This window comes from Acetobacter sp. DmW_136, from assembly GCF_008690365.1.
Taxonomy (GTDB): domain Bacteria; phylum Pseudomonadota; class Alphaproteobacteria; order Acetobacterales; family Acetobacteraceae; genus Acetobacter; species Acetobacter oryzifermentans.
In genome coordinates this window covers 115,344-172,179 of record NZ_VHON01000005.1, presented here as the reverse complement: position 1 = coordinate 172,179, position 56,836 = coordinate 115,344, and the positions used below count along the sequence as shown (strand labels likewise).

Genomic DNA, 56,836 nt, shown 5'->3' with positions numbered 1-56,836 from the left:
TTAACACTTTCCAGCCTGAAGCGTGTGGCCCACGCGGCCAAAGGCCGAAACAGCACCTGATCATAAACCAGAATAACAACCATCATGGCCACAATGGCTGCGGCTACAGCACCAATATTCTGCTGATCTATAGCCATACCAACATAGGAGCCTATGCCCGGCAGCGTAACATCCGTGCTGCCAACGGTAATGCTTTCAGAATACACCACCATGAACCAGCCACCGGCCATGGACATCATGGCGTTCCACACCAAGGATGGGATAGTGCAGGGCACTTCCAGCCGCCAGAACTTCTGCCAGCTTGTTAGGCCAAAGCAACGTGCGGTTTCTTCCAGCTCAGGCGGCACAGACCGCAGGCCCTGATACATGCCCAACGCCATGTTCCATGCCTGACTGGTGAAAATAGTAAAAATTGCCGCACATTCTGCCCCCAATATACGCCCCGGAAACAACCCCAGAAAAAACGTGATGGTGAAAGACAGAAACCCAAGGATGGGAACAGATTGCAGTACATCTAATAAAGGTATCAAAATCTGCCCTGCACGCCTGCTTTTTGCCGCCAACGTTGCATATACAAACGTGAACACCAAAGAGCACGCCAAAGCCGCAAACATGCGTATGGTTGTGCGCAACGCATAGCCGGGCAAATGCCACATATCCAAATGTATGGGCATGCTGGCAGGCGCCACCAATGGCCCCAGCATGTGCCTTACTGCTGCCCCCAGCGCTATTGCCGCAGCCGCCAGACACAAAAGCAGAAGAGCATCTGCGCTGTTCAGATAACGTAAAGGCAGAGAAGACGAACCTTGTGGCCGAGGTACAAGGTTCATCCAGCTTCTGTTCATGGCACTCCGGTTCCCGTGCTGCCAAACCCACCTGCGCCGCGCTGGGTTTCATCCAGCTCGTTACATTCGGCCCATGCCACCCGTGTAACGGGGGCCACAACGGCCTGTGCAATACGCATGCCGCGCTCAATGGTAAACGGGGTTTGGCCGGCATTCAGCACAATTACCCCCAGTTCTCCGCGGTAATCTTCATCCACTGTTCCGGGGGAATTGGGAAGGATAATACCGTGCTTGAGAGCCAAGCCAGAACGCGGACGCACCTGAAGTTCATACCCACGGGGCAAGGCTATGCGCAGCCCGGTTGGTACCAACACTCGCGCACCGGGCAGCAACACCACGGGCTCTGCTACTGCAGCCAGCAAATCCATCCCCGCAGCCCCAGCCGTGGCGTAGGAGGGTAGGGGCAAACCCTGCGCATGAGGGAGGCGTTGCACCTGCACACTAAGATCAGCCGAAGGAGAAATGGGTGCAGACATCAACAAGCCTCTATCAAAATTTCAAAAACAATCTATCAGGATTCTGTAAACCAATCTGCCATGCGAGAAGCAAGCCTTTGTGCAACTTCTTCTTTTGGCATATGTGGCCAGCGCTCACTGCCTTGGGCGGTCATCAGAACAACCTGATTTCTATCACCCCCCATAATGCCTGTGCCAGCACTTACATCGTTTGCAACAATCCAGTCACATCCTTTGCGTTGGCGCTTGGCGGTTGCGTGCTCCTCCACCTTTTCGGTTTCTGCGGCAAACCCCACAACAAGCATCGGGCGCTGTGGGCCGGGGGCGGAAATTTCGGCCAGAATATCTGGGTTAGACGCCAGCCGAATAGGAGCGGGCACATCATCTCGGCTGGTCTTTTTAATTTTTTGCCCCGCTTGCACCTCAGGCCGCCAATCTGCCACCGCCGCGGTGCAGACAGCCGCATCAAACGGAGCTGCTGCCTTAACGCATTCCAGCATTTGGCAAGCTGTTTCGCACGGAACAAACGTAACACCAGCAGGCGCACGCAACATGGTTGGGCCACTTACCAATGTCACGGAAGCTCCAAGATCCGCCAACGCCGCAGCAATGGCATAGCCCTGTTTGCCGGAAGATCGGTTAGCCAGATACCTTACAGGGTCCAGCGGTTCTTGCGTAGGGCCTGCTGTTACCAGAACAGCCTTCCCCGCCAAAGGGCCATTGTGCTGTTGCTGCTGGCGGAAAAATGCTTGCACGGCATCCAAAATATCGGCGGGTTCCGGCATCCGGCCTGCGCCAAATTCACCGCAGGCCATGGGGCCAATAGCTGGCGGCACAACATGTACGCCGCGCTGCTGTAACGTGGCCACATTATGCTGCGTAGCAGCGTGCTCCCACATTCTCACATTCATGGCGGGAACGGCCATTACAGGTGCATCTGTCGCCAATAAAAGCGTGCTGGCCAGATCATCCGCCAGACCACCGGCCATGCGTGCCAGTAAATTGGCAGATGCAGGGCAAACAAGAACCAAATCTGCCCAGCGGGAAAGCGCAATATGCCCCATTTCCTGCTCAGCCGTTAGCGAGAACAGGTCTGCATAAACCGGCTGCTCACTTAACGCTTGCAGGGTAAGGGGCGTTACAAACCGGCTTCCGCCTTCCGTAAGCACGCAGCGCACCTGCATGCCAGCGCCTTTAAGCAGACGTATCAACTCCGGCGCCTTGAAGGCGGCAATACTGCCGCCCACAATGAGCAAAACGGAACGGGAAGGCAAAGCCACGTCCATACCCTTTGGCCTTATACGCGCCAGCCGGAATGAATGGCTGCAATACCACCGGAAAGGGACTGATACCGCACATGAGAGAACCCAGCCTCACGGAACATATCTGCCAGTGTTTCCTGATCCGGGAAGGTGCGAATGCTTTCCGCCAGATACTGGTAGCTTTCACGATCCTTGGCGATCAGATTGCCCATGGCAGGCAGCACCTTGAAAGACCACGCATCATAGATAGGTGCCAGTGCCGCCACCTGAACGCGGGAAAATTCAAGGCACAGAAAACGCCCGCCGGGTTTGAGCACACGCCGTGCTTCACGCAGCACAGCCATTTTATCTGTGCAGTTCCGCAGGCCAAAAGCGATGGAAACCCGATCGACGGACATATCGCGCAGCGGAATAGCTTCTGCATCCACAACGCAAAAAGACAGATCGGATACAAAACCACGATCAATGGCCCGATCCCGCCCAACAGATAGCATGCTGCTGTTAATGTCGGTCATAATGGCGGAGCCACCGCCACCCTTCAGCCAGCCAAAGGTAATATCACCCGTGCCACCGGCCAGATCCAACAAAGACATGCCGGGCTGCGGGCCAAGCTCTGTTACAAAAATACGCTTCCATACCCGATGGATGCCAAGGGACATGATATCATTCATCACGTCATACTTACCCGCAACGCTATCAAACACGTCACGAACAAGGTTTTTCTTTTCTTCCTTCCTTACGGAACGGAAGCCGAAATCCGTTTCTTCCACTGTTGCGTCAGAAGAAGCGGGGGAGGGCGTAAAGCTGTTGTCGGTCATGGGGTTCCCCTATACCCTGCTTTTTAGCCATGCCGGAACTCCCTGAAGTAGAAACCGTAATGCGCGGGATGCAGATTGCCCTGCAAAACGGTACCATCAAAGAAGCAATTGTGCGCCGTCACGACCTGAGATGGCGGATTCCTGCCGATTTCTCACAAACAATCGAAGGCCGCCGGATAGAAGGCTTTCGCCGTCGGGGCAAATATATTCTTATGCGCCTGTCTGGTGGGATGTCCATAATCTGGCATTTGGGCATGTCTGGGCGCGTGCTTCTCGATTCTCCAACCGCGCCATTATTGCATGAGCACGTTGTGCTGATTCTGCAAAATGGAAAGCGCTGTGGTTACATAGATCCGCGCCGGTTTGGCATGCTGGATCTGGTTCCAACCGATCAGGAAGATACCTATCCATTGCTGGCAGGCATGGGGCCAGAGCCGCTTGAGCCAGATTTTACCCCCAAAACGCTTTTGGCTGCTAGCAAGAACAGGCGGATGCCCATTAAACCTTTCCTGCTTGATCAGAAGGTTGTGGCGGGGTTAGGCAATATTTATGTGTGTGAAGCCCTGTTTCGGGCTGGCATTGCCCCAACCATGCCAGCCTGCAATCTTACCGCCCCCAAAGCCCGCAAATTGGCGCAAGCCATACGTGATGTGCTGGAAGAAGCCATAGAGGCAGGTGGTTCCAGCCTGAAAGATTATGTACGCCCAGAGGGCGGGTTGGGGTATTTCCAGCACGCATGGCGGGTATATGGGCAAACGGGTAAGCCATGCCCCAATTGCCCCGGCACACCCGCATGTTCTGGTGTGCAGCAGATAACGCAGGCCGGACGATCCACATTTTTTTGTCCCCAAAGGCAGAAAAACGGGTAAAATCCTAGTGGTCGGCATGGAAGAAGCTTGACGGAAGGCGCTTAGGTGCATTACAGCACCGCTTACTCTTTTGGGTAGCGCGTTCCGGCGTGTCTGCCCTATTAATCTTTCTTAAGTGCTGGACAGAATAGAAACTCATGGCGAATATCGCTTCGGCGCGTAAGCGCATCCGGCAGACCGCGAAGCGGACTGCTCGTAACACCGCCCGCAAATCCCGCATGCGTACTTTCATCAAGAAAGTAGAAACCGCAGTTGAAGCTGGTGATCATGGCGCTGCGCGCGAAGCACTGCGCCTTGCTCAGCCAGAAATCCAGCGTGCGGCCACTAAGGGCGTTATCCACCACAACACGGTGGCCCGCAAAATTTCTCGCCTGTCTGCCCGTGTGAAAGCACTGGCTCCGGCCTGAGGAAAGTGCGGGGCCACCTTAATTGGTGGCCATCTGACGCTTTGAGATAAAGCCGAATCATCACCCTGATGGTTCGGCTTTGTTTTTATCACCACCTTGGCTGGATAAAGCGCAAGCAGGGCAGGCAGCATGAAATATTGATTGCTCCATTTGCTCTCACTGCTTTACCTTGCTGGATGGCTTGGCGCTGTTCGGGCTACCTTCCACAAGATATAAGCAAGCCTGCACCATAGGCCGCCAAGGCCGTTACAGATGTTACACAGCACGGGCAGCACACGTTGCCGCCTGTTTTGTGAAAATGCGTGAACCCATTCGCGCCTTAATGACCGCTCGGGAGCAAAAATGACAATCGGAGTGGACGATGACGAAAGCGCCTTTTCCCGGCTTGAAGACGGCAAGGGGCTTGAGGAATCGTGGCTGCGTATCTGCGCCCGCCTGAAGGGCGAAGTTGGCGAAGTTGAATACCGCACCTGGCTGACCAAAATTGCGCTGGGCCCGATTGATGGTGATGAAATCACCCTGCTTTTACCCACACGCTTTTTGCGCGACTGGGTAAGAAGCCAGTATGGTGACCGCCTGAGCGAACTGTGGAATCAGGAAATCCCCAGTATCCGCCGGGTGGAGCTACAGGTTGCCCGCGCCGGAGATCCGGCCCCCATACCTTTGGAAAATGTGCCAAGCGCCAACGCCGCAACACCCGCGCAGGAAGAGGCCACCCCAGCAGCACGCACCGCGCCAGAAGTGCGGAGTGACTTGGTGACTGCGCTGGATAGCCGCTTTACGTTTGATACGTTCGTGGTGGGCAAGCCCAATGAATTTGCTTATGCCTGCGCCCGCCGGGTTGCAGAAAAACCCTCCAGTGTTGGGTTTAACCCGCTGTTCCTTTACGGTGGCGTTGGGCTGGGTAAAACGCATCTGATGCATGCCATCGGGGCCGAACTGATCCAGAGCGGCAATGTGTCCGTGGCCTATATGTCTGCCGAAAAGTTCATGTATCGGTTTATTGCGGCCATTCGTTCGCAATCTACCATCGAGTTCAAAGAGCAACTGCGTTCCGTTGATGTGCTGATGATTGACGATTTGCAGTTCCTGATCGGCAAGGACAACACGCAGGAAGAATTCTTCCATACCTTTAATGCGCTGGTAGATGCCGGGCGGCAGATTGTGGTTTCGGCTGATAAATCCCCCTCTGACCTGTCGGGGCTGGAAGATCGGCTACGCACGCGTTTGGGCTGCGGTATGGTGGCAGATATTCATGCCACCACGTTTGAGCTACGTATTTCCATTCTGGAATCAAAAGCCGCTGCCTCTGGCGTTGTGGTGCCCGGTAAGGTTCTGGAATTCCTGGCACACAAAATCACGTCCAATGTGCGTGAGCTGGAAGGCGCGCTCAACCGCCTCATTGCTCACGCCAATCTGTTTGGCCGCCCGGTTACTCTGGAAGCCACACAAGAAGTGCTGCACGATATTCTCAAAGCGCATGACCGGCGTGTAACAATTGAGGAAATCCAGAAAAAAGTAGCCGAGCACTGGAACATCCGCCTGACAGACATGTCATCCGCCCGCAGGGCGCGCAATGTGGCGCGGCCCCGGCAGGTTGCAATGTATCTGGCTAAGCAGCTTACAAGCCGCTCTCTGCCAGAAATCGGGCGCAAATTCGGTAATCGTGACCACACAACCGTTATGCATGCGGTAAATCGCGTTACGGAACTGATGGGGCTGGATGCTGCTTTTGCAGAAGATGTGGAACTCCTGCGGCGGATGCTGGAAAGCTGAAAACGTAGAGATTCCAAAGGGATTGACTGATAATGCCCACCTGTTACTTTTCGAGGTGGAAAAAGCAGGTGCCTCTTGCCAAACAGAGGCCCTGTCTTGCAGGAAAGAGGGTTAGATGAAGTTTTCGGCGGAACGTGCAACACTGCTTAAGGCGTTGGCCCATATCCAGAGTGTTGCAGAAAAGCGTAACACCATACCCATTCTAGCCAATGTTCTTATTCAGGCTGCTAATGGACAGCTCAGCCTGAAAGCCACGGACATGGAAATTGAAGTGGTTGAAGGTGTTCCCGCCAACATCACGCGGGAAGGGGCGACAACTGCACCTGCATCTGTTTTGTACGAAATCGTGCGCAAGCTGCCCGATGGTGTGGATGTAGAGCTGGATCAGGCCGATAGTGAAGGCCCACTTCTGCTGCGTGCGGGCCGCTATGCTACCCGTCTGAACGTGCTGAGTGTGGATGACTTTCCATCCATGGGGGCAGGAGATTTCCCATATCGCTTCAAACTGCCCGCAACAACACTGCATTCTCTCATAGACCGCACACGTTTTGCCATTTCAACCGAAGAAACCCGTTATTACCTCAACGGTATCTTCCTGCATGGCACAGAAGTAGATGGCGAACCCAAGCTACGCGCCGTGGCTACAGATGGGCACCGCCTAGCCCGTGTGGAAGCCGATCTACCATCTGGCGCCGCCGGAATGCCGGGGGTTATTGTCCCACGCAAAACCGTGGCCGAAGTGCGCAAGCTGATTGATGAAGCGCCAGAAGAAGTGGAAATCGCACTTTCTGAAACGCGTATTCAGTTCACGGCAGGCCCTGTTACACTTACATCTAAGCTGATTGATGGCACGTTCCCTGAATACGAACGGGTGATCCCACGCAACAACACACGCATCCTGCGGGTTGGCAAAAAAGATTTTGCAGATGCCGTGGCACGTGTTGCCGCCATTAGTCAGGAACGTTCTCGCCCGGTAAAGCTCACGCTCGAACCCGGTCTGCTTACTCTGTCTGCCAGCAGCACAGAGCAGGGCATGGCTAAGGAAGAGCTGGATGACAACCGCATTTCCTACGATGCAGAAGGGTTGGAAATCGGTTTTCAGGCACGCTACCTTAACGACATCACAGATCAGGTAGAAAAAGAGGTGGAATTTGCGTTTGCAGATAGCGCATCCCCCACCATTGTGCGCGATGTGGATAGCCCATCTGCACTCTATGTTCTCATGCCGATGCGCGTGTGATCCGCTTTCTTGCTTTAACACTTACGGCCTGCCTGCGTTGCCCAAATGCAGGCAGGCCAACAGAAGCAGCGTGGCATGCCCCGGCTTCTTAAACTTACGCTTTCCAATTTTCGCAATTACGAACGGCTTGTATGGTCCCCCAATGCAAGCCTATTGGTGCTGACAGGCGAAAACGGCAGCGGCAAAACTAATCTGCTGGAAGCAGTTTCTCTTCTCTCGCCCGGTAGAGGGCTGCGCGCGGCACCTCTTACACAATTTGGCCGAATGGGCGCGATCAACTGGGGCGTTTCTGCGCGTATTGAAACGAAAGATGAGTTTCTTGAACTCGGCACCGGCACGCAAGGCGGCCAAGAGAGGCCGCGCCGCGTTTTTTTGCTCAACGGTCGGCAAATTCGGGGGCAAGAAGCGTGGGAAGATACTCTTGCTACTGTGTGGATTACCCCACAGATGGATCGGTTATTTAGTGAGGGCGCATCCGGTAGGCGGCGCTTTCTAGATCGCCTGGTTATGGCGGTAACACCGCACCATGCGCGGGAACTGGCCGCATATGATCGTGCCATGACGCAACGCAATCGCCTGCTGCAAACACGCTTTTCCGAACACTCATGGCTATCTGGATTAGAAGCCTCCATGGCGCGTCATGCTGTGGCTGTTGCCGCGGCTCGGCAGGAAACCGTGCGCCAAATTTGCCATTATGCCCAAAATGGTCTGGGCGCTTTTCCTGCTGCCATTGCGACACTGCAATGCGCTATTGCCCAGAAACTGGAAACATCTCCAGCCCTGACCGTAGAAGATTGGCTATGTGCAAAACTTGCCGAGTTGCGAGAAGATGATGCCGCACGTGGGCGCGCCACATTTGGCACACATCGCAGTGATTTTTTGCTGGAAGATCTCTCGTCCAGACAACCGGCAGCACTCGCCAGCACTGGCCAGCAGAAATCCTTGCTTATTGGCGTTGTGCTGGCACACGCGCGGCTTGTAACCGACTACCGCGGGCAGCCCCCGATTTTGCTATTGGATGAACCTTTAGTGCATCTGGACGCTGCGCGCCGGGCCTCATTGCTGGAAATTGTGCAGGATTTTCGCACAACTGTGCTGCTTACCGGCACAGATCAGGCACCTTTTGCCCCACTTAAGCGCAGCGCTCAGTTCGAAACCCTGAAAAACGGTGCTTTTTTGCCATCTGGGCCATAAAACATACGGCTCAATCTGGCCCCAGAGGCTTGATCAGGGTATAAGAATAAAAGGTTTTCTTGTTCTTTCCTGTACGGAGCGTACCGTTCTTATGACCGACCTCTCTCAGCCCACGCCATCTGCCGTTTCCGAAGAGTATGATGCCGCGTCGATCTCTGTGCTGAAGGGGCTGGATGCTGTCCGTAAACGGCCCGGCATGTACATTGGTGATACGGACGATGGTTCTGGCTTACACCACATGGCGTTTGAAATTATTGATAACGCAGTGGATGAGGCTCAGGCCGGTTTTGCATCGCGCTGCATTGTCACTTTTAATGCAGATGGCAGCGTAAGCGTGCGCGACAACGGGCGTGGCATTCCTACAGACATGCATACAGAAGAGGGTATTAGCGCCGCCGAAGTGGTGCTGACCCGCCTGCATGCTGGCGGCAAGTTCAACCAGAACTCCTACAAGGTTTCTGGCGGCCTGCACGGGGTGGGCGCTGCTGTGGTGAATGCGCTTTCTGAGTGGATGGAAGTGCGCATCTGGCGTAACGGACAGGAACACTTCATTCGCTTCCAACATGGTGAGCGCGATGCCCCGTTGGAAGTGGTTGGCCCATCTTCCGAACCATCAGGCACGGAAGTAACCTTTAAACCCAGCAGTGAAACATTCCCCAAAACGGATTTTGATTTCACTATTCTGGAGCGCCGCCTGCGTGAGCTGGCCTTCCTGAACTCCGGGCTAGAAATTGTGCTGCGCGATGCACGCGTTACCCCCGTGCGGGAAGAAAAATTCTTTTACGAAGGTGGGCTAGAAGCTTTTGTAGATTGGTTGGATAGGTCTCGCACCTCGCTGTTTACTCCACCCATTACTGGTAGCCTAGAAAACCCGGATAACGGCATTAAGGTCGAGTTCGCGCTCACATGGAATGATAGCTTCCATGAAACTATGCTGTGCTTCACCAACAACATTCCGCAGCGCGATGGCGGAGCGCATCTGGCTGGCTTCCGTCAGGCACTTACCCGTGTTGTTGGCAAATATGCCGAAAGCATTGCCAAAAAAGATGCGCTTTCCCTGCAAGGGGAGGATATGCGGGAAGGGCTGACGGCTGTTCTGTCCGTTAAAGTGCCAGACCCCAAGTTCTCTTCCCAAACCAAGGACAAGCTGGTTTCGTCCGAAGTGCAGCCCGTTGTACATGCTGCTGCGGCAGACATCATCAGCCACTGGTTTGAAACCCACCCCAAAGAGGCAAAAATTGTTGTCTCTAAGGTGCTGGATGCCGCCTCTGCGCGTGAAGCCGCCCGTAAGGCGCGTGAGCTTACACGCCGCAAAGGAGTTCTGGATGTTTCATCACTGCCCGGCAAACTAGCAGACTGCCAGGCGCGTGACCCAGCCAAAGCTGAACTGTTTATTGTGGAGGGTGATTCCGCAGGCGGCACCGCCAAACAGGGGCGTGATAGGCGCTTCCAAGCCATTCTGCCTCTAAAAGGCAAGATCCTGAACGTAGAACGCGCGCGGTTTGACCGCATGCTAGGCTCTGCCGAAATTGGCACACTCATTACAGCTCTTGGCACTGGTATTGGCCGTGGCGAGCCAGAGCAGGGTGGTTTCTCTATTGAAAAACTGCGTTACCACCGCATTGTCATTATGACTGACGCTGACGTGGACGGATCTCATATCCGTACACTGCTGCTGACCTTCTTCTTCCGCCAAATGCCAGAACTGATCGAACGCGGTTATCTGTATATTGCCCAGCCGCCGCTTTACCGTGCCAAACGCGGGAATGAAGAAACATACCTGAAAGACGATGTCGCACTTGAGCAATATCTGCTCAACAAGGCCCTGAACAACGCTAGCTTTGTTTACACGGACAAACGCGTTGTAAGTGCTGAGGAGCTGGCAGCAGATCTTCCGTTCATTCGGCAGGCAGCGCAAGCGATTAACCGCCTTTCCAACCGCATTCCTTCTTGGATTATCGAACAGGTTGCCTTGGCTGGCGCGCTAACAACAGATGTTGATCTGCTCCAGCAACGGATGCCAGCACTTCAGCAGCGCCTTGATGCGGCATCTGCTGAAAATGAAAAAAGCTGGAAAGCCGTTGCGAGTGCAGATGGTGTAGAGCTGGCCCGTAATGTGCGTGGGGTAGGGGAAGTGTACCGCATTGACCCAACCATGCTGGCCAGCAACGATGCCCGCTGGCTGACCATGCAAGCAAACCGCCTGCAAAAAGACTTTGCAGAAGGCGTGGCGCTGAAAAACGATACCACCGAACACCAACTGAGTGGCCCGGCTGATCTTTATACCCGACTGCTGGCACAGGGCCGCCGTGGGCTGACAATTAACCGCTTTAAAGGTCTGGGCGAAATGAATGATGCTCAGCTTTGGGAAACCACGCTGGACCCGGCTATGCGCACGCTGTTGCAGGTACGCGTAGGCGATGTGGAAGAAGCTGGCGATGTGTTTACCACCCTGATGGGGGATATTGTTGAACCGCGGCGTGATTTCATTGTCGGCAACGCACTTAAAGTTGCCAATCTGGACGTCTAACCCTGCACAAAGGGGGAGAATTTACCTCTCTCCCTCCTTGGGACTATAAAAAAGCCGCAGCCTGAAAAATCAGGTTGCGGCTTTTTTGTTAGCAAGAATACTGGCTTCGCCCAGTTTACCCTTTAATCAGAGCATCAATCTTCTTGAACTGCTCCAGCAAGGCTGGCAGGCTTTTTATAGGTAACATGTTGGGGCCATCGCTGGGCGCTTGGTCTGGGTTCTCATGCGTTTCAATAAACAGAGATGCCACACCAATTGCCAAAGCAGCACGAGAGAGCACAGGGGCAAACTCACGCTGGCCACCAGATGCACCACCTAAGCCACCCGGTTGCTGTACGGAATGCGTGGCATCAAACACAACGGGGTAGCCAGTCTGGGCCATAATAGGCAGGCCACGCATATCATTTACCAGCGTATTATAGCCAAAGCTGGTACCACGCTCACACAGCATGATGCGATTATTGCCCGTAGAAGCAATTTTGGCCGCAACGTGCTTCATATCCCACGGGGCAAGAAACTGGCCTTTTTTCACATTCACCGCAGCGCCCGTTTTACCGGCTGCTAATAACAGATCTGTCTGGCGGCACAGAAAAGCCGGGATTTGCAGCACATCCACAGCTTCTGCAACCGGAGCGCACTGTTCTGGCGCATGCACGTCTGTTAGCACCGGAATATCCAGCGTATTCCGCACGTTAGCCAGAATATCCAACCCTTCGGCCATGCCAATACCACGCGCACTGGAAATGCTGGTGCGGTTGGCTTTATCGAACGAGCTTTTATAGATCAGCCCAACACCAGCCTTCTGGCAGATTTCCTTCAAAGCCGTGGCTGTTTCCATTGCATGTGCAGCGGATTCAATCTGGCACGGCCCGGCGATCAGCACAAATGGCTGATCATTACCGATGTACAAAGAACCAAGCTGAAAATCCGAACCCAATGCCTGCGTCATGCTTTTTTAGCCTTTTCCAGCGCAGCCCCCACAAACCCGGCGAACAGCGGATGCGGTGCAAACGGCCGAGACTTGAGTTCCGGGTGATACTGCACAGCAATGAACCACGGGTGATCTGGATATTCCACCACTTCTGGCAAGATGCCATCTGGTGAAAGGCCAGAGAACTTCATCCCGGCTTTTTCAAGCTGATCCTTGTAATGGATATTCACTTCATACCGATGGCGATGCCGCTCACGAATGGACGTTGCGTTATACACTTCTGCCGCGCGGGAGCCTTCAATCAGCTTGGCTGGGTACGCGCCAAGGCGCATGGTGCCGCCCAGTTCTCCGCCTTCGCTCCGGCGCAAGCGTTCGTTACCGCGTGCCCATTCGGTCATCAGGCCCACCAATGGCTCTTCCGTATAGCCAAATTCGGTAGAAGATGCGTTGGGTAGGTCAGCCAGATTACGGGCACATTCAATAACCGCCATCTGCATGCCAAAGCATATTCCAAGGAACGGAATACCTTTTTCACGCGCAAAGCGAATGGCCTCAATCTTGCCCTGAGATCCACGCTCACCAAATCCACCGGGCACCAAAATGGCATCTACATCGCCCAGTTTAGCTTCCAGTGATGCCGGGTCTTTTTCAAAAACTTCGGCATCCACCCAATCCAGAACAACCTTGGTACGGTGGGCAATGCCACCATGCAGCAGAGCTTCGTTCAGAGATTTGTAGCTATCCAGCAGGGCTGTGTATTTACCAACCACTGCAATGCGCACCTCGTTATCGGGGTGGCGGATGGCATCTACAATTTTTTCCCACCCTGTCAGATCAGGTTCTTCAGCGTGGGGCAGGCCGAAGTAACGCAGCACTTCGGTATCCATGCCTTCTGCATGGTAGGAAAGAGGGCAGGAGTAAATGGTATCTACATCCCGCGCGGCAATAACGGCTTCGGGGCGTACATTGCAGAAATTGGCAATCTTGCGCCGCTCTGTTGGCGGAATAGGGCGATCACAACGGCACAGCAAAATTTGTGGCTGAATACCCACATTCTGCAATTCCTTAACGGAATGCTGGGTCGGCTTGGTTTTCAGCTCACCCGCAGAAGGTATCCACGGAAGCAGCGTAAGGTGCACAACCATGGTCTGATCCGGGCCCAGATCATTACGCAGCTGGCGGATAGCTTCCAGAAATGGCAGGCTTTCAATATCGCCAACTGTGCCGCCAATTTCCACCAATACAAAATCCAGATCATCCGTATTGGCAACGACAATGTCTTTAATGGCATCCGTAATATGCGGGATAACCTGCACGGTTGCGCCCAGATAATCACCCCGCCGTTCACGGGCGATAACATCTGAATAAATTTTGCCTGTTGTGGTGTTGTCTTCCTTAGAAGCATTTACCCCCGTGAAGCGTTCATAATGGCCCAGATCAAGGTCTGTCTCGGCGCCATCCTCGGTCACAAACACTTCCCCATGCTGGTAGGGGCTCATGGTGCCGGGATCAACGTTCAGGTAGGGATCAAGCTTGCGTAGGCGCACTTTGTAGCCACGCGTCTGCAACAGGGCAGCAAGGGCAGCAGATGCAATGCCTTTGCCAAGAGAGGATACCACACCACCGGTGATAAAAACAAAGCGGGTCATGAGCAGACTTCCTACACGGACAAGGCCGGGCGGGTAAAGATGGACAAACGCAAACTACCGCATGCCACAGGACATGCGGAGCTGAAGGGATGAAAGGGCTCTCTCCTCACACATAGCGGAAAGGAGAGAGAAACCTGCATTTTACGGATGCGCCGGAGTAGCTGGCTGCGGAGCAGGAGCTGTTGTTGCCGGAGCAGCAGGTGCGGGCGCTGTGGCTGCCGGGGGTTGGGCCAGAATATCATGCCCTTCACCCGTAACGGAGCCTTTGTAAAGCATGGCTAACAACAGGGAAAGCAGCATGAACACACCAGCCAGCACAGCCGTTGTGCGCGTAAGCAGGTTGGCTGTTCCGCGGCCGGACATGAACGCACCCATGCCCTGGCTGCTGCCAATTCCAAGGCCACCGCCTTCACTCCGCTGAATTAGCACAACGCCAATCAGGGCTATGGTCACACAGAAATGCAGGATCAGCAGGGCTGTGGTCATGTCAGATTCCAGATCAGAACAGCAAATCAGGCAGCAGATGCTGCGCTGACGATGGAAAGAAACGCGTCCGCCTTAAGGCTGGCACCGCCAACAAGCGCACCCGCCACTTCAGGAATGGGCAGGATGGTGGCCGCATTCCCAGCGTTTACGGACCCTCCATACAGGATTTTGATGACTTTTCCAGCCTCTCCAAACTGCCGCACCAATTCTTCACGCAGGAATTTCATGGTTTCGGCAATCTGATCAGTGGTGGCGGCAAGGCCTGTGCCAATCGCCCAGATGGGCTCATATGCCAAAATACCATTAAACCCATCGGGCAAAGAGCCCTTGATCTGCCAACCCAGCGCATCAAAGTGCTCACCAGTTTCGCGCTGTTCTTCGGTTTCACCAATACAGACAATCGGGGTCAGCCCGGCTTTGGCGGCGGCCATGGCTTTTTCACGCACGGTTTCATCCAGCTCACCATGTTCCTGACGGCGTTCTGAATGACCCAAAACAACATAGGACACGCCCAGATCAGCCAGCATGGAGGCAGAAATATCACCCGTATGCGCGCCAGAAACATCCTGATGGCAATCTTGCGCGCCCAACTTTACCGGTGTGGGCTTTAACGCATCTGTCAGCAGTCCAAGCTGGGTAAAGGGCGGGCACACCACCACATCCGCGCTGTTGGCGGGCAGGCCGCTGGTGATAGCCTTGACGAGTTCCTGCGAATCACGGCTTAGGCCATTCATTTTCCAGTTGCCGACAATAATCTGTCTGGTCATGTCCTGCTCCTTGCCTGTAGCGCGCCATGCCAGCGGGCACGTGCGTTTATAATATGGTTCTTACATGAAGGCTAAACCATAGACGCCCCCCTTGGGGCAAGAGAGCAGGCGCCTTAATTCTTGCCTGTCTGTCGTGCAGGAGCGGTTATGTCTGGTCAAGCACCGCAGCTACCCTTATGGTGCCGCGCCTGTGCATACCCTTTGTGGTATGATGTTTTTCAAGCATAGCTGTGGATCCATCGGGTCATGATTTCCTATCTACGTCGCGTTTTTGTTGAGTCCTGGCTGGGCCGGGTGACTGCAATTGTCATTTTTCTGGCCTTTGTCGGCTGGGGAATAGGCGATGTTATGGGCTATATGGGGGAAGAAACGGATGTTGTTGCCAAAGTGGGGCAACAACAGGTTTCTTCCGATGATCTGGCCACAGCCCTGCAATCTGAACTGCCAACAATTGCCCGCCAGATGGGGGTATCAGACCCATCGCAAATTCCTTTGGCCATGCAGCGGCAGGTTGCCTACCAGATTCTGCACCGCCTGATTGGGCAAGCAGAGCTACTGAATACCGCACAGAAGTTAAAAGTGGCAGTGCCTGATTCGGCCGTACGGGATGAAGTATTCTCGCTCCCTTATTTCAAAGGCGCGAATGGCCAGTTTGATCGCGCCAGCTTCAATCAGAAACTGCATGACCGCGGGCTAACCGAGCAACGCTTTTTGGACATGGTGCGGAATGATCTGACCACACGCACCATTCTACAACCCTTGGCGCAGGCGGGCAGCGTTTCCGACACAATGCTCCAGCGCTTTCTAACCTACGGTGCAAAAACGCGCGTGGTGGATTTTGTGAGCATTCCGTTTGCTGCGCAGCCCACCCCCAAAACACCAGATGATGCCGTATTGCAGCGCTATTACAACAACCATCCGTGGATGTTCCGTACGCCGGAACTGCGCCATGCCAAGATTGTGGTGCTTTCCCCACAAACAGTGGCAGACAGCATCACCATGGATGAAGCCGATATCAAGCGCATCTATGATGAGCAGAAATCTCGCTACAACGTACCAGAAACGCGCGATATCCAGCTTATAACCCTGCAAGGTCAGGCGCAGGCAACCGCCATTGCAAACGCGTGGAAAGTAGGTGGAAACTGGCAGGCTATCCAGAACAGCGTAAAAGATGCGGCTGCGGTAGAAATGCCAAATGCTCGCCCGTCCACAATTCCTTCTACTACTCTACGGCAGGCTGTTTTCCATGCTCCAGAAGGTCAGGTCAGCGATCCGCTTAAAACCGAAGGTGGATGGGCTGTTTTTCGCGTTACCAAAATAACAGCTCCGCACACCACGCCGTATGAAGATGCAAAAAAAGACATCCTCTCGCAGTATCGGGCTGCTGTTGCGCCATCTGTTGCAGGTGAGCGCAAGCGCAAGCTGCAAGATGCGCTTGCAGGCCAAGGGCTAGATGCCATTCCGGCAGATCTGGGTGCGGTTGCTGCGGCAGGCACACTGGATGCGCAAGGCATGACGGCTGATAAAGAACCCGCACCGTTGCCAGCATCCGGCAAGCTGCGTGAAGCTATTATCCACCAGATTTTCACCCAAAAACCCGGCGCACGTGCAACGCTTGTGGATGGGCCGGACAACAGCAGCTTTGCTGTGGAAGTGGATACCGCTACACCCGCAGCCCCTCGTACATTTGCGCAGGCACAAACAGATGTTTTGGCCGCATGGCAGGATGAAGCCCGCAAGCATGCAGCAAATGAGCAGGCAACAACCCTGTATCTGGCAGCCAAAAACAAGCAGGCTTTAGGCACAGTAAACGTATCAGGTGCACAACTTACGCGGGATGCAGCTTTCTCTTTCGCCAAGCCCAACAAGAATATTCCGGCAGCACTCATGGATTATCTGCCACGCATGCAGCCGGGGCAGGCGGTTATGACAGAAGATGATGGCCACTTCCTTGTGGCAGTTGTCACAAAGCTGTTCGTGCCCAACCCACCAGCCCCAGCCGACAGCGTACAGCGCCTGAAAGACTCTCTGGCACAGGCAGATAGTGATGATCTGGTTGCCAGTTATGTGGAGGCATTAAGCAAGCGCACACCGCCCCATATTAACGAACGCGCTGTTATGGCCACACTATCTGCCGCCGGATTTGGAGGAGAAGCCACGCCATGAGCATTACCGCACGCATTGCGCCTTCCCCCTCTCGCCAGCAGTGTGAAGCCGCTTGGGCGCAAGGCCAGCCTTCTGTTGTGTTTTCTGTAGAAGCAGCAGATTTGCTGACACCTGTTTCAGCCTACCTGCGCCTTGCGCGCTTTGATGGTGGCACCGGCAAAAACACGTTGTTGCTGGAAAGTGTGGAAGGTGGCACATCGCGCGGGCGGTATTCTGTTATTGCCCTCAAGCCAGATATTATCTGGACCTGCCATAACGGGCAGATCACGCTGGATGAAAGCCCGGAAAACCCGGATATTGCCCCGCGTATTCTTACAGAAAAGCCATTGGAAAGCCTGCGCGCCCTGATCCATGCCACGCGCATGGAGCTGCCCGAAGGCGTTCCTCCAATGGTTGCGGGTCTGTTTGGATATTTGGGCTATGACATGGTGCGCCAGATGGAGCATCTGCCAGATGCGCCACCGGATGATCTGAACCTGCCTGAATCCATTCTCATGCGCCCCGGTCTTTTTGCTGTGTTTGACACGGTAAGCGATGAGCTGATTCTGGCCGCGCCTGTTCGCCCACAAAAAGATGAAACCGCCGCACAGGCTTGGGATAAAGCGCAAGATCTGTTGCGCCGTGCGCGCGAATGCCTGTCAGGAGCGCTGCCGCCTTTACCAAAACAGCCAGAAAACCTGCCAGAACCGGCTGAACCGCGCTCCTCCTTCAGTAAGGATGAGTTCTGTCAGGCCGTTGAGCGTATTCAGGATTATATTGCGGCTGGCGATGCCTTTCAGGTTGTCCCCAGCCAGCGTTTTTCTACGCCGTTTCCGCTTCCATCTCTGGCGCTGTACCGTACGCTACGGCGTATTAATCCAGCGCCATTTCTGTTCCATCTGGATTTTGGTGATTTCTCACTTGTTGGGTCCTCGCCTGAAATTCTGGTGCGCTTGCAGGATGGTACCATGACGGTACGCCCGCTTGCTGGCACACGCCCGCGCGGCAAAACGGCGGAAGAAGACCTGCGGCTTGAAAAAGATCTTCTGGCTGACCAGAAAGAACTGGCCGAGCATCTGATGCTGATAGATCTTGGCCGTAATGATGTGGGCCGTGTGAGTATTCCCGGCACGGTGAAAGTGACAGAACGATTCGTGATTGAGCGTTTCAGCCACGTCATGCACATTTCTTCCAACGTGCAAGGCACACTCAAACCGGAACTGGAAGCGCTGGATGCCCTTGTGGCCGCTTTTCCCGCAGGCACGCTAACAGGTGCGCCCAAAATCCGCGCCATGGAAATTATTGATGAAGTAGAACGCACCCGCCGCGCCACCTACGCCGGGTGCATTGGCTATTTTGGCGCTGGCGGCAACATGGATACGTGCATTGGGCTGCGCATGGCCGTTGTAAAAGACGGGCAAATGCATGTGCAAGCTGGCTGCGGCGTAGTGGCAGACAGTGTGCCAGAAACAGAATATGAAGAAACACGCCATAAAGCCCGCGCCGTATTTCGCGCCGCAGAAGCCGCGTTGGAACAGGCAAGGGCAGGGCGTTCTTAATGTCGTTTCTGTTCCATTCTTATTTGACCCCAACAGTACATAAGGTCATCATTCGGCCATGATCCTTCTGATCGACAATTATGATAGCTTCACCTTCAACCTTGTTCACTACCTGGGTGAACTGGGGGCACAGTGTGATGTCCGCCGCAATGATGCCCTGAGTGTAAAAGATGCACTGGCCCTCAAGCCGGATGTCATTGTGCTTTCTCCCGGCCCATGTTCCCCCAATGAAGCCGGTATTTGCTGTGATCTGATATCTGCCGCAGCCGGTAAGGTGCCTGTTTTTGGTGTATGTCTGGGGCATCAAGCTATCGGGCAGGTGTTTGGTGCACAGGTGGTGCGTGCCCCTACGCCCATGCACGGCAAGGTGAGCCCCGTTTTCCACAACGGGCAGGATGTTTTTGCGGGCCTACCCAACCCGTTTAATGCCACGCGCTATCATAGCCTTACGCTTGAACCTGCCAGTATTCCGGATGCTCTGGAAGTTACGGCATGGACGGAAGATGGTGTTATTATGGGTGTGCGCCACCGGCAGTATCCCATTTCGGGCGTGCAGTTCCATCCGGAAAGCATTGCCTCGGAATATGGCCATGATCTGATGAAAAACTTTCTTTCCATCGCATCTGCCTGGAAAGAAAAACAGGCTGTTGCCTGATGTCCGCTCCCCTTCATGGCGCTGCATCTCAAGTAGCAGGTGAGCAGTTTTTTTCTACCATTCTGGCACGTGTTGCAGACGGGCAAACACTAAGCGCAGCCGAAGCCGAAGCTGCTTTTGGCGTTATTATGGATGGCCTGATTGCGCCAGAACGCATTGCGGCTTTTCTTATGGCTTTGCGCGTGCGTGGTGAAACGCAGGATGAATTGCTTGGTGGTGTAACGGCTTTACGGGCCCGCATGCACACTGTGCCCGTCATGCCCGCCGATACGATAGACGTATGCGGCACGGGCGGAGACAATTACGGCACATTGAATGTATCCACCGCTGTTGCCTTTGTGCTGAGTGCGCTTGGTGTGCCCGTTGCCAAACACGGTAACAGGGCTATTTCTTCGCGCTCTGGCGCTTCCGATGTGTTGGCTGCGCTAAGTGTTCCACTTTCTGCACAAGCCGAGGTTCTGGCGGAGCAGATGCAGGTACACCGGGTCATTTTCCTATCTGCTCCGCACCACCATCCCGCCATGCGTTTTGCTGCTCCGATACGTAAAACCTTAGGCGTACGTACGCTGTTTAACCTCATGGGGCCATTGGTAAACCCGGCAGGTGTTAAACGGCAGCTTGTGGGCGTTTTTTCACCCGCATGGCTGGAGCCTATGGTCAATGTGCTCAAAAATCTTGGCTCCCAGAAAGTCTGGGCCGCATGCGGCCTACCATCAGACGGGCAGGGCGGCATTGATGAAATTACGCTGGCAGGCCCTACACAGGTTGTAGCACTGGAAAATGATGCCATCCGCTCGTTTTCTATAACGCCAGAAATGGCTGGCCTTGCCTATGCTCCGGTCAGCTCCATATTGGGGGGAGATGCCCAATACAATGCGCAAGCTCTAGAAGCTTTGCTGCATGGTGCATCAGGAGCATATCGTGATACAGTTGTTTTAAACGCCGCCTGCGCACTTCACGTGGCAGGGCGGGTAACACTCCTGCGGGACGGACGCATTGATCCGCAGGCCTTGCGGGAAAGTGTGGCTTTGGCTGCACGCCCACTGGATGATGGCACGGCTTTGGCAGTGCTAAACGGTTTGCGCGCTTCCAACCCGGATGCACGCGCCTGAGACATGACAGGATAATCATGACCGATACACCACTCGCGTCCTCGGCAGCTTCTGCTTCGGACACTCTTGCCAGCAAGATTGACGAACTGCCGGATGTTCTCTCCCGCATCTGCGCACGCACCAAGCTGGAAGTTGAACATCGCTCCACCCTGATGTCCCTTAAGGAAATCACAGCCAAGGCGCAGGAAACCAAAGAGGCTCCACGCGGGTTTGGTCGGGCGCTGAAGGAAAAAGCTGCTGATCGCGCAGTTGGCCTGATTGCAGAAATCAAGAAGGCTTCTCCTTCCGCTGGTATCCTGCGCGAAACGTATAATCCGGCAGAAATTGCCGCAGAATATGAGCAAGCAGGGGCAGCCTGTATTTCCGTGCTAACGGAAAGCTCCTGTTTTCATGGTGATAATGAAGATCTGGGCAAGGCGCGGGCTGCGTGTTCCCTTCCTGTTCTGCGCAAGGATTTTATTCTTGATCCGTGGCAGGTTTATGAAAGCCGCATGATCGGGGCAGATTGCATTCTGCTCATTATGTCTATCCTGTCTGATGAAATGGCGCTGGAACTGGTTGACCACGCCAAAGGGCTAGACATGGATGTGCTGGTGGAAGTGCATGATGAGGAAGAACTGAACCGCGCCCTTGCGCTGGATACCTTCTTGATCGGTATCAACAACCGCAACCTCAAAACGCTTCAGACCAGCTTGGATACCACGCGGGAACTTTCTCCTCTGGTGCCGCCAGATCGGATTATTGTGTCTGAAAGTGGCATCAAAACGCATGAAGATATCGTGCAGCTTTCCGGCATTGGCGTAACGGGCTTTCTGGTAGGTGAATCCCTGCTGCGAGATCCGCATCCCGGTGATTCTGCCAAAAAACTGTTGGGGCTGGCCTAACGTGCCCTCTCCAGCACTCACACATCTGGATGCAGCCGGGCATGCGCATATGGTGGATGTTTCCGCTAAAGCTGCCACGCGCCGCAAGGCTGTTGCTACCGGGGCTATTATTATGCAGCCCCAAACGCTGGAAATGATCCTTTCAGGCGCAGCCCCAAAAGGTGATGTTCTGGCAACGGCCCGCATTGCTGGCATTATGGCTGCAAAAAAAACAGCAGATATTATCCCGCTCTGTCACCCGCTTAGCCTAAGCAGTGTAACTGTGGATCTGGCTCCGAATGATAACAGGATCGAGATTACCGCAACTGTTACAACAACTGGCGCAACCGGGGTGGAAATGGAAGCGTTAACCGCCGTGTCTGCTGCGGCCCTTACGCTGTACGACATGTGCAAAGCAGTTGACCGTGGCATGCAGATAGAAAATATAAAGCTCCTTCATAAAAGTGGGGGACGCTCAGGAGACTACAACGCTGCATAATAAAACACGCGAAACAGCAGGCAGTTTTACTGGAGCTTTAGAAACCATCTGAAGGCCCGGAAACGGATGCCGCTGTTGCGCACCATTTATTACGAACTGTTTACATATCGCAAAAGGTTCATCACGCATGGGAACGAACGCCAAACAGGTCGGCAAGGCAGGAAATAACGGTCCTTCCTTAACACGAGACCAGTTTCTTAAAGCCTACTATGACATGCTCCTGATCCGCCGCTTTGAAGAAAAAGCCGGGCAACTTTACGGCATGGGCCTAATTGGCGGTTTCTGCCACCTGTATATCGGGCAAGAAGCTGTGGTGGTTGGTATCCAGATGAGCCTGCATGAAGGCGATAAGCTGATTACATCCTACCGAGACCACGGCCAGATGCTGGTGGCGGGCATGACTCCCCGTGGCGTGATGGCAGAACTTACGGGCCGTTCTACCGGGTATTCTCACGGTAAAGGGGGCTCCATGCATATGTTCTCCCGCGAGAAGAATTTTTACGGGGGGCATGGCATTGTCGGTGCTCAGGTTTCTTTGGGTATCGGGCTGGCGTTTGCCAACAAATACCGCAATACAGATGAAGTTTCCGTAGCTTATTTTGGTGATGGCGCCGCCAATCAGGGGCAGGTTTACGAAAGCTTTAACCTGGCCGCTCTGCTCAAACTTCCCTGTATTTTTGTAATTGAAAACAACCGTTACGGCATGGGCACCGCTGTTGAGCGAGCATCTGCATCGCACGAACTCTACAAAAATGGCGAGCCATGGGGCATTCCCGGCAAACGGGTAGATGGCATGGATGTTGCTGCCGTATATGCCGCAGCAGAAGAAGCCGTAAAACATTGCCGTGAAGGCAAGGGGCCTTACCTGCTGGAAATGATGACATACCGCTATCGCGGCCATTCCATGTCAGATCCTGCCAAATACCGCACGCGGGATGAGGTGGATGAAGTCCGCAAAACGCGAGATCCCATTGAACACGTCAAACACATCCTGCTGGATTCTGGCGTGACAGAAGCAGAATTGAAAACAATGGAAACCGAGATCAAGAGCATTGTAAACGACTCTGCAGAATTTGCGCAGACCAGCCCGGAACCCGATCCGGCCGAACTTTATACGGATGTTGTTCTGGAGGCTTGAGCATAAACATGGCGACTGAAATTTTAATGCCCGCCCTTTCTCCTACCATGACAGAAGGCAAACTCGCCCGCTGGTTGAAGAAGGAAGGGGATACCGTAAATAGCGGCGACGTTCTGGCCGAGATTGAAACCGATAAAGCCACAATGGAAGTAGAAGCCATTGAGGAAGGTATTCTGGGCCGCATTCTAACACCGGAAGGTGCAGAAGGCGTTGCCGTCAACACACCTATCGCCATTCTGGTGGAAGAAGGTGAAGCGGTGCCCGATAATATCGATACACCTAAAAACGTAGCTGTTGCAGAACCCGCCTCCGCGCCACAGTCTTCACCCTCTGTTGCCGCACCAGTTTCCACGCCGGTTGAAGAAGAAAAAGACTGGGGTGAAACGCAGGAAATCACTGTGCGTGAAGCCCTGCGTGATGCACTGGCCGCCGAATTACGACATGATCCAGATGTCTTCCTGATGGGTGAAGAAGTAGCCCAGTATCAGGGGGCTTACAAAATCTCCCAAGGCCTGTTGCAGGAATTTGGCGATAAGCGCGTAATTGACATGCCAATTGCCGAACATGGCTTTACAGGCATGGCCGTGGGCGCAGCCCTTACTGGCCTAAAGCCTGTTGTTGAGTTCATGACCATGAACTTTTCCATGCAGGCTATCGACCATATCATCAATTCCGCAGCCAAAACGCTGTATATGTCTGGCGGCCAGATGGGGTGCCCCATTGTGTTCCGTGGGCCAAACGGCCCGGCATCTCGCGTGGGTGCGCAGCATTCTCAGTGTTACGGTAGCTGGTATGCCCATGTACCGGGCCTGAAAGTGGTTGTGCCTTGGTCTTCCGCAGATGCCAAAGGTCTGTTGCGCGCTGCCATTCGTGACCCTAACCCCGTTGTGGTGCTGGAAAACGAAATTCTTTACGGGCGCAAATTCCCATGCCCGATTGATGAAGATTTCATTGTGCCCATCGGTAAAGCCAAGATCGAACGCGCTGGTTCTGATGTAACCATCGTTGCGTTCTCTATAGCTGTCACCACAGCGCTGGATGCTGCTGCCGAGCTGGCCAAGCAGGGGATTGAGGCAGAAGTTATCAACCTGCGCAGCCTGCGTCCGCTGGATACAGACACAATTGTAGAAAGCGTTAAAAAAACCAGCCGCTTGGTAACGGTAGAAGAAGGCTGGCCGTTTGCAGGTATTGGCGCAGAAGTTGCCATGCAGGTGATCGAGCATGCGTTTGATTGGCTGGATGCTCCACCGGCCCGTGTAACGGGTGTGGATGTGCCGATGCCATTTGCCGCCAATCTGGAAAAATTGGCCCTGCCACAGCCTGAAGATGTGGTTAAAGCCGCACTTGGCCTGATGTGAGGGAATGACAGATGGCGACTGAAATTTTAATGCCCGCCCTTTCTCCTACCATGACAGAAGGCAAACTCGCCCGCTGGTTGAAGAAGGAAGGGGATGCTGTAAATAGCGGTGACGTTCTGGCCGAGATTGAAACCGACAAAGCCACAATGGAAGTAGAAGCCATTGAGGAAGGTATTCTGGGCCGTATTCTTGTTCAAGAAGGTGCAGAAGGTGTTGCCGTCAACACACCTATCGCCATTCTGGTAGAAGAAGGCGAGGCGGTACCAGACAATATCGACACGCCTAATAACATGGCATCTGCCGCCCCCGCAACGGCATCACAGCCTGCGGCTGCTTCTGCTCCTATAGCAACACAGGCAGCACCAGCACAGCGGGCAGACAAGCCTGTTGGCCGGGTTGTGGCCTCTCCGCTTGCGCGCCGCATTGCGCGCCAGAAAAACATTGATTTGGCAGCCCTTAAAGGCACGGGGCCAAATGGCCGTATTGTCAAACGGGATGTAGAAGCGGCTCTTAACAAAGCCCCAGACGCAGGGCAGGTGGCTTCTGCCCCGACAGCATCTGGTGGTAGCCGTGCTGTGCCGCACACTACCATGCGCAAGGTTATTGCGCGCCGCCTGAGTGAATCCAAATCCACTATTCCGCACTTCTATGTCTCCATAGATGTGGAGCTAGATGCGCTGTTGGCTTTGCGTTCACAGCTTAATGCCATGTCTCCGGCAGAAGGGGCTGATGCCTTTAAGCTATCTGTGAATGACATGCTCATTAAGGCCTCTGCTGTTGCCCTTAAGCAGGTACCGGAAGTGAATGCGTCCTACACCGAAGATGCTATGATCCTGCATGAAGATGCAGATATCTCGGTTGCGGTTTCTCTGGATGATGGGTTGATCACGCCTATCGTCAAACAAGCAGACCGCAAGAGCCTGAAAGACATCAGCCAAGAAGCCAAGGATCTGATTTCCCGCGCCCGCGCAGGCAAATTGAAGCCAGAAGAATTTCAGGGCGGTACATTCTCCATCTCCAACATGGGTATGTATGGCGTGAAAGACTTTGCCGCCATTGTTAACCCGCCGCAGGCTGCCATTCTGGCTATTGCTGCGGGTAAAAAACAGGCCGTGGTAAAAGGAAATGAACTGGCTATTGCCACTGTTATGACCGTTACCCTCTCGGTTGATCATCGCGTGGTGGATGGTGCTGCGGCAGCCCGCTGGCTTTCTGCTTTCCGTGCAGCGGTTGAATCTCCGCTCTCACTCGTTCTCTAACCGCATGGCTTTCTTAGGATCAGGCATATTATGAGCCAGACTGATTTTGATATCATCGTTGTTGGCGGTGGGCCGGGTGGTTATGTGGCGGCACTTCGGGCAGCGCAGCTTAAGCTTTCTGTTGCTGTGGTGGAAGCCAACCACCTTGGGGGTATCTGCCTGAACTGGGGCTGTATCCCCACCAAGGCATTGCTGCGTGCTTCCGAGATCAACCATCTATTGCATGACCTTGGCACATATGGGTTTAAGGCGGATGGTGTAAGCTTTGATTTTAAAGCAATTGTTGCCCGTTCACGCGCCGTTTCCAAACAGCTTGCCTCTGGTGTTCAGCACCTGCTCAAAAAAGCCAAAGTTCCTGTTTTTAAAGGATTTGGCAAGCTGGATGGCGTTGCTGCCGGTAGTAAACGCAAAGTATTGGTGCAACCAGAAAGTGGTGCGCCGCTAACCCTTACAGCCAAACACGTTATTCTGGCCACAGGAGCACGCGCGCGCGCGCTGCCGGGGCTGGAAGCAGACGGCAAACTTGTCTGGTCTTATCGGGAAGCCTTGGTGCCAGATGAACTGCCCAAACGGCTACTGGTCATTGGGTCTGGCGCTATCGGCACAGAATTTGCCTCGTTCTACCGCAATATGGGTTCTGAAGTTACGCTGGTGGAGGTTGCGCCGCGCATTCTGCCCGTAGAAGATGAAGAAATCAGCACCTTGGCGCGTAAGGAGTTTGAAAAACAGGGCATGCGTGTTCTTACCAGCGCCAAGGTTGGAGCGCTGAAAAAGGGCAAGAACGATGTTACTGTGCCAGTAGAAGTGGGCGGCAAAACGGAAACCATTACCGTGGACCGCGTTATTTCTGCTGTGGGCATTGTGGGCAATGTTGAAAACATCGGGCTGGAAGGCACCAAGATCAAAGTAGACCGCACACATGTGGTAACGGATGATCTGTGCCGCACGGGTGAGCCCGGTGTTTACGCCATTGGTGACCTGGCAGGTGCCCCGTGGCTTGCGCACAAAGCCAGCCATGAAGCTGTTATGTGCGTTGAAGCTATTGCTGGCAAAACCGTGCATCCTATTGATATTACAAAAATTCCCGGCTGCACATACTGCCGCCCACAGGTGGCTTCTGTTGGTTATACGGAAGCACGCGCAAAGGAAGCGGGCTATAAAGTGCGGGTTGGCAAGTTCCCGCTTATGGCAAACGGAAAAGCACTTGCTATGGGTGAACCAGAAGGCATGGTGAAAACCGTATTTGATGCCCAGACAGGTGAGCTGCTGGGTGCGCATATGATTGGTGCGGAAGTTACGGAAATGATCCAAGGCTTTGTTATTGCCCGCACAGCAGAGCTGACGGAAGCCGAGCTGATGGAAACCATTTTCCCACATCCCACCATTTCTGAATCCATGCACGAAGCTGTTCTGGCCGCTTATGGTGGAGCGCTTCACTTCTAGTTTTGGTGTATCATCTCAAGGGTTTGATGTTGCCAGAACACTATATGGCGCGTTCCTGCCTTGACGCCACGGCAGGAGCGTTCCAGTTCTGTGGTAACCCTTGGCAAAAGCGGGCAAAGATATGTCTATTCGCGTTGTGATTGATCATCGAACAGGAGGCAGCAGCCCCAACAAGCTGCGTCATCCAGAAAAAGCACATCGGCCAGACAACCCCATAGCCCGCAAACCGGACTGGATACGCGTTAAGGCGCCCAATCACCCCATTTACCACGAAACGCGTGCGCTTATGCGCAGCAACAAACTGGTAACTGTGTGTGAGGAAGCCGCATGCCCCAACATTGGGGAATGCTGGTCTCAACGCCATGCCACCATGATGATCATGGGGGAAATCTGCACCCGGGCCTGTGCATTTTGCAATGTTACTACCGGCCTGCCGCATGCGTTGGATGCGGATGAACCCGCCCGTGTGGCAGAAGCGGTGGCACGCCTTGGGTTGCGGCATGTGGTTATTACATCGGTAGATCGGGATGATCTGGAAGATGGGGGCGCGCACCATTTTGCCCGCGTTATTCATGCTATTCGTGCAGCGGCGCCAGCAACAACCATCGAAATCCTGACACCTGATTTTTTGCGTAAAAAGAATGCCTTAGAAGTGGTTGTTGAAGCACGGCCTGATGTTTTCAACCACAATTTGGAAACCGTGCCACGCTTGTATCCGACCATTCGGCCGGGGGCGCGTTACTACCAATCTTTGCGCTTATTGGATCGGGTTAAACAGCTTGATGCATCCATCTTTACCAAATCTGGGCTCATGCTTGGTTTGGGGGAAGAAAAGATGGAACTCGCTCAGGTCATGGATGATCTGCGCGTGGCAGATGTAGATTTTATTACAATGGGCCAGTATCTCCAACCAACAGCCAAACATGCCCCAGTTGCACGTTTTGTTACCCCGGCAGAGTTTGAGGACTACGGCACAATGGCACGCGTAAAAGGCTTTTTGCAGGTAAGTTCCAGCCCACTTACGCGCTCCTCCTACCATGCCGATGCCGACTTTGCCGCACTGCGTGAAACACGCAATGCCCGCCTGAAGGAGGATCAGTAATGCCACAGCACGCAGAAAAGCGTGTTTTACCTTATCGCCCGGATCAGATTTTTGATCTTGTTGCCGATGTTGGTCATTATCCCAAGTTTCTGCCTTGGTGCGTTGCAGCCAAAGTGCGCACGCGCACCGCTACAGAACTGGTTGCGGACTTAACCATTGGTTTTGGCCCATTCCGGGAAAGTTTTACATCGCGCGTTACGCTAGACCGCCCATCATCCATTACTGTTCGGTATGAGCGCGGGCCTTTTAGGTATTTGCGCAATATCTGGAAATTCACTGCAACGCCCGAAGGTTGCCTTGTAGAATTTTTTGTAGATTTTGAATTCCGTTCGCGCATTTTGCAGGCCGCTATTGGCGTGGTGTTTACAGAAGCCACACGGTTGATGGTTTCTGCCTTTATCAAACGCGCGCGCGAAGTATATGGGCCGCCACAAACGCCCATCACCAACACAACAACAACCTGTACCAGTGAACACCCTGCCACCTGAAAGCAGAGTGGATATTTTCTTTGGTTTATATCCTTTGTTTCGGTTGAAACCCTGCTTATGATGCACGCAGGCAATTTTCTGTAACCTATTGTGGAATATGGGAATTGCCTGTGACAAGGCGATTCAACCTTATTAAGGAATATATCCATATGAAAAAACTTTTCGCAGCAGCTCTGCTGGCCTCTTCTGCAACTCTGGCTGTTGCGCCAGCTCTGGCTGCTGAAACCGCAACGCATCACGGCATGCATGCACATCACCATCATGAACATTGCCTAAAAGGCAAATGTGCCGCGGGTGAAAAATCTGCACAGAACAATGGTGATGCTGAAACAGCTGATCTAAATGCCAAAAGCCTGGCTGCGGCACAAAATAATCAGGTTCCGGCCATTGCTGGCGCAGCACCTGCCGTAACGGCGCCATCCGCACCTGTGCTTACAGCACCTAGTGTGTCTGCTCCTGGTATTCCGGCTCCGGTGGCTGCTGGCACAGGCGTAAAAGCACCAGCTCTACCTACAGCTCCTACAGCTACAGTTCCAACAAATGCCCCACTGCCGGCACCTGTTCCGGTTCAGTAATGTGAACATAGATACTGCTGCCGACATCTGTTTCGGCAGCAGTATTTTTTTTGCAAATTTCAGCTCAAACGCTGCAAAATCAACTCAAACGCATGCTGTGCCGCTTGCGCTCTGACATCTTCCCGGCTGCCAGAAAAAACCTGCTTATCCGAGATAACAGCGCCATTTTTCATAGCCGTTGCAAACCATACAAGCCCTACGGGTTTTTCTGCTGATCCCCCATCTGGCCCAGCTATACCGGAAATAGCAACCGAGATAGAAGCAACGGGTGAAGCCTTTAAGGCGCCTTCGGCCATTTTTTCCACAGTTTGCGCGCTTACGGCTCCGTGCTTTTCCAATATTTTGGCCGGAACCCCCAGCACCTTTTGCTTCATGGCGTTGGAATACGTTACAAACCCACCTTCCGTTACATCGGAAGAACCGGGAAAATGCGTCAACATTGCTGCAACCAAACCGCCAGTGCAGCTTTCCGCTGTAACCATATGCCCATCTACCTGCCGCAAGCGAAAGAGGGTGCGCTCAGCAGCCGCCAGTACAGAAAACTCTGAAAAAGAAGCATTAGTCGCAGACATTACCAAAAAACCTTCCGCTTAGTGTGATGCGCGCCCCACAACTGCACGCACGCCTCTTACACATAACGCGGCCATGGCCCCTGCAATCACGTCATCCCCCATCACACCTATGGCATCATGCCGTCTATCCAGCACGCCAACTGGGCCGGGCTTTGTAATGTCAAACAAGCGGAAAAAGGCAAACGCCAGCAAAGGATACATCCAGAACCATTTTTCACGAGTCTGTTCCTCTGTTTTTGGCAGGCAGGCTAGCAAGGCTATCCACATTCCGGCCACTTCATCAATTACAATCCAACTGTGATCTTCACCTTTGCCGCTGCGTTTTGTGGCCCACCAGCCCACCACAGTTACCGCAGCAATACCTGTCACCAAAAGGCGAGGGCGCTTTAGCAAAGGCAACCCCACCACTAATGCCGCCAAGGAACCAACCGTACCCGGCGCGCGGGGTGAAAGCCCGCAACCACCAAATGTTGCAATCAGCCGTGCGATGTCCATTTTACTTGTTCCCCAATGCCACATAGATGGTCATGTTTTCCCACACACGCTGCACGTAATTCCGTGTTTCGGAATAGGGAATGCTCTCAATCCAATCGATCATCTCTTCGGCAGAAGCGCCGTTCTCGGCTGGATTACCGGCTGTGTTTAACCAACGCGCCAAACGGGTAGGCCCACCGTTATAGGCTGCGGCCATATACGGCACCACCGCCCCAAAACGAGACTGGATGTGCTCCAGATAAGCTGTGCCCAACTTCATGTTGTTTTCTGGGTCATGCAGCCCGGCAGCCGTTGCTGCAGAGGCAGGTAGGCCCGTTACGCGCAGCATATCTCCCGCAGTAGACGGTTTAAGCTGCATAAGCCCAATAGCATTGGAAGGGCTAATGGCATCAGGATTAAAGTTACTTTCCTGCCGCATCAGACCGAGCGCCACACCGGCGGGCAAAGTGCTGGATGGCGGCGTATAAGGAAGCGGCCAACCAGAGCGCAGCAGAAAGACACCATCGCGCCCCGCATGGCGGGAGACTGTTACAGCGATATCCGGCAATCCCAACTGAGCAGATAAAGAGGAAAGCGCCAGACGCTGCGGCGTGCTTGTAACCTGCTGTTCAAGCATGTTCATGAAGTCTCGCGCATGTGGGCGATCTCCCCATGAAACAAGGATCTGTGCAGCCTGCGCCAGTTCACTGCCAGAAACGTAAACATCTTCCGATGTGGTTGTTTCTGGGTCACGCTCCGCTTTAAGGCGTGTGCGCGTTTCCTCTGGCACATTGGCTGGGTCTAGCAGCACGTTATTGCGGCCTTCCAACGCAGCCGCAGCCATTTGCCCATAAAATGTTCCGGGCAGGGCAGCCGCCTGCTGCCAATTTGCATGGGCTGAAGCGGAATCCCCCGCTGCGGCACGTGCACGCCCAAGCCAGTAAAAGCCACGGCTCCGTGTAATAAGCGCAGTGGACTGAGCCAGTGGACGGAAAAAAGTTTCTGCCGTTGCAGGATCATGCTGAAGGCGCAGGGCAATCCACCCGGCAAGAAACTGTGCATCTAGCCTGTTTGTTGGTGTTGTGGCTGTATCATTTGCTACAGCAAAAGCATCTGCGGCACGCCCAGCCTGAATCAATTCACGCGCCAGCGTATCCCGCTCTCGCCAGAATGAGGCACCTTGTGTGCTGCGTTCAGCCTCTGCCCCAGCGCTTTTCCATAGTGCCACGGCTTCATCATAACGCTGTTGTTTGCGCAGCCAGCGCGCATGATCGAGAATAAGGTACGGATCAGAGCGCTGGTTAGCGGGTAGGGCAGCGGCCAGTGTTTCTGCTGCCGGGTCATCTGCACGGAAAGCTAAGCGGGCCTGTGCCAGTGGCTGTTTTGGGGCAGAAAGATAGGGCAGGGTTTGCTTGGCAGCCGCTACCAACCCATTTTTCTCTTCACGATCAAACCGCAACCAAGAACGTTCTGGCGTGATGGCAGATGCAAAATTGCTTTGCAAAGCGGTGGCTGCGAAACTGGCATCGTTGCCATTTGCCCATGCCTGTGCGGCTTCTGTATTCAAACGTTTGCTTAAATCTGCCGAAGCCGGAACCTGTGTGGCACATTGCGCAAGCGCTGGGCCGTATGTCAGATTTTGCGAAGCGCATAGCCGGGCCAGCACTGCCGGATCTGTTTCCTTGGCCAAAGCAAGTTGCATGCGCGATGTAAACAACTGCCAGCGGGGCCATACTGGACGCGTTTGCAGAAAATCAGCATAAGCCTGCGCATTGTTCTGCGAGGATTTCACCAACCCCAGCCAAACAGTCAACCGGCTGGCAACATCACTTGTAGGGGGCGTGCCTTGGGCGGCCTGCTGCTCCGTTGGCCATGCCAAACGGTTTTCAGAAGCTCCTTGCTGTTCTGACGAGGGGGACGAGCAGGCGCTCAGCCCCACACACGCCAGAGAAACAGCCGCCACAAGGCGGTATCGGTAAGAAATCGCAAAACGTCTCATACCGCAGAATCAGCGCGTTTCCCGCACGTTGGCAAGTGCTTTCCGCACTGCCCAAAAATCAGTGGGACAAATGCCCCCAAACTTCGCCACCACCTTTAACTATCAGTTCTATGGCAACAGCCAGAACAATCAGCAGGCCAACCCAGGAAATCCACTTATATTTATCCAGCAAGCGCGCAATAACAGAAGCCGCCAACCCCATAAGCAGTACGGAAAGAGCCAAGCCTGCTATCAAAATACCCGGATGCTCTCGCGCAGCACCGGCAACAGCCAGCACGTTATCCAAGCTCATGGATAAATCTGCTATCAGGATACGGAAAATAGCCTTCCCCAAACTTCCTGGGGGTGCGGGGCCTGTATCGTCATTTGCGTGGTTTTCCCGCATTTCGCGGTACATGCGCCAGCATACCCAAAGCAGCAAAAAGCCACCGGCTAGCGTAAGGCCCACAATCTCCAACAGCCGCACAGCCACCAGAGCCAGCAAAATACGGATAATGGCCGCCAGCCCCACACCGGCAAGAATAGCTTTCTGCCGCTGTGCGCCAGAAAGAGACCGCACCGCCATACCAATAACAACGGCGTTATCTCCCGCCAGTGTCACATCAATCAGCACAACCTGCAAAAAGGCGACAAATGCTGTCAGGCTGAAGGAATCTAGAAAGCCGTTCACGTAAGCTCCGATTCGAAAAACAAGGGGCAAAATGCGCCCGAAAAGGCGGCAGTTTCGGGAAGGAACACAAAAAGTCAAAGTTTTCCGCTTTGCGGGCAGACGAAAGGCACGAAATCCGCTAGAGAGACGCCACCTGTTGGCTTTATTTTTTTGGTTAAGGAATTCTGCGTTATGGTGCCGCGTTATACTCGCCCCGTCATGGCCGCCATCTGGTCTCCCACAAACCGCTATCGCATCTGGTTTGAAATTGAAGCGCTGGCGTGTGAAGCCATGGCTGAATATGGCACCGTGCCCAAGGAAGCCGCCAAGGTGGTGCGCGAAAAGGGCGATGCCGCAATGGCCGCTTTTTCTGATGCCGATCTGGCCCGCATTGATGAAATTGAAGCCGAAACCCGGCATGATGTTATTGCCTTTCTGACATGGCTGGCAGAAAAGGTTGGCCCCGAAAGCCGCTTTGTGCACTTGGGCATGACATCATCCGATGTGCTGGATACTTGCCTTGCCGTGCAACTTGTGCAGGCAACAGACCTGCTGTTGAAAGATCTGGATGGTGTTTTGGATGCGTTGAAAACACGCGCTTTCGAACACAAACACACTCTCACCATTGGCCGCAGCCACGGCATTCATGCCGAACCCACATCTTTCGGGCTAAAGCTGGCTGGCCATTACGCAGAATTTGCCCGTAACAAAGAACGGCTTGAAACCGCACGCGCTGAAATTGCCACCTGTGCTATTTCTGGCGCTGTTGGCACCTATGCACATCTAGACCCGCGCGTTGAATCCTACGTGGCAGAACGCTTGGGCCTGAAACCGGAAACCGTTTCTACGCAGGTTATCCCGCGTGATCGGCATGCTGCTTATTTCTGTGCTCTGGCTGTTATTGCCAGCGGTATTGAACGTCTGGCAATTGAAGTACGCCACCTCCAGCGTTCTGAAGTGCGTGAAGCAGAAGAATTCTTCCATAAGGGCCAGAAAGGCTCTTCCGCTATGCCGCACAAGCGCAACCCGGTGCTGACCGAAAACCTTACGGGGCTGGCTCGTCTGGTACGGGCCGCCGTTATTCCGGCACTGGAAGACGTAGCACTGTGGCATGAACGCGATATCAGCCATTCTTCTGTAGAACGAAACATCTGCCCAGATGCCACAATCGGGCTGGATTTTGCCCTTGTGCGCCTGTCCGGCATGATCTCCAAAATGTTGGTGTATCCAGACCGCATGGCCGCTAACATTGAAAGTCTTGGCGGTGTGGTACATTCCGGCGAAGTGCTTCTGGCACTGGCCAAAGCTGGCCTCTCGCGAGAAGATGCCTACCGGATCGTGCAGCGTAACGCCATGGAAACATGGACCAAACTGGGCACGCCAGAATGCAAAACTTTCCGTGAAAATCTGGATGCAGATCCGGAAATTTCTGGCCGTATCTCTCCAGACGTTCTGGACGCGGCAATGGATAGCCGCCAGCACCTGAAGGCGCTGGATACCCAGTACGAAAAAATCTTTGGTGAAACAGGGCCCCGCCAGTAAGCAGGCTCCCTTGTCATAGCAGGATATATCTTCCTACCCGGAAGCCTGCTATGAACCATATTTAGCATATAAGGGGCCGTACTGGCTGGCCCCTTGAATAATAGCCAGTTCTGCCCGAACTGGCTTACCCTTTTTCGACAGGTAAGGATCATCATGGCCCGTCGGCGTCAGCTTTATGAAGGTAAAGCCAAAATCCTTTTTGAAGGCCCCGAACCTGGCACCCTTGTGCAATATTTCAAGGATGATGCCACAGCAGGGAACGGCGCAAAAAGCGGCGTAATTACCGGGAAAGGCGTTCTGAACAACCGTATCAGTGAATTTCTGATGCTGCGGTTGCAGGAAATTGGCATTCCCACGCACTTTATCCGCCGCATCAACATGCGTGAGCAGTTGGTGAAGGAAGTGGAAATCATTCCGCTGGAAGTGGTTGTGCGCAATATTGCCGCTGGCAGCATTTCCAAACGCTTTGATATTCCCGAAGGTGAGCGCCTGCCACGCCCGATTGTGGAATTCTATTACAAGAATGATGCGCTGGGTGATCCTCTGGTTTCAGAAGACCACATCATCGCCTTCGGCTGGGCTTGCCCGCACGATATGGAAGAAATTACCGGCATGGCCATGCGGGTAAATGACTTTCTGTGCGGCCTGTTCAGCGGTATTGGCATCCAGTTGGTAGACTTTAAACTGGAGTTTGGCCGTATCTGGGAAGGCGAAGATATGCAGATTGTGCTGGCGGATGAAATCTCGCCCGATAACTGCCGCCTGTGGGATATGCACACAAACGAAAAACTGGATAAAGACCGGTTCCGCCGCGATATGGGCAACGTAAAAGAAGCCTATCAGGAAGTGGCGCGCCGCATGGGTATCCTGCCAGAAAACGGGGCAGGCGGAGATATGAAAGGGCCGGAAACGGTTCAGTAACCACGCTGGTGGCAACGGGAGCTTGAAAATGAAGGTACGTGTAACCGTCATGCTAAAGGACGGTGTTCTGGATCCGCAGGGCAAGGCCATCAGCCACGCATTGCAAACACTTGGCTTTGAAGGCGTGCAGGATGTGCGCGTGGGCAAGGTGATTGAACTGGATCTGCCCGGCGCTAAAGCCGAAGAAGCCCAGAAAAAAGCCGATGCCATGGCGCGTGACCTGCTGGCCAATCTGGTGATTGAAGATTACGCTGTAGAGGTGGTGGAATGAAGCGCACCCTCCTTGTAGCACTGGCCTTGGCATGTGCGGCACCGGGCTTTGCCCATGCCCAGCGCATTGCACCCATGAAGGCAGGTAACTTTGCCCGCCTGTGCACACGCCCCACCAGCGCTGGCATTTGCGATGCCTATATTGGCGGCCTGACGGATGGTGTCTCTCTTTCCAAAATCAATGATCGGAACGAGGGTGATCCATCCGCGCCTGCTGGTTTTTGTGTGCCTACTACAGAAACCATGCCCGTAATGCGCTCCAAGGTTCTTGCTTGGCTGAAAGCGCATTCCGAAACGCTGGACAAGCCGGTTGGTGAAAGTGTTTTTGCCGCCCTGCATGCCTCTTATCCGTGCAGTGTGAAAAAATGAAAGCAGCAATTATCGTATTCCCCGGTACGAACCGGGAGCGCGATATGGCCATTGCCCTTAAGCGTGTTACAGGGCAGGCCCCGCGCATGATCTGGCACCATGAAACAGATCTGGGAGATACCGATCTGGTCGTGTTGCCAGGTGGTTTTAGCTATGGCGATTATCTGCGCTGTGGCGCTATGGCCGCGCATTCTCCCATCATGGGGGCTATCAAAGCCCACGCCCAGAAGGGTGGCCATATTTTGGGCGTTTGCAACGGCTTCCAGATTTTAACAGAAACAGGGCTGCTGCCCGGTGCGCTGTTGCGCAACGCCAATTTGCGCTTTCTGTCTCAGGACTGCTACCTGAAGGTTGAGGCCGAAAATACGCCTTTCACCCATAAGTGGAAAAAGGGCGATGTCTTCCGCACTCCGCTGGCACATGGTGATGGCAATTACACGGCAGATATCGCCACGCTGGAACGGCTTGAAGGCGAAGGCCTTGTGGCTTTTCGCTACGCCGATGCCAAAGGCAACGTGCAGGCTGATGATGCCGATAGTAACCCCAATGGCAGCGTTAACAGCATTGCGGGCATTCTTAGCGAAAACAAACGCATTTGCGGCATGATGCCTCATCCAGAAGATCTGGTTGATCCTCTGATGGGCGGTGAAGATGGTCTGCCGCTATTCCAAGGTCTGGTGGAGGCTGTAGTCCGGTGAATAAGCCTGTAACCGTTGATGAATCTCTTGCCCGTGAATTCGGGCTGACATCCGAGGAATACGGTCGTGTGCTGTCCATTATGGGCCGCACCCCCAGCCTGACAGAGCTGGGCGTGTTCTCCGTGATGTGGTCGGAACACTGCTCCTACAAATCCTCCCGCAAATGGCTGCGCACGCTGCCAACCAAAGCGCCGTGGGTTATTCATGGCCCCGGTGAAAATGCTGGTGTGGTAGATATTGGGCAGGGCTATGCCGCCATCTTTAAGATGGAAAGCCATAACCACCCATCCTTTATCGAACCCTATCAGGGTGCGGCTACAGGTGTTGGTGGTATTCTGCGCGATGTGTTCACCATGGGTGCACGCCCCATTGCCAACCTGAACGCCCTGCGTTTTGGCAGCCCGGAAAACCCCGTTACCCGCCGCGTGATTGATGGTGTGGTGCGTGGTATTGGCGGCTATGGCAACTGTGTTGGCGTACCCACGGTAGGCGGGGAAATTAACTTCCATCCGGCCTATGATGGCAACCCGCTGGTAAACGCCATGACGGTTGGCTTGGCCCGTAAGGACCGCATCTTCCTTTCGGCTGCGGCTGGTGTTGGCAACCCGGTTGTGTACGTGGGCTCCCGCACAGGGCGTGATGGTATTCATGGCGCCACCATGTCTTCCGCTGAGTTTGATGAAGATGCACTTTCCAAACGCCCCACAGTGCAGGTGGGTGACCCCTTCATTGAAAAGCTGCTGATTGAAGCCTGTCTGGAACTGATGGCAACAGATGCCATTGTAGCTATTCAGGACATGGGCGCTGCTGGTCTGACATCTTCTTCCGTAGAAATGGCAGGCAAGGGCGGCGTGGGTATCGAGCTTGATCTGGATGCCGTACCGCAGCGTGAGCCGAACATGACGGCTTATGAAATGATGCTGTCTGAAAGCCAGGAACGCATGCTGATGGTGCTGCGCCCTGATCGGACAGACGTGGCCCGCAAGATCTTTGAAAAATGGGAACTGGATTTTGCCATTATCGGGCATCTGACAGACACCGGCCACATCGTCGTTAAGCACAAAGGGGAGCTGGAAGCTGATATTCCGCTAGACCCATTGGCAGAACAGGCCCCCATTTACGATCGCCCAGCAACACCGCCCAAGGCACCAGCTCCGCTGGAAGGCGTGCATGCACCTCTTTCTTTGGATGCCACGCTGCTCAAGCTGGTGGGTTCGCCAGATCTGGCCTCCCGCGCATGGGTATGGAACCAGTATGACAGCACCGTAGGGGGGCAGACAGTCCGCCGTCCGGGCGCTGCTGATGCAGCTATTGTAAAGGTGGAAGATACAGACATTGGTCTGGCCATTACCACCGATTGCACGCCCCGCTACTGTCAGGCAGACCCTAAAACAGGTGGTGCACAGGCTGTTGCAGAAGCATGGCGTAACCTTACAGCCACCGGCGCACGCCCCTTGGCCGTAACGGATAACCTAAACTTTGCTAATCCTGAAAAACCCGAAATCATGGGCCAGTTTGTGGCTGCGGTTGAAGGTATGGGGGAAGCCTGCTCAGCGCTGGACTTCCCGGTCGTCAGCGGTAACGTGTCTCTTTATAACGAAACACGTAACCCAGATGGCTCCACCACCGCCATTCTGCCCACACCCGCCATTGGTGCGTTGGGCGTTCTGGATGATGTGAACAAGGCTGTTGGCCTTGGTATGCAACCAGAATCTGATGTGGTGCTAATTGGTGAAACCAAAGGTGAACTCGGCCAGACCATCTGGCTGCGTGAAATCCTTGGGCAGGAAGCTGGCGCGCCGCCGCCGGTCGATCTGGCTGCTGAAAAACGCAATGGTGACTTTGTGCGCAGCGCCATTCTGGATGGCACCATTACCGCATGCCATGACATTGCTGATGGTGGCATTATGGTTGCCGCCGCAGAAATGGTGATGGCAAGCAGCATTGGGTGTGAACTGGAAAGCCCAGATTCCGGCATCCGGCCAGAAGCTTTCTGGTTTGGGGAAGATCAGGCCCGTTATCTGGCATGTGTGGCAGATGGCAAAGCCCTGTGTGAACGCGCCAAGGCCGCCGGGGTGCCTGCACGTATTATTGCGCGCTCAGGCGGAAATGATTTGATTCTGCCAAGCGGCGTCACCATATCCGCAGCACGCCTAAAAACAGCCCATGAAGCGTTTTTCCCGACGCTGATGGGCAACTAACAAAACAAGCGGGAAGGAAGCAGACCGATGGCAATGTCCGCCACAGAACTCGAAACCTATATCCGGCAGGCTTTTCCGGATGCCCAGATCAAGATTGATGATCTGGCAGGGGATGGTGACCATTATGCCTGTTCCGTGGTGAGCGAAGCCTTCCGGGGTCTTTCACGCGTGCGGCAGCATCAGCTTGTCTATCAGGCCCTGCAGGGCCACATGGGCGGCAAGCTGCATGCGCTGGCGCTTACAACTTCTGCTCCCTAATCACTTAGCTTTTAAGGATATCAGACCATGACAGACACAGCACAGCAGCGCATCAAGCAGGATATTGAAGCCAACCCCGTCATGCTGTTCATGAAAGGGGATGCTGATTTCCCTCAGTGTGGTTTTTCTGCGCGCGTAGTGCAGATTCTCCAGCACCTTGGCGTTCCCTTCAAAACCGAAAATGTTCTGGCTGATCCGGGCATCCGTCAGGGTATTAAAGATTTCTCAAACTGGCCGACAATTCCGCAGCTTTACGTAAAAGGGGAATTCATTGGCGGGTGTGATATTGTTACCGAAATGTATCAGTCCGGCGAACTCCAAAACCTGTTCAAGGAAAAAAACATTCCTTGTAACGCCCCAGCCTGATTTTTAGGTTGTCAAGTGGGGAAGGGGCTGTATAGTTCCTGAAGAAAAGAGAAACAGGTTGGGATCAGATTAATGAAACGAGTTGCGGTTGTACGTGGCGCTCTTGCTCTTACAGCACTTGGCGTAGGGTTAGTCACCACATCTTCCTCTGCTCGGGCAGAACGCATTATTTCTGATCTGGAAGCCAGTAAGCTGACTTTTGCGGCGCTTACAGCAGCGCCGCCGCCAGTTGTGCATCATGTGCGGCACGTTGCTGCGGCCAAGTCTTCACACCGTGTTGTTCTGGCCGCTGCGCAGCATGGTAAAGCCCATAGCATGGTGCGCCTTGTAAGCTACCATCCTGCGCATGCCGTTTCTGCACATAGTGTAAAGCGCCGCCACCGCACCTGATCTTTTCTCTTTTACACCCACTTACGTTTTAAAGGCGTTCCTATTTCAGGAGCGCCTTTTTACATTTGGCGGATAATATCTTCCAACCGTTCCATTCTGCCTGCATCATCAAATACAAACAGATCAAAACGCATTTCTTCGTATTGCCAATACGGATGTTTTTGCAGCAGGCATTCCGCAGCGCGGAACAAACGCCGCTGTTGCGCTGGTTGTAAACTTACCAACGCGTCTTCTATAGAACGCCGTTTTTTTACTTCCACAAAACACAGAACTGCTGCTTTACTGGCCACAATATCAATTTCGCCGCGGTGGGTGCGGGCTCTGCGCAAAAGCACAGTCCATCCGTCCTGCTCTAGCCAGTCGCAGGCTTGCTGTTCAGCAGCTACGCCTTGCATGTAAGCAACACTGCCGCTTCTTTGTTTCTGTAAAAATGCTGATCCCTGTTTTGCAGCTACTTTGTTCGGTATCTTATAGCCCAGCCCATTTTGTGTGAGCATTTTACCTATCATGTTGCCAGACTTGTCCATTTCACCCTTTACGCTTGCGCTTACAGTTATCAGGTTTGTGCTGGTTGTTTCTGTCGGGTTGCACATTCTACTTACAAAACGCAACACGGCATCCGCTATTGGGTGGATAGGTGCATGTGTTTTTATGCCGCTGTTGGGCACAACACTTTATCTAATGTTCGGCATCAACCGCGTTACCCGCTTGGCCAAAAAACTGGTAGGAGATCGCTCCCCCCGGCGGTTGGAAACAGAGCAACCTTCATCTTGGAACAGAGAGCTGGAAGGGCAGTTTGCCCCATTGGCGCTTATGGTGGGCAAGCTCAGCAGTCGCGCTTTGGTAGGGGGCAACTCCATTATTCCGCTACATGATGGAGATGGCGCATACCCGCATATGCTGGATGCCATAGAACACGCCAGCAAGAGCATACTGCTGTGTTCCTATATTTTCAGAGATGACAAAGTGGGCGGCCTGTTTGCAGATAAACTGGTTGCAGCCCATAAACGCGGCGTACAGGTGCGTGTGCTGGTTGATGGCATCGGCAGCGGCTATTTTCTTTCACCGCTTTATCATCGGTTACGCCGGGCGGGGGTACCGTGCGCACGCTTTATGCATTCTCTGCTGCCGTGGCGGATGCCTTTTATCAATTTGCGAGATCACCGCAAAATTCTGGTGGTAGATGGGCGTATTGGCTTTCTGGGCGGCCTAAATATTGCCGATGAAAACATGGTCTCCCGTAAACCCAAGCACCCAGTATCAGACACGCATTTTAAAGTAGAAGGCCCGGTTGTGCGCCAGTTGGCCGAAGCTGCCGCATGGGATTGGTATTTTACCACGCAGGAGCGCCTACATGGCGACCTATATTTTCAGGAGCATAAAAGTACGGGCGAATCACTGGCGCGTATTGTAACGGCCGGGCCAGATACGGATCTGGAAAAAATAGAATACACCATGTTGCAGGCCATTACGCTGGCCCGCAAAAACGTAAGGTTGATGACCCCTTATTTTCTACCGGGCCAACGCCTGATGTCCGAACTGGGCCTAGCGGCCCTACGGGGCGTGCAGGTTGATTTGGTTATACCCCGCCAGAGCAATCATCTCCCGCTGGACTGGGCCTGTGCAGCCAATATTGCACCTTTGCTGAACGCAGGGGTGCGGGTATGGCTGGCAAATCCGCCTTTCAATCACTCCAAACTGATGGTGGTGGATAGAGCATGGTCTTTTGTAGGCAGTTCCAACCTTGATATTCGCAGCCTGAGGCTGAATTTTGAAATCAATATGGAAATATACGATACCATATTGGCTGAAATGCTGGATGACTTCATTACCAAGCACCGCAACAAACGGCTTACACATTATGATCTGGATAACCGCAACAAAATCATCCAGATCCGCGATGCGTTTGCCAGATTGTTCATGCCTTATTTGTAAAAGTTACAACCCGATCAAAGGCCGCAAAGTAACCGCAATAGGCCGATGATCCGAGGCAAAAACCGGCAGAACACGCGCACTTAAACACTGCATGCCTTCCACCAAACACCGGTCAATTCTGATAGGCAGAAGATCTACCATCCGATGCGTAGGAGCCTTTGGGCCTACATCCTTAAAGCCCGGCACCAATGTTGGGCCTAACAGGTTGAAGTCCCCCAGAATGGCACATGGGGGAGAAAGCAGTGTGGCCAAGCGCCGCAACTGCTTACGGTTCAACATCTGCCCATGAGACAGATGTACATTGGCCAAAGAAAAATTTTCATACTCAATAATCTGGGCATGGCGCTTAAACAGTGGGCCAGAAGGAATGGTGCAAGCTCTGGGCGCACGCGCAAACGGAATACGGCTCCAGCACGCCACACCATGAATACGCCCCGGTTGCGGATTACGCGCATAGTGGCCACCAATAACATCTGGCAGCACATCTATTTCTATTGTGGCCTCTTGCATAAGCAGCACATCGGGCTTTTCGGCCTCAATAAGGGCAGCAATGTCATGCACTGTTGCCCCGGTACGCCGCAACAGATTCCAACTGATAATCCGCACGCCCTCCATATCACAGGACACAAAGGAATGGGCTGACTTGCGACGCGCAAACTCAACCAGCCGAGAGAGTGGACGCCTCATGATGTCAGAGTCCTTTTTTCATCCTGCGCAAGAGGTTGCGCGGCTTCATCCGCTGCAAATTCTGTTGTGAGTGTAAAGCCTATAGCCAGCAGAATTGGCCCCAGAAAAATGCCTACACCACCAAAGGCCAGTAGGCCGCCAATGACGCCCAGCACTGTCAGCAAATAAGGAAGCTTACTGCCGCGTGCAATAAACAGCGGGCGAATAAGGTGATCTGCCCCTGATATAATCAAAACACCATAAAGCAGCAGTAAAATGCCTTTTCCTGGGTGGTGCATACCAAACAGCCATAGCGCGGCAGGTATCCACACCAAAGGAGCACCTATGGGAAAAACCGCCAGAAATGCCGCCAGCACACCCAAAATAACGGCTTCTCCAACTCCTAGCAGCCACAGGCCCAAACCTGTGAGAATACCCTGTATGATCGCGGTGCCTAAAATGCCATATACTGTTCCGCGTACTGTGCTGCCCACTATATGCAGATGCCGCCCAGCTTGATGCCCTGCAATACGCACCATAACGGCTTGCACCGTATCCCATAACATGGGGCCGCTCAGCCAGAAAAAGAAGGCAATAAACAGCGCCATAACCAGATGCAGGGCTCCATTGGCCATGCGCATCAACACTTCAAGGAGAGATTGAATAATCTCACCCGCATAGGGGCGCAGTTCATCCCCCACAGAGCTGATGTTGCGGCTCCAGCGTTCCCAATGATGGCTGATATCAGGCCCAAATGCGGGCAGCGATGTTATCCAATGGGGGAGGGGAGGCAGTTCATGAATAGTGCCAACAAACGCCATAACCTGCCGCGCCCAGCGCGGGCCGGATGATACGCAGGCAGATGCCAAAAATGCCAACGGCAACACTACGCCTACAGCGCACAGCACTGTCATAGTCAGGCTGGCCGCATTTGGCCCCATGCGCCGCCGCAAATGCTGGAACAATGGCCACGTTGTATAGGCCAGCACGCCCGCCCATAACAGGGCGGAAGAAAAGGGTGCAAGCACCAGCACACACCCATACGTAATGCCGCCCAAAAGCAGCAGCCGCATGATGCGTTCGGTAGAAGCGGGCTGACCAGTTGCCATTCCGCCATTAAATCATGAAATCCGGTTTTTGTCTGGTGTGAAAACAAAACTTCTTTATGCACAGCCAACATAACGCACCATGATGTTTTGTTTGCCAGCCAGACAGGGCTGTGTGATCTTGACCGTAGAATATTCAAAATCACAATGGGTCAGGCAGCCGATATGTCACCTCTTATTTCCACACAAAAACTGGCTGAAATGCTTGGTACGCCCGGTGTGCATCTGCTGGATGCCACCGCTCTGTTGCCCGGAGAAACCATTAACCCGCAGCAAAGCTTTGCTTCAGCGCATATTCCCGGCAGCCGGTATTTTGATATCGAACTGTTTTCTGACCCAGAAAGCGTATTGCCGCATACAGCCCCTTCTGCTGCGCGGTTTAGCCACCTGTTCGGCAGGCTGGGCGTAACCGCGCAAGATACAGTGGTTTTTTATGATCAGGGCAATGTTGCATCGGCTTGCCGCGGGTGGTGGCTCACACGCCTGTTTGGGCATGAACGCAGCTTTATTCTTGATGGTGGGTTGCTAGCATGGGTACGTGGTGGGCACCCAACAGAAGCAGCAGCCCCTAGCGCAGCGTTGCCCGCGCCCTATCAGCCACGCACATGCTATACGCGTATTGTAGGGTTAGGAGACGTGCTGGATGTTGTAAAACACAATACACGCCCTATTCTGGATGCCCGCAGCGCTGCCCGTTTTTATGGTGAAACCCCAGAACCACGGCCCAATGTTGCCTCTGGCCACATGCCAGGCGCACGCAGCCTGCCGTATAAAAACCTGCTGAATACAAAAGGGCAGTTTTTATCCCCAGAACAGTTGCACGCTCTATTTGCGCAAGCAGGTATTACGGAATCTGATGCCCCCATAACCACCTGTGGCTCTGGTATGACAGCAGCAGTGCTCACGGCAGGTCTGGCTATCGCCGGGCTTAATATGGGCGCCTTGTATGATGGATCTTGGGCAGAATGGGGTAGCTTCCCCAATGCGCCCGTAACAGTGGAACACACAGCATGACAGACGAAAACAGGGTTTCCGCCGGTTGGCTGAAATTGGCATCCTCCCTCAGCCATGTTGCCCGCCCACAAGCGGCAGAGGCAGGAACTTATGTAAACCTGCCTCTGGAACGTGGCTCTACCGTTGTGTTTCCGTCCTTGGACGCCATGCAGCAAACAGGCCGCAAACGATATGAGCATGTGAGTATTTATGGGGCTATGGGCTCTCCCACCCAGCACGCGTTGGAAAAGGCTATTGCAACCATAGAAGGCGGTACAGATACACAAATTGTCTGCTCTGGCTTGGCTGCCTGCACCACACCGCTTCTGGCTTTTCTAAAAGCAGGAGATCACTGCCTGCTGGCCGATAACGTATATGGCCCAACCCGACGCTTTGCAGAAAACATGCTCAAGCGCTTTGGTGTGGAAATTTCCTATTTTCCACCTTGCGCGGATGCCGCAACCATAACCGCCCTGATGCGCCCCAATACACGCGTGGTGTTTACAGAAAGCCCCGGCAGCCACACGTTTGAGGTGCAGGATGTTGCCATGCTGGCAGAAATTGCCCATGCGCATGGGGCCTTGTTATTTTTTGATAATACATGGGGCTTTGGCATTTTTGCGCCATTCAAGCATGGTGTAGATGTTTCCATTCAGGCGCTTACAAAATACCCGGCAGGCCATTCAGATGTCATTGCAGGGGCCATTACCGTTGCGGACACGCGCCTGTGGCATACCTTGCGCGATGCGGCCATTCAGATGGGGCAAGTGGCCGGGCCAGATGAATGTTGGCTTACGCTACGCGGCCTTCGCACTATGGGCGTGCGGTTGGCCCAGCAGGCAAAATCTGCCTTGCAGATTGCCAAATGGCTGCAAACCCGGCCGGAAGTGGCCCGCGTGCTGCACCCTGCATTACCAGAATGCCCCGGCCATACATATTGGAAACGCGATTTTACCGGAGCAGGCAGCCTATTTGGCGTTGTGCTGAAAGCCGATTACACAGCGCAAGATATGCAGCGCATGATTGATGCCTTGAATATGTATGGCATTGGCGCCTCTTGGGGCGGATATGAAAGCCTGATTCTGCCGACTACTGGCGGCATTACCCGAAGCAGTGAATCCCCTGTGCAGGACGGCCCCGCCTTCCGCCTTCAGATTGGATTGGAAAGCCCGGATGATCTGATTGCTGATCTAGAACAAGGCCTGCAAGTGCTACCCGGTAAGTAACCAAGAAAACCATAGCTATCACAGCCGGGGTTAATGAGCAGAACTCCGGCTGCGATAGGTAGCTGCTTCTGCCACATGCTGAGGCTGAATATCTGCTTCAGCAGCAAGATCAGCAATGCTGCGCGCCACGCGTAACATGCGCGTATAGCCGCGTGCTGAAAAACGAAATCTGGCCGCTATAGCTTGCGCCATATTCTGCGCTTCTGCCGATACGCACAAATCTTCCAAAGCGGCTTCTGCATTTTTGCGCACACCTTGCCTCTCTGACTGCATCTGGCGGGCACACCGCACACGCTCTGCTACTGTTGCACTGTTTTCTCCCGGAGGACCGGCCATATATCCCAGCGGTTCATAGGGCTGCATAGCAAGATGCATGTCTATTCTGTCCAACAAGGGGCCAGAAAGACGGTTCATGTAATCCTCACCACAGCGCGGGGCTTTTCTGCATTCCCGGCTGGCATCACCCAGATAACCGCAACGGCAGGGGTTCATGGCCGCAATAAGCTGAAAGCGGGCAGGGTAGGTGACATGCACGGCAGCACGTGCAATGCTGATCTGGCCAGTTTCCAACGGTTGCCGCAGCGCTTCCAAAGCAGAACGAGAAAACTCTGGCAATTCGTCCAGAAACAGCACACCCCGATGCGCCAAACTAATTTCGCCCGGCCGCGCACGCGCACCTCCGCCTACCAAAGCAGGCAGGCTGGCTGAATGATGCGGATCACGAAATGGAGGACGTCTGATAGGCCGACCGCCTACCAGCAAGCCCGCCGCGCTATAAATGCGCGAGACATCCAAGCTTTCCACCACAGAAAGATCTGGCAACAGGCTAGGCAAACGCGCTGCCAGCATGGATTTACCCGCACCCGGCGGCCCGCTTAACAAGAGGGAATGTCCGCCTGCCGCTGCAATTTCCAGCGCGCGACGGCCTGTTTCCATCCCGCGTATATCTGACAGATCGGGTTCAGATACTGGCTCATCTTCCTGCGCGGAAAATATTGGGGGAGATAAAACCTGTAGCCCGTTAAAATGGTTGATAAGCGCCAGCAAATCTGGTGCGGCCAGAATGGAAATATCTCCACCACACAGGGCTTCCTGCCCCTGCGCCGCAGGGCACACCAAACCCAGATTCATGGAAGATGCTTCCAGAGAAGCAGAAAGCACACCCGCAACAGGGTTAAGCCGTCCATCTAGGGAAAGTTCACCTAAAGCGGCATAACGCGCCACTTCCTCACCCGGTATCACGCCCATGGCGGTAAGCAATGCCAACGCAATGGGAAGATCGAAATGAGATCCTTCCTTGGGAATATCCGCAGGAACCAGATTAACCAGAATACGCTTGGCGGGCAGCGCAAGCCCAATGGAAGTAAGTGCCGCACGCACACGCTCGCGCGCTTCTGCCACGGCTTTATCCGGCAGGCCAACCATTAAAAAGGCTGGCAAACCGCTGGAAATTTGCACTTCCACCCAAACGGGGCGGGCTTCTATGCCGCAAAAAGCAAAGCTTCGGATGCGGGAATTGAGTATTCCCGCCCCGATAGACACGCTTATTTACCTTTGTAAATCAAGCGTGCGCGGATTGTGCCTTCCAGCCCGCGCAATGCCTGCAAAAGACGATCATCCAGTTCCGTGCTGCCGCCGGTATCGGCTTCAATCACCACGTAACCGATTTCTCCATCCGTCTGCAAAAACTGCGCCGTAACGTTGCAATCTGCATTCATGAAGATTTCGTTCAGGCGCATCATCATGCCCGGCACGTTGCGATGCGCATGCATAAAGCGGGTGCCACGTGGGCTTTGCGGCAACTGTACGCCGGGGAAATTCACGGAACCAAAGGTGGACCCCACATCGGAATATTCCACCAGCTTACGCGCCACTTCCACGCCAATGCGTTCCTGCGCTTCCACGGTGGAACCACCAACATGCGGGGAAAGAATAACGTTATCCAGCCCCTGCAATGGTGTTTCCAGCTTGTCGTTCGGGCCTTTGGGTTCCTTGGGGTACACATCAATAGCGGCACCCAGCAGATGGCCGCTTTTCAGCGCTTCTGCCAAGGCATCCAGATCAACCACGTTGCCGCGTGCGTTGTTGATGAGGAAAGATCCTTTCTTCATCGCCTTGATCTGGGCTTCACCCATCAGGTTCTTGGTTGTGGGCAACTGTGGCACGTGCAGGCTCACCACATCGCTCTGCCCCAGCAGGTCTTCCAGCGTTTCTACTGGTAGCGCATTGCCGTGGCCCAGTTTGTCCACCACATCGTAATACACCACGCGCATGCCAAAGGCTTCTGCCAGCACAGAAAGCTGGGAGCCAATGGAGCCATAACCGACAATACCCAGCGTTTTGCCGCGCACTTCCCAGCTATTATGAGCGGATTTAGACCATTTACCCTCATGGCATTCCACAGAGCGGGGGAAAATGCGGCGCATGAGCATAACAATTTCGCCCATCACCAGTTCCGCCACGGAACGTGTGTTGCTGTAAGGTGCGTTAAAAACGGGAATACCGTTCATACGCGCGGCTTCAAGATCAACCTGATTGGTGCCGATACAGAAGCAGCCAATGGCCATAAGCCGGTCTGCGCCATCCAGCACGTCCTTTGTCAGCTGCGTGCGGGAACGAATGCCGACAATATGCACACCTTCCAGCGCTTCTTTGAGGGCATCCCCCTCCAGCGCGCCTTTATGACGCACAACGTTTTCATAACCGCTGGCCTTAAGAAGGGCGACGGCACTGTCGTGGATACCCTCCAGCAGCAGAATGCGGATCTTGTCCTTGGGGAGAGACAGGTGCGTGCTTGTGCTCATGTAGAACCGACCAAATAGCTGTTGTGCCGAGCCGCAGACCTATCTCAAAAACCACAAAATTGATAGGGCTGCCGCATGAGAGATAAAGAAATGACGCCGAAATCTAGCGATCTGCCTGCAAAGTTGCCACGGCTTGCTGATGCAGGGGGGCCGAACCCGCAGCTAGAACTGTGCGGTCTCCATCCATCCGCAAGGGCGTACCGTCCCACGCCGTTATGGTGCCACCGGCACCTTCAATAACAGGTACAAGGGCGGCCCAATCCCACGGATTCATGTCACATTCGGCTATCAGGTCAATCTGCCCCAAAGCCAGAAGACCATAGGCGTAGCAATCCCCCCCCCATGTCATGCGTTTGGCGCAGGCTTTTAGGGTTTTCCAACCTGTATGCGGGGCCAGTTCCAGCATTTCGGGGGAGGTGCAGGACATTTCTGCTGCTTCTAACGCCACGTTCTGGCGTGTAGCAGGGCGTCCGCCCAGAGGTGAAAAAAACTGCGTAGGCTGGCCCTTCACGCCCAACCAGCGCTCATCCAGCACCGGCTGATCCAACAGCCCAAGCACCGGCACGCCATGATGGCAAAGGGCAATAAGCGTACCAAACATGGGCCGCCCCGTTACAAAGGATCGCGTACCATCAACTGGGTCCAGCAGCCATTGCCACGGAGCCGCTGCGTTTTCATGGCCAAACTCCTCACCAAACACGCCATGATCTGGCAAGCGCTCGGCCAGAATGGCGCGCATCACCCGTTCCGCACTGCGATCCGCAATGGTTACGGGGCTTTCATCCTTTTTATCGTCCACCGCCACATCTCGTCGGAACCACGGGCGAACAACCGTGCGGGCGGCATCTGCCATCATGGTTGCTACATCTGTAAAAAGGCCGAGTTCTTCCGAATGTGTCATGGTGTGCATCCTGCCTGTGCGGGCGCAGCCTGCCCGCCGAGAGTATGAAGAAATGCAATAACATCTGCCCGCTGGGCGGGATCAGGTATGCCGGTGAGTGACATACGTGTACCGGGCGCAAAGCGGGCAGGGGCCATAAGCCAATCTGCCAGCATCTGGTCTGTCCAGTGTTGGCCTGCATGCTGCTGCAAAGCCGTAGAATAAGTGTAGCCAGCGCAGGATGCCACAGCACGCCCTGCAACACTGGCCAGCGGTGGCCCAGCGTTTTCCGCAGATCCACCAGCCAAAGCGTGGCACTGTGCGCAAACCTGCCTTACGGTTGCGCCACCACGTTGCACATTGGCCTGCGCCATAAACGGAGCGATAGGTACAGGCTCCAACCCCGGCAAGGAAAAAGCAGGGCGGGCAGGGGTTGTATCTGGCACAGTACTGCGGGCGGCAAACACACATGTTGCCAACACTCCCGCACTTAATAAGGCGGAAACCGCTATTCTGTTCAGAAACCTACCATCCATGCCGGGAGGCACCTCACTTTCTGCCGGTTGCGTTTACCGTGCAGCTTTCATAAACTGCGCGCCGCTTTCAACCGGCTATAAGACGAGCCGCTTTTCGGAGCAAGCTGATGGTTTCTTCTCTTGTTGTCATACCTGCTCGGCTTGCTTCCACACGCCTGCCGGGAAAGCCGCTGGCAGACATTGCTGGCCGCCCCATGGTTCTACGTGTGTGGGATGCCGCCATGGCCGCCAATATTGGCCCGGTTGTGGTGGCCGCAGCGGATCAGGAAATTTATGATGCCGTAACCGCAGCAGGTGGCACCGCGATTCTAACAGATCCTGACCTCCCCTCCGGGTCAGACAGAGTATGGCAGGCCACTCAAGCCTTTGACCCCGATGACAAATATGATGTGCTGCTGAACCTGCAAGGTGATCTGCCGACATTTGAACCGCAAGCCCTACGCGCCGTTATGAGCGTTATGGCCAACCCGATGTACGATGTTGGCACATTGGTCGCACCTGTAACATCGGATGCAGAAAAAAACGCGGCTTCTGTGGTAAAGGTCGCCTGTGATTTTTCAGGGGATGCACAAATAGCGCCCGCTCTTTATTTTTCTCGCCAACCTATTCCATGGGGTGATGGGCCGCTATGGCACCATATTGGTGTTTATGGGTGGCGCAGAGCAGCTTTGGCACAATTTGTAGCCCTACCACCATCCGGTTTGGAAAAGCGGGAAAGTCTGGAACAGCTCCGTGCATTGGAAGCTGGCATGCGTATTGGCTGCACACGCCTTGCATCAGCACCATTTGGGGTGGATACACCAGAAGATCTGGAACGTGCACGCCGTGCATTTGGAGCATAATTGAGGCATGACACAAAAGGTTATCGCCTTTCAGGGCACACCGGGCGCGTATTCTGATCTGGCCTGCCGTAATGCCAAGCCGGGATGGAAAACCCTGCCATGCCGTACCTTTGCCGATGCTATTGATGCCGTGCATCAGGGCCGGGCAGAACTGGCCATGCTGGCGTGCGAAAACAGCTTGGCCGGACGTGTGCCTGATATTCATTCCCTATTGCCTGCTTCTGGCCTGCAAATTGTAGGAGAGCACTTTCAAAGGGTAGAACACTGCCTGCTGGTTGTGCCTGGCACGCGTATGGAGCAGGTGCGGCGTGTACATACCCACCCGGTAGCTTTAGGACAAATCCGAAACCTGATTCGTGATTACAATTTGGAACCTGTGGCCGAGTTTGATACGGCAGGAGCTGCGGAACTGGTAGCCCTATGGAAAAAACCGGAAGAAGCTGCTGTGGCATCTGCTCTGGCAGCAGAACTCTACGGGCTGGACATTCTTAAAAAGAATGTAGAAGACGCAGACCACAACACCACCCGTTTTTACATTACCTCCCGCACGGCAGATCGTCCGCCGGTTGAAACCCCTAATGTGATGACAACACTCATCTTCAGTGTCAAAAACCAGCCCGGCGCGTTGTATAAAGTACTGGGCGGTTTTGCCACCAACGGCGTTAACATGACCCGGCTGGAAAGCTACATGTCTGGTGAAACCTTTGCCGCCTCCCGCTTTTTGTTGGATGTTGATGGACATCCAGATGATATACGCTTGAGTAAAGCACTGGCTGAGCTTGATTTTTTTGCACAGAACACCACAATTCTAGGTGTCTACCCTCAATCGCCCTTCCGCCAGCATACCTCTGCCGAAGGGCAGGACACGCCGCGCAGTATGCCGGTACATGCCATTTCAGGATAAGTGACTGCCCATGTCTGATACCTTTTTCTCCGGGTCTATTACCGCGCTGATTACCCCCATGAACCGGGACGGCAGTCTGGATTTTGCCTCGTTCGAAAAACTGGTGGACTGGCAGATCCGTGAGGGAATATCTGCCTTATGCGCCGTTGGCACAACGGGAGAAAGCCCAACCCTTTCTCATGCTGAACACCACGCGGTTGTAGAACGCACCATTAAAGTATCAGCGGGCCGCGTTCCTGTTATTGCGGGTGCGGGATCAAACAGCACATCCGAAGCCGTAGATCTGGCTCAGTACGCAGAAAAAGCTGGAGCAAGCGCTGTATTGGTAGTGGCGCCTTATTATAACAAACCCATGCAGGAAGGGCTTTACCGGCATTACATGGCTATTGCGGATGCCATTTCTATTCCGGTTATTCTTTACAATATTCCGGGCCGTTCCATTGTTGATATCAGCGTAGAAACAATGGCGCGTCTGGCACGGCACCCAAATATTATTGGTGTAAAAGATGCCACAGCCAACCTTCTGCGCCCATTGCAGGTGCGCCGCGCCGTAGAAAAGCGCTTTAACCAGCTTTCTGGGGAAGATGGTACCGCTGTGGCGTTTTTGGCTGCCGGGGGCGATGGCTGCATTAGTGTAACCGCCAATGTTGCGCCTGCTTTGTGTGCCAATGTGCAAAAAGCATGGCAGGAAGGCCGCGTGCAGGATGCCATTGCTATTCAGGATAAGCTTTTGCCTTTGCATGATACGCTTTTTTGTGAAAGCAATCCGGCTCCGGCCAAATACGCCGCCAGCCTGTTAGGGCTGGCTGGTGAAACCTGCCGCCTACCGCTTGCCCCCCTCACCGAACCTTCTCGCGAGAAGGTTCGTGCGGCCCTTGTTGATATCGGGCTACTAAACTGATGAGTTCAAAATCGGGAAAATCTGCCAAAAGTTCCATGATCTCTCATGGCATGGTGGCGCAAAACCGTAAGGCGCGCTTCAATTATAATATTCTGGAAACCATTGAAGCTGGGCTTGTACTAAGAGGTGCCGAGGTTAAAAGCCTGCGCCTTGGCCGTGCCACCATTAACGAAGCCTTTGCTGGTGAACGGGATGGATCACTATGGCTGTTTAACAGCTATATTCCTGAATATCAGGGGGGCGTTCTTTCCCGTTTTGATACGCGTGCACCACGTAAATTACTGATGCACCGGAAGGAAATGCGTAAGTTTATAGGCGCCATTGCCAAACAGGGCGCAACTTTGGTGCCATTGAATGTGCATTTTAATGAGAGAGGCTTGGCTAAAGTTACGCTTGGCTTAGGCGTTGGCAAAAAAACCCACGACAAGCGGCAGAGCATTGCAGACAGAGATTGGCAGCGTGATAAAGCGCGCTTAATCCGAAATAAGGGGAAAGGGGACTACTAAACGTTCCCGTCCACTTTATAAAAACGGACACAATCTCAAGCTAGAACCCATAAAAAAACCCCGGCATAACCGGGGTTTTTTCTTGAAACCTAATTCTAAAATCAGGATCAGGCCGGAGAAACTTCAGCAGCTTCTGGGCCTTTCTGGCCCTGAACCACCTTTACGTTTACACCCTGACCTTCGTTCAGTGCGCTCAGGCCAGACCGTTCAAGAGCAGAAGCGTGAACAAAAATGTCCTTACCGCCGCTTTCCGGTGTGATGAAGCCAAAACCTTTGACAGAGTTGTACCATTTTACGGTACCACGTGTGTCTTCAGCCATGGACAGATCCGGGGCAGGGCGGCCAGCCGGACGGCTGCCAAAACCGGGGCGCGGTGCACGGGGGCGTTCTGGCTGGGCGGTGCTTTCGTCAACGGAAATAACTTCCGCAACCTGGCGACCTTTCGGGCCCTGGCCAATCCGTACAACCAGTGTCGCACCCGGGCTTACACCCTGATGGCCTGCCTGAGAGAGTGCATTGGCGTGCAGGAATACATCACCGGTGCCATCTGCCAGTTCAACAAAGCCGAAGCCTTTTTCGCTGTTGAACCATTTAACAGTTGCACCAACTTCCGGCCCGGAAGCCACAACCTGCGGACCACCAGCGCCACGGCGCGGTGCAAATCCACCACGGTCACCGCCACCAAAAGCAGGGCGCTCACCAAAGGAAGGCATGGACATGTAATCGTCATCAAATCCGCCGCGGCGAGGAAAACGAGAGCTGCGGTCGGTCCTGTTACTTTTCAACGGTCTTGATCCTGGAGTACGGAGAAGGCTGAAGCTTCTCCCGATATTGAAAAACGGGCAGTTTGCCGGAATGGGTTGACAGGTTTACGTAATTTGAAGAAAACGCCACCGTTCCCGTTCCTGAAAGCTGCAAATGCGCCCACTGTTTCCGTAGCACAGCCAACAGCGTGCGACTATAGGAAAGCATGAAATTGGCGGGAGTTTCACACACTTTTCTTGATCTCACAGTTATGTGATACCTTTGCGCCCATAGAGGTCTGACGTTGGCATGATAGCCACAGCCAGACAGGATAAGGGGAAACGGGCTTTCTTGTGCGGGTATTATCCATTAAGAACAGCCTAGAATCATGCCCGCACATGGCCAAATGGAAGAAAAAGCATGCCCGTAGTTTTAAAACGGCTTCGCGCACGGCGCCTTGCCCTTGCGTCTCTTATGCTGGCAGGGGCATCCGTGTGTTCTCTTTCTTCCGCCAAAGCGACTCCTGCCTCTGACAACAAAGGCACATGGACCCTTCAGGGTGAGAACGATGCCATCACCACCCTAAAAGGCACATCGGACCAATATTATACCAGTGGCCTGCGTTTTAACTGGACATCTGGCACCAATACGCTGCCCACCCCCATTGCCGCCATTAACAAGGCCATTTGGGGGGAAGGCGTGCAGCGTATTAGCATTGGCCTGCAACAGCTTATCTTCACGCCACGCAATACACAGGTTTCCAGCCCGTGGGCTCCGGGGCAGGCTCAAACTGCGCGTATTAATGACAGGCCTTATTCCAGCCTGCTGCTGGGCACCGTGAATCTTATTAATGATACGGACAGAACCCGCAGCGTATTTGGCATTCAGTTTGGTATTATGGGGCCGGGCGGCTTGGGCGAGCAGCTCCAGAATGGATTCCACGGCCTGATTGGTGATACCAAAAACCAGGGCTGGTCTCATCAGCTTAAAAATCAGCCCATCTTTCAGGTGCAAGGCGGGCGTATCTGGCGTTTGCCTTTGGCGCATGTGTTTGGCGTAGAGTTTGACATGCTGCCATCTGCTGCCGCCGCCATTGGTGATTATCAGATTTATGGCCGCATTGGTGATGTGTTCCGGATCGGGCAGGGGCTGGATAGTGATTTCGGCACACCCACCATTCAGGCTTCCGGCACAGATGGTACGGATGCCTATAAATCGCGGCGTCCCTTTTCATGGTACATCTTTGGTGGCGTAACGGGTGAAGCCGTTGGGTATGATGCCTCATTGCAAGGCAACACCATGCGCAGCAATTCCCTACACGTGATTAAAAAGTGGGATGTGGGTGAAATTCATGCCGGTTTGGCCTTCATGTTCTGCGGTTTGCGCATTTCCTACAGCCAGGTTTGGCAGACGCAGCAGTTCACCACAGCCAAGTCTGGCCTGTTTAACTATGGTTCATTAATGGTTTCGGCAAAGTTCTGATTCTTTTTCCTGCACCACAGAAAGTCATTTGCACAAAAAACAGGCATAAAAATTGTGCACTTTGTGTGCGTTTGTGTTTTTTTCGTCACGAAGCCTCAAACCTGCCTGCTTTTGAGGCGTTAACATTCGTTTTCTCGTAGCGTAGCGCGCTGCAGCTCTTTTACACTCCAAACATCAAGACCGAACCGGGATTGTCAGGGGATAAAAGAAACCATGCCGCGCACAACAGCATCTTCTCAGCAACACACCTGCCAGATCATTCCATTCCAGATGGAAATCACATCCCGCCAGCAGGCTTACCTTACCCGTTGGGTGCAGGCTGCTCAGCCCATGGGCATTTGCGATGCAGATGTTTTTGTGTCTGAACAGAAGCAGGCCGGCATTTCTGCTGGTTACGTTGTGGTATGGGTGCGCGAAACTCCAGATCCTGCTTACCAGATTTACTGCCACGGCAACCGCTGGATTGTTATGGATGCTATCCGTGATAATAAACTGGGCAGCTTCAACACTTTTGCAGATGCCTTGAACATGATCCGCCCCGTCATGCCGCGCGAACAGGGCATTGTTGCCGCTTAAACACCCCTGTTTAAGTTATGCATTCCGGTTGGCCGCCTTCTTCCCTTCCAAGGGAAGGGCGGCTTTTTTTTGCCCTCAGCCTTGCACCCAATCATTAAGAAATCCTGTTATTTCCATTTCAGGGATTGCCTCATGGGTTTCTCCTGCTGCAAGGACTACGCAGACCATCACCAGTTCGAGTAGATCTGAAAGGATCCTGAGATGACAAGCCTGACCCTCGCATACCCCGAAACCACCGTGCATGAGGCTACGGCAGCAGCAATCATCCGCGTTCTGGAAGCCAATGATGTAGAGCCGGATATTGTAACCGGCCCTAAAGACGTGCTGACAGACATGCTCAAAAAGGGTGAGGTTGATTTTTACGTTTCTGCATGGCTGCCGGATGAAGATGCGAGCATGCTGGCCCCCGGTATTCTTCCGCTTGGCAATCTGTTTCGTCCCGCAGCTCATTGCTGCATTTCTGCAGAAGATACGCCGCTGACATCTTTGGATGACGTAGCACAGGCTGGGCCAGAACTTTCCCGCACGATTATCACGCCTGAATCTTTGCAAAAACACATGGAAAAAGTGTTGCAGCAGTATGGGCTGGATACCGCCGGCT

The 56,836-nt window shown here is 53.9% G+C and carries 58 protein-coding genes (2 of these 58 only partly in view); 38 read left to right on the top strand and 20 right to left on the bottom strand.

The features are described from left to right. The 4 genes in view from FKW31_RS01575 to FKW31_RS01560 are tightly spaced (at most 35 nt apart) and all read right to left on the bottom strand, a layout consistent with a single transcriptional unit that may run on beyond the window. A protein-coding gene (locus FKW31_RS01575) for an ABC transporter permease subunit (RefSeq protein WP_150177310.1) crosses the window boundary here: on the bottom strand, positions 1-845 show its 5' portion. 904 nt of this gene lie to the left of the window's left edge; the window shows 845 of its 1,749 coding nt (coding positions 1-845); the start codon lies at positions 843-845; its stop codon lies off the left edge, out of view. Then, on the bottom strand, positions 842-1,321 hold the full coding sequence (dut, locus tag FKW31_RS01570; RefSeq protein WP_035351369.1) for a dUTP diphosphatase: 480 nt from the start codon (positions 1,319-1,321) through the stop codon (positions 842-844). Before dut ends, FKW31_RS01575 begins: the two co-directional genes overlap by 4 nt. A 35-nt stretch (positions 1,322-1,356) precedes the next feature. Then, a complete protein-coding gene (gene coaBC / locus FKW31_RS01565) occupies positions 1,357-2,586 on the bottom strand; it encodes a bifunctional phosphopantothenoylcysteine decarboxylase/phosphopantothenate--cysteine ligase CoaBC (protein ID WP_150177308.1) in 1,230 nt (409 codons plus the stop codon). An 11-nt stretch (positions 2,587-2,597) separates the two neighbouring features. Then, on the bottom strand, positions 2,598-3,380 hold the full coding sequence (locus tag FKW31_RS01560) for a class I SAM-dependent methyltransferase (protein WP_006115302.1): 783 nt from the start codon (positions 3,378-3,380) through the stop codon (positions 2,598-2,600). Positions 3,381-3,409: 29 nt separating this feature from the next. Here FKW31_RS01560 and mutM point away from each other — a divergent pair, with 29 nt between their 5' ends. The 6 genes from mutM (at position 3,410) to gyrB (ending at position 11,396) form a co-directional block, all read left to right on the top strand. After that, on the top strand, positions 3,410-4,249 hold the full coding sequence (gene mutM, locus FKW31_RS01555; protein ID WP_150177306.1) for a bifunctional DNA-formamidopyrimidine glycosylase/DNA-(apurinic or apyrimidinic site) lyase: 840 nt from the start codon (positions 3,410-3,412) through the stop codon (positions 4,247-4,249). 137 nt (positions 4,250-4,386) lie between these two features. Further along, the gene (gene rpsT, locus FKW31_RS01550) at positions 4,387-4,656 is read left to right on the top strand and encodes a 30S ribosomal protein S20 (protein ID WP_012812907.1); all 270 of its coding nucleotides are present in this window, start codon (positions 4,387-4,389) and stop codon (positions 4,654-4,656) included. A 342-nt stretch (positions 4,657-4,998) separates the two neighbouring features. Further along, positions 4,999-6,432 (top strand): chromosomal replication initiator protein DnaA, encoded by a 1,434-nt coding sequence (dnaA, locus tag FKW31_RS01545; protein WP_150177304.1) that lies wholly within the window; start codon positions 4,999-5,001, stop codon positions 6,430-6,432. A gap of 115 nt (positions 6,433-6,547) precedes the next feature. Continuing rightward, positions 6,548-7,672: a DNA polymerase III subunit beta gene (gene dnaN, locus FKW31_RS01540; RefSeq protein ID WP_006115299.1), complete on the top strand. Its 1,125-nt coding sequence runs from the start codon at positions 6,548-6,550 to the stop codon at positions 7,670-7,672. Between the two features lie 45 nt (positions 7,673-7,717). Further along, on the top strand, positions 7,718-8,866 hold the full coding sequence (gene recF / locus FKW31_RS01535; RefSeq protein WP_150177302.1) for a DNA replication/repair protein RecF: 1,149 nt from the start codon (positions 7,718-7,720) through the stop codon (positions 8,864-8,866). Positions 8,867-8,957: 91 nt separating this feature from the next. Further along, the gene (gene gyrB, locus FKW31_RS01530) at positions 8,958-11,396 is read left to right on the top strand and encodes a DNA topoisomerase (ATP-hydrolyzing) subunit B (protein WP_150177300.1); all 2,439 of its coding nucleotides are present in this window, start codon (positions 8,958-8,960) and stop codon (positions 11,394-11,396) included. 115 nt (positions 11,397-11,511) lie between these two features. Here gyrB and kdsA read toward each other — a convergent pair whose 3' ends face one another. The 4 genes from kdsA to tpiA all read right to left on the bottom strand — a co-directional run bounded on the left by kdsA (position 11,512) and on the right by tpiA (position 15,229). Continuing rightward, on the bottom strand, positions 11,512-12,345 hold the full coding sequence (gene kdsA, locus FKW31_RS01525) for a 3-deoxy-8-phosphooctulonate synthase (protein ID WP_089178955.1): 834 nt from the start codon (positions 12,343-12,345) through the stop codon (positions 11,512-11,514). Continuing rightward, positions 12,342-13,976 carry a CTP synthase gene (locus tag FKW31_RS01520; RefSeq protein WP_003625521.1) on the bottom strand — a complete coding sequence of 545 codons (1,635 nt, stop codon included), beginning with the start codon at positions 13,974-13,976 and terminating at the stop codon, positions 12,342-12,344. The genes kdsA and FKW31_RS01520 overlap by 4 nt, the downstream gene beginning before the upstream one ends. Positions 13,977-14,117: 141 nt before the next feature. After that, complete coding sequence (secG, locus tag FKW31_RS01515; protein WP_006115295.1) at positions 14,118-14,462, bottom strand: preprotein translocase subunit SecG; 345 nt, start codon at positions 14,460-14,462, stop codon at positions 14,118-14,120. A gap of 26 nt (positions 14,463-14,488) precedes the next feature. Continuing rightward, a complete protein-coding gene (tpiA, locus tag FKW31_RS01510; protein ID WP_006115294.1) occupies positions 14,489-15,229 on the bottom strand; it encodes a triose-phosphate isomerase in 741 nt (246 codons plus the stop codon). Positions 15,230-15,475: 246 nt separating this feature from the next. Between tpiA and FKW31_RS01505 the strand changes: the two genes are divergently transcribed. The 13 genes from FKW31_RS01505 to FKW31_RS01445 all read left to right on the top strand — a co-directional run bounded on the left by FKW31_RS01505 (position 15,476) and on the right by FKW31_RS01445 (position 29,425). Further along, positions 15,476-17,395 (top strand): SurA N-terminal domain-containing protein, encoded by a 1,920-nt coding sequence (locus tag FKW31_RS01505; protein WP_150177299.1) that lies wholly within the window; start codon positions 15,476-15,478, stop codon positions 17,393-17,395. Next, the gene (gene trpE / locus FKW31_RS01500; RefSeq protein ID WP_006115292.1) at positions 17,392-18,933 is read left to right on the top strand and encodes an anthranilate synthase component I; all 1,542 of its coding nucleotides are present in this window, start codon (positions 17,392-17,394) and stop codon (positions 18,931-18,933) included. Before FKW31_RS01505 ends, trpE begins: the two co-directional genes overlap by 4 nt. Positions 18,934-18,991: 58 nt before the next feature. Continuing rightward, positions 18,992-19,588, top strand: coding sequence for an aminodeoxychorismate/anthranilate synthase component II (locus FKW31_RS01495; RefSeq protein ID WP_063354009.1), 597 nt, complete (start codon positions 18,992-18,994; stop codon positions 19,586-19,588). Continuing rightward, positions 19,588-20,700, top strand: coding sequence for an anthranilate phosphoribosyltransferase (gene trpD / locus FKW31_RS01490; protein ID WP_150177298.1), 1,113 nt, complete (start codon positions 19,588-19,590; stop codon positions 20,698-20,700). The genes FKW31_RS01495 and trpD overlap by 1 nt, the downstream gene beginning before the upstream one ends. Before the next feature lie 17 nt (positions 20,701-20,717). After that, positions 20,718-21,584 carry an indole-3-glycerol phosphate synthase TrpC gene (gene trpC, locus FKW31_RS01485; protein WP_150177297.1) on the top strand — a complete coding sequence of 289 codons (867 nt, stop codon included), beginning with the start codon at positions 20,718-20,720 and terminating at the stop codon, positions 21,582-21,584. A 1-nt stretch (position 21,585) separates the two neighbouring features. Next, positions 21,586-22,062, top strand: coding sequence for a cyclic pyranopterin monophosphate synthase MoaC (gene moaC, locus FKW31_RS01480; RefSeq protein WP_003625539.1), 477 nt, complete (start codon positions 21,586-21,588; stop codon positions 22,060-22,062). A gap of 127 nt (positions 22,063-22,189) precedes the next feature. Further along, entirely contained in the window at positions 22,190-23,200 is a 1,011-nt protein-coding gene (gene pdhA / locus FKW31_RS01475) for a pyruvate dehydrogenase (acetyl-transferring) E1 component subunit alpha (RefSeq protein WP_063354007.1), read from the top strand. A gap of 8 nt (positions 23,201-23,208) precedes the next feature. After that, a complete protein-coding gene (locus FKW31_RS01470) occupies positions 23,209-24,558 on the top strand; it encodes a pyruvate dehydrogenase complex E1 component subunit beta (protein WP_150177296.1) in 1,350 nt (449 codons plus the stop codon). Between the two features lie 11 nt (positions 24,559-24,569). Next, the gene (locus tag FKW31_RS01465; protein ID WP_150177295.1) at positions 24,570-25,817 is read left to right on the top strand and encodes a pyruvate dehydrogenase complex dihydrolipoamide acetyltransferase; all 1,248 of its coding nucleotides are present in this window, start codon (positions 24,570-24,572) and stop codon (positions 25,815-25,817) included. 30 nt (positions 25,818-25,847) lie between these two features. Then, positions 25,848-27,260, top strand: coding sequence for a dihydrolipoyl dehydrogenase (gene lpdA, locus FKW31_RS01460; RefSeq protein ID WP_150177294.1), 1,413 nt, complete (start codon positions 25,848-25,850; stop codon positions 27,258-27,260). Positions 27,261-27,381: 121 nt separating this feature from the next. Next, complete coding sequence (gene lipA, locus FKW31_RS01455) at positions 27,382-28,362, top strand: lipoyl synthase (RefSeq protein ID WP_150177293.1); 981 nt, start codon at positions 27,382-27,384, stop codon at positions 28,360-28,362. Next, positions 28,362-28,850 (top strand): type II toxin-antitoxin system RatA family toxin, encoded by a 489-nt coding sequence (locus FKW31_RS01450; protein ID WP_006115282.1) that lies wholly within the window; start codon positions 28,362-28,364, stop codon positions 28,848-28,850. The genes lipA and FKW31_RS01450 overlap by 1 nt, the downstream gene beginning before the upstream one ends. Positions 28,851-28,999: 149 nt before the next feature. Beyond that, on the top strand, positions 29,000-29,425 hold the full coding sequence (locus FKW31_RS01445; protein WP_035351380.1) for a hypothetical protein: 426 nt from the start codon (positions 29,000-29,002) through the stop codon (positions 29,423-29,425). A gap of 59 nt (positions 29,426-29,484) precedes the next feature. Here FKW31_RS01445 and FKW31_RS01440 read toward each other — a convergent pair whose 3' ends face one another. Genes FKW31_RS01440 through FKW31_RS01425 form a run of 4 tightly spaced genes read right to left on the bottom strand, consistent with a single transcriptional unit; the run spans position 29,485 to position 33,140 of the window. Beyond that, positions 29,485-29,997, bottom strand: a complete 513-nt coding sequence (locus tag FKW31_RS01440) for a CinA family protein (protein WP_150177292.1) — start codon at positions 29,995-29,997, stop codon at positions 29,485-29,487. 18 nt (positions 29,998-30,015) lie between these two features. Then, entirely contained in the window at positions 30,016-30,492 is a 477-nt protein-coding gene (locus FKW31_RS01435; RefSeq protein ID WP_150177290.1) for a phosphatidylglycerophosphatase A, read from the bottom strand. Position 30,493: 1 nt separating this feature from the next. Beyond that, on the bottom strand, positions 30,494-32,470 hold the full coding sequence (locus tag FKW31_RS01430) for a lytic transglycosylase domain-containing protein (RefSeq protein ID WP_150177288.1): 1,977 nt from the start codon (positions 32,468-32,470) through the stop codon (positions 30,494-30,496). A 58-nt stretch (positions 32,471-32,528) separates the two neighbouring features. Continuing rightward, complete coding sequence (locus FKW31_RS01425) at positions 32,529-33,140, bottom strand: TerC family protein (protein WP_150177286.1); 612 nt, start codon at positions 33,138-33,140, stop codon at positions 32,529-32,531. Between the two features lie 171 nt (positions 33,141-33,311). On the opposite strand from FKW31_RS01425, the gene purB reads away from it, so the two are divergent. The 9 genes from purB (at position 33,312) to FKW31_RS01380 (ending at position 40,134) form a co-directional block, all read left to right on the top strand. Beyond that, entirely contained in the window at positions 33,312-34,661 is a 1,350-nt protein-coding gene (gene purB, locus FKW31_RS01420; RefSeq protein WP_012812894.1) for an adenylosuccinate lyase, read from the top strand. Between the two features lie 153 nt (positions 34,662-34,814). Then, a complete protein-coding gene (purC, locus tag FKW31_RS01415; protein ID WP_003630621.1) occupies positions 34,815-35,582 on the top strand; it encodes a phosphoribosylaminoimidazolesuccinocarboxamide synthase in 768 nt (255 codons plus the stop codon). A gap of 28 nt (positions 35,583-35,610) precedes the next feature. Then, positions 35,611-35,853, top strand: coding sequence for a phosphoribosylformylglycinamidine synthase subunit PurS (purS, locus tag FKW31_RS01410; RefSeq protein WP_063354001.1), 243 nt, complete (start codon positions 35,611-35,613; stop codon positions 35,851-35,853). Beyond that, positions 35,850-36,221: a Rap1a/Tai family immunity protein gene (locus tag FKW31_RS01405; RefSeq protein ID WP_035351396.1), complete on the top strand. Its 372-nt coding sequence runs from the start codon at positions 35,850-35,852 to the stop codon at positions 36,219-36,221. Before purS ends, FKW31_RS01405 begins: the two co-directional genes overlap by 4 nt. Next, positions 36,218-36,919 carry a phosphoribosylformylglycinamidine synthase subunit PurQ gene (purQ, locus tag FKW31_RS01400; protein ID WP_035351398.1) on the top strand — a complete coding sequence of 234 codons (702 nt, stop codon included), beginning with the start codon at positions 36,218-36,220 and terminating at the stop codon, positions 36,917-36,919. The genes FKW31_RS01405 and purQ overlap by 4 nt, the downstream gene beginning before the upstream one ends. Further along, positions 36,916-39,120 carry a phosphoribosylformylglycinamidine synthase subunit PurL gene (purL, locus tag FKW31_RS01395; protein WP_150177284.1) on the top strand — a complete coding sequence of 735 codons (2,205 nt, stop codon included), beginning with the start codon at positions 36,916-36,918 and terminating at the stop codon, positions 39,118-39,120. The genes purQ and purL overlap by 4 nt, the downstream gene beginning before the upstream one ends. 27 nt (positions 39,121-39,147) lie before the next feature. Further along, complete coding sequence (locus FKW31_RS01390) at positions 39,148-39,378, top strand: BolA/IbaG family iron-sulfur metabolism protein (RefSeq protein WP_006115272.1); 231 nt, start codon at positions 39,148-39,150, stop codon at positions 39,376-39,378. Between the two features lie 27 nt (positions 39,379-39,405). Continuing rightward, the gene (grxD, locus tag FKW31_RS01385; protein ID WP_006115271.1) at positions 39,406-39,744 is read left to right on the top strand and encodes a Grx4 family monothiol glutaredoxin; all 339 of its coding nucleotides are present in this window, start codon (positions 39,406-39,408) and stop codon (positions 39,742-39,744) included. Positions 39,745-39,816: 72 nt separating this feature from the next. After that, positions 39,817-40,134, top strand: a complete 318-nt coding sequence (locus FKW31_RS01380; RefSeq protein ID WP_089178941.1) for a hypothetical protein — start codon at positions 39,817-39,819, stop codon at positions 40,132-40,134. Positions 40,135-40,193: 59 nt separating this feature from the next. On the opposite strand, the gene FKW31_RS01375 is transcribed toward FKW31_RS01380, so the two are convergent. Continuing rightward, on the bottom strand, positions 40,194-40,643 hold the full coding sequence (locus FKW31_RS01375) for a YraN family protein (RefSeq protein WP_193562020.1): 450 nt from the start codon (positions 40,641-40,643) through the stop codon (positions 40,194-40,196). On the opposite strand from FKW31_RS01375, the gene cls reads away from it, so the two are divergent. Next, positions 40,642-42,069 (top strand): cardiolipin synthase, encoded by a 1,428-nt coding sequence (cls, locus tag FKW31_RS01370; RefSeq protein WP_035351401.1) that lies wholly within the window; start codon positions 40,642-40,644, stop codon positions 42,067-42,069. The two genes, FKW31_RS01375 and cls, sit on opposite strands and share 2 nt — an antisense overlap. A gap of 3 nt (positions 42,070-42,072) precedes the next feature. Here cls and FKW31_RS01365 read toward each other — a convergent pair whose 3' ends face one another. Together FKW31_RS01365 and FKW31_RS01360 are read right to left on the bottom strand one after the other, a co-directional pair. Next, entirely contained in the window at positions 42,073-42,756 is a 684-nt protein-coding gene (locus tag FKW31_RS01365) for an endonuclease/exonuclease/phosphatase family protein (RefSeq protein ID WP_006115267.1), read from the bottom strand. After that, positions 42,753-43,844 (bottom strand): AI-2E family transporter, encoded by a 1,092-nt coding sequence (locus tag FKW31_RS01360; RefSeq protein ID WP_006115266.1) that lies wholly within the window; start codon positions 43,842-43,844, stop codon positions 42,753-42,755. The genes FKW31_RS01365 and FKW31_RS01360 overlap by 4 nt, the downstream gene beginning before the upstream one ends. A 69-nt stretch (positions 43,845-43,913) precedes the next feature. Between FKW31_RS01360 and FKW31_RS01355 the strand changes: the two genes are divergently transcribed. Further along, a complete protein-coding gene (locus FKW31_RS01355; protein WP_150177280.1) occupies positions 43,914-44,855 on the top strand; it encodes a sulfurtransferase in 942 nt (313 codons plus the stop codon). Beyond that, entirely contained in the window at positions 44,852-46,060 is a 1,209-nt protein-coding gene (gene metC / locus FKW31_RS01350; RefSeq protein WP_035351405.1) for a cystathionine beta-lyase, read from the top strand. The genes FKW31_RS01355 and metC overlap by 4 nt, the downstream gene beginning before the upstream one ends. Before the next feature lie 30 nt (positions 46,061-46,090). On the opposite strand, the gene FKW31_RS01345 is transcribed toward metC, so the two are convergent. The 4 genes from FKW31_RS01345 to FKW31_RS01330 form a co-directional block, all read right to left on the bottom strand. Next, complete coding sequence (locus FKW31_RS01345) at positions 46,091-47,602, bottom strand: YifB family Mg chelatase-like AAA ATPase (protein WP_150177279.1); 1,512 nt, start codon at positions 47,600-47,602, stop codon at positions 46,091-46,093. A gap of 2 nt (positions 47,603-47,604) precedes the next feature. Next, positions 47,605-48,864: a phosphoglycerate dehydrogenase gene (gene serA, locus FKW31_RS01340; RefSeq protein WP_006115262.1), complete on the bottom strand. Its 1,260-nt coding sequence runs from the start codon at positions 48,862-48,864 to the stop codon at positions 47,605-47,607. A 103-nt stretch (positions 48,865-48,967) separates the two neighbouring features. Continuing rightward, positions 48,968-49,765, bottom strand: coding sequence for an inositol monophosphatase family protein (locus FKW31_RS01335; RefSeq protein WP_035351407.1), 798 nt, complete (start codon positions 49,763-49,765; stop codon positions 48,968-48,970). Then, positions 49,762-50,280 (bottom strand): cytochrome c family protein, encoded by a 519-nt coding sequence (locus FKW31_RS01330; protein ID WP_089178937.1) that lies wholly within the window; start codon positions 50,278-50,280, stop codon positions 49,762-49,764. Before FKW31_RS01330 ends, FKW31_RS01335 begins: the two co-directional genes overlap by 4 nt. Before the next feature lie 107 nt (positions 50,281-50,387). Here FKW31_RS01330 and FKW31_RS01325 point away from each other — a divergent pair, with 107 nt between their 5' ends. From FKW31_RS01325 to smpB, 4 genes are read left to right on the top strand one after another with little or no spacing between them, the layout of a single operon-like run. Beyond that, a complete protein-coding gene (locus tag FKW31_RS01325; RefSeq protein ID WP_150177277.1) occupies positions 50,388-51,122 on the top strand; it encodes a 3-deoxy-manno-octulosonate cytidylyltransferase in 735 nt (244 codons plus the stop codon). Positions 51,123-51,129: 7 nt separating this feature from the next. Then, complete coding sequence (locus FKW31_RS01320; protein WP_150177275.1) at positions 51,130-52,026, top strand: prephenate dehydratase; 897 nt, start codon at positions 51,130-51,132, stop codon at positions 52,024-52,026. 10 nt (positions 52,027-52,036) lie between these two features. Next, on the top strand, positions 52,037-52,927 hold the full coding sequence (dapA, locus tag FKW31_RS01315; RefSeq protein ID WP_150177273.1) for a 4-hydroxy-tetrahydrodipicolinate synthase: 891 nt from the start codon (positions 52,037-52,039) through the stop codon (positions 52,925-52,927). Then, complete coding sequence (smpB, locus tag FKW31_RS01310) at positions 52,927-53,433, top strand: SsrA-binding protein SmpB (RefSeq protein ID WP_006115256.1); 507 nt, start codon at positions 52,927-52,929, stop codon at positions 53,431-53,433. Before dapA ends, smpB begins: the two co-directional genes overlap by 1 nt. A gap of 107 nt (positions 53,434-53,540) precedes the next feature. Here smpB and FKW31_RS16595 read toward each other — a convergent pair whose 3' ends face one another. Then, positions 53,541-54,218, bottom strand: a complete 678-nt coding sequence (locus FKW31_RS16595) for a cold-shock protein (RefSeq protein WP_006115255.1) — start codon at positions 54,216-54,218, stop codon at positions 53,541-53,543. Positions 54,219-54,597: 379 nt separating this feature from the next. Here FKW31_RS16595 and FKW31_RS01300 point away from each other — a divergent pair, with 379 nt between their 5' ends. The 3 genes from FKW31_RS01300 to FKW31_RS01290 all read left to right on the top strand — a co-directional run. Beyond that, entirely contained in the window at positions 54,598-55,659 is a 1,062-nt protein-coding gene (locus tag FKW31_RS01300) for a lipid A deacylase LpxR family protein (RefSeq protein ID WP_004449120.1), read from the top strand. 213 nt (positions 55,660-55,872) lie between these two features. Next, positions 55,873-56,235, top strand: coding sequence for a hypothetical protein (locus tag FKW31_RS01295; protein ID WP_006115252.1), 363 nt, complete (start codon positions 55,873-55,875; stop codon positions 56,233-56,235). Between the two features lie 201 nt (positions 56,236-56,436). Then, positions 56,437-56,836, top strand: the 5' portion of a protein-coding gene (locus FKW31_RS01290; protein WP_150177271.1) for a glycine betaine ABC transporter substrate-binding protein. 350 nt of this gene lie beyond the right edge of the window; 400 of the gene's 750 nt are visible here — the first part of the coding sequence; the start codon lies at positions 56,437-56,439; the stop codon falls past the right edge of the window.

Coding starts and splice junctions, on each gene's coding strand:
- FKW31_RS01560 (WP_006115302.1), bottom strand. CDS start 3,380: ATGACCGACAACAGCTTTACGCCCTCCCCCGCTTCTTCTGACGCAACA.
- FKW31_RS01405 (WP_035351396.1), top strand. CDS start 35,850: ATGAAGCGCACCCTCCTTGTAGCACTGGCCTTGGCATGTGCGGCACCG.
- FKW31_RS01440 (WP_150177292.1), bottom strand. CDS start 29,997: ATGTCTGCGACTAATGCTTCTTTTTCAGAGTTTTCTGTACTGGCGGCT.
- FKW31_RS01470 (WP_150177296.1), top strand. CDS start 23,209: ATGGCGACTGAAATTTTAATGCCCGCCCTTTCTCCTACCATGACAGAA.
- trpC (WP_150177297.1), top strand. CDS start 20,718: ATGACCGATACACCACTCGCGTCCTCGGCAGCTTCTGCTTCGGACACT.
- FKW31_RS01445 (WP_035351380.1), top strand. CDS start 29,000: ATGAAAAAACTTTTCGCAGCAGCTCTGCTGGCCTCTTCTGCAACTCTG.
- FKW31_RS01430 (WP_150177288.1), bottom strand. CDS start 32,470: ATGAGACGTTTTGCGATTTCTTACCGATACCGCCTTGTGGCGGCTGTT.
- FKW31_RS01465 (WP_150177295.1), top strand. CDS start 24,570: ATGGCGACTGAAATTTTAATGCCCGCCCTTTCTCCTACCATGACAGAA.
- dnaA (WP_150177304.1), top strand. CDS start 4,999: ATGACAATCGGAGTGGACGATGACGAAAGCGCCTTTTCCCGGCTTGAA.
- mutM (WP_150177306.1), top strand. CDS start 3,410: ATGCCGGAACTCCCTGAAGTAGAAACCGTAATGCGCGGGATGCAGATT.
- rpsT (WP_012812907.1), top strand. CDS start 4,387: ATGGCGAATATCGCTTCGGCGCGTAAGCGCATCCGGCAGACCGCGAAG.
- FKW31_RS01330 (WP_089178937.1), bottom strand. CDS start 50,280: ATGGATGGTAGGTTTCTGAACAGAATAGCGGTTTCCGCCTTATTAAGT.
- FKW31_RS01365 (WP_006115267.1), bottom strand. CDS start 42,756: ATGAGGCGTCCACTCTCTCGGCTGGTTGAGTTTGCGCGTCGCAAGTCA.
- FKW31_RS01320 (WP_150177275.1), top strand. CDS start 51,130: ATGACACAAAAGGTTATCGCCTTTCAGGGCACACCGGGCGCGTATTCT.
- FKW31_RS01295 (WP_006115252.1), top strand. CDS start 55,873: ATGCCGCGCACAACAGCATCTTCTCAGCAACACACCTGCCAGATCATT.
- coaBC (WP_150177308.1), bottom strand. CDS start 2,586: ATGGACGTGGCTTTGCCTTCCCGTTCCGTTTTGCTCATTGTGGGCGGC.
- dut (WP_035351369.1), bottom strand. CDS start 1,321: ATGTCTGCACCCATTTCTCCTTCGGCTGATCTTAGTGTGCAGGTGCAA.
- trpD (WP_150177298.1), top strand. CDS start 19,588: ATGTCCGCTCCCCTTCATGGCGCTGCATCTCAAGTAGCAGGTGAGCAG.
- grxD (WP_006115271.1), top strand. CDS start 39,406: ATGACAGACACAGCACAGCAGCGCATCAAGCAGGATATTGAAGCCAAC.
- purB (WP_012812894.1), top strand. CDS start 33,312: ATGGTGCCGCGTTATACTCGCCCCGTCATGGCCGCCATCTGGTCTCCC.
- gyrB (WP_150177300.1), top strand. CDS start 8,958: ATGACCGACCTCTCTCAGCCCACGCCATCTGCCGTTTCCGAAGAGTAT.
- trpE (WP_006115292.1), top strand. CDS start 17,392: ATGAGCATTACCGCACGCATTGCGCCTTCCCCCTCTCGCCAGCAGTGT.
- purS (WP_063354001.1), top strand. CDS start 35,611: ATGAAGGTACGTGTAACCGTCATGCTAAAGGACGGTGTTCTGGATCCG.
- kdsA (WP_089178955.1), bottom strand. CDS start 12,345: ATGACGCAGGCATTGGGTTCGGATTTTCAGCTTGGTTCTTTGTACATC.
- FKW31_RS01300 (WP_004449120.1), top strand. CDS start 54,598: ATGCCCGTAGTTTTAAAACGGCTTCGCGCACGGCGCCTTGCCCTTGCG.
- FKW31_RS01390 (WP_006115272.1), top strand. CDS start 39,148: ATGGCAATGTCCGCCACAGAACTCGAAACCTATATCCGGCAGGCTTTT.
- secG (WP_006115295.1), bottom strand. CDS start 14,462: ATGACCACAGCCCTGCTGATCCTGCATTTCTGTGTGACCATAGCCCTG.
- FKW31_RS01360 (WP_006115266.1), bottom strand. CDS start 43,844: ATGGCAACTGGTCAGCCCGCTTCTACCGAACGCATCATGCGGCTGCTG.
- recF (WP_150177302.1), top strand. CDS start 7,718: ATGCAGGCAGGCCAACAGAAGCAGCGTGGCATGCCCCGGCTTCTTAAA.
- FKW31_RS01495 (WP_063354009.1), top strand. CDS start 18,992: ATGATCCTTCTGATCGACAATTATGATAGCTTCACCTTCAACCTTGTT.
- FKW31_RS01335 (WP_035351407.1), bottom strand. CDS start 49,765: ATGACACATTCGGAAGAACTCGGCCTTTTTACAGATGTAGCAACCATG.
- pdhA (WP_063354007.1), top strand. CDS start 22,190: ATGGGAACGAACGCCAAACAGGTCGGCAAGGCAGGAAATAACGGTCCT.
- cls (WP_035351401.1), top strand. CDS start 40,642: ATGTTGCCAGACTTGTCCATTTCACCCTTTACGCTTGCGCTTACAGTT.
- lpdA (WP_150177294.1), top strand. CDS start 25,848: ATGAGCCAGACTGATTTTGATATCATCGTTGTTGGCGGTGGGCCGGGT.
- FKW31_RS01380 (WP_089178941.1), top strand. CDS start 39,817: ATGAAACGAGTTGCGGTTGTACGTGGCGCTCTTGCTCTTACAGCACTT.
- smpB (WP_006115256.1), top strand. CDS start 52,927: ATGAGTTCAAAATCGGGAAAATCTGCCAAAAGTTCCATGATCTCTCAT.
- serA (WP_006115262.1), bottom strand. CDS start 48,864: ATGAGCACAAGCACGCACCTGTCTCTCCCCAAGGACAAGATCCGCATT.
- FKW31_RS01325 (WP_150177277.1), top strand. CDS start 50,388: ATGGTTTCTTCTCTTGTTGTCATACCTGCTCGGCTTGCTTCCACACGC.
- FKW31_RS01435 (WP_150177290.1), bottom strand. CDS start 30,492: ATGGACATCGCACGGCTGATTGCAACATTTGGTGGTTGCGGGCTTTCA.
- tpiA (WP_006115294.1), bottom strand. CDS start 15,229: ATGACCAGACAGATTATTGTCGGCAACTGGAAAATGAATGGCCTAAGC.
- dnaN (WP_006115299.1), top strand. CDS start 6,548: ATGAAGTTTTCGGCGGAACGTGCAACACTGCTTAAGGCGTTGGCCCAT.
- lipA (WP_150177293.1), top strand. CDS start 27,382: ATGTCTATTCGCGTTGTGATTGATCATCGAACAGGAGGCAGCAGCCCC.
- purQ (WP_035351398.1), top strand. CDS start 36,218: ATGAAAGCAGCAATTATCGTATTCCCCGGTACGAACCGGGAGCGCGAT.
- FKW31_RS01375 (WP_193562020.1), bottom strand. CDS start 40,643: ATGATAGGTAAAATGCTCACACAAAATGGGCTGGGCTATAAGATACCG.
- purC (WP_003630621.1), top strand. CDS start 34,815: ATGGCCCGTCGGCGTCAGCTTTATGAAGGTAAAGCCAAAATCCTTTTT.
- FKW31_RS01520 (WP_003625521.1), bottom strand. CDS start 13,976: ATGACCCGCTTTGTTTTTATCACCGGTGGTGTGGTATCCTCTCTTGGC.
- FKW31_RS01505 (WP_150177299.1), top strand. CDS start 15,476: ATGATTTCCTATCTACGTCGCGTTTTTGTTGAGTCCTGGCTGGGCCGG.
- metC (WP_035351405.1), top strand. CDS start 44,852: ATGACAGACGAAAACAGGGTTTCCGCCGGTTGGCTGAAATTGGCATCC.
- dapA (WP_150177273.1), top strand. CDS start 52,037: ATGTCTGATACCTTTTTCTCCGGGTCTATTACCGCGCTGATTACCCCC.
- FKW31_RS01450 (WP_006115282.1), top strand. CDS start 28,362: ATGCCACAGCACGCAGAAAAGCGTGTTTTACCTTATCGCCCGGATCAG.